This window comes from Chryseobacterium subflavum (assembly GCF_055762745.1).
The window spans coordinates 576,717-634,387 of sequence record NZ_JBVTMR010000002.1 but is presented as its reverse complement, the minus strand read 5'-3'; the positions used below and the strand labels follow the sequence as shown (position 1 = coordinate 634,387).

Genomic DNA, 57,671 nt, shown 5'->3' with positions numbered 1-57,671 from the left:
TAAATAATCATTACATAAATGCTGTTTGCGTCAAAATCTTTGTTAAAAATGATATTTGATTCCATACGTAATTATTTTTAACAAACTTACTTCTTTATTTGTAGGTGAGGCTTTTCATAAGACAAGTTATTTTTGATTTATAAAAAAATTGTTAAAAAACATGGTTTTAAGAAAAAAAATACAATTTTTTGGCTCGTTTTTTGTTTATCAAGTCTGAAAACAATTAATTTTAACATTCATCATTCCGAACAACCTAAAACAAGCTAATGAATAATAAATTCATCCCAATAATTTCAGTGTTTATGACAATATCATTGATTGTCTTTGTTACACTCCAATTTTATTGGTTGAAAGGATATTATAATGCTTTAGAACAAGATTTTTCGAATAAAGTCTATGCGGCTTTAGAAAATACAGCAAAAAATATCTCTGAAATTGAAGTGGAAAAGTACCTGAATGAAGATTTTAAAAATTTCAGAAAAAATGTCATTTCCAATAATAATCAACCTTCTTTAACTACGATCCAGCAGGTAGAGGATTCTGGGGCTCAGAGGCAGATTATTTATTCTAAAAATATCATTGAAAAAACACAGCTTCCCATTTCTCAGAAAGGAGATTCATTAAAGCTGACAACCTTATATACGGACGAAGCCGCTTACAAACTGAAAAGAGATACCACCAACCGGGAACTCCTTACGGCTGACATTAATCAGGATATAGAAAGCGGAGATTACTCTATGAAGGAGTTTGCCAAAGTATATGGAAATAACCTTCCGATTACTAAAAGAGTGGATGATGCTATTCTGGATTCTGTTCTTGCCAAAGAACTGAAAATGAAAGGCATTACCGCAAAGTTTGGTTTCGGGGTTACTGATAAAAACAATAAACTCACAAGTGTTTTTAACAAAGTATATAAAGAGAAAAAGGATAATAATACATATAGCTATCCCCTTTTTACAGACAAAAAGGACCGTACTTTATACAGCCTGGCATTGGTTTTCCCTAAAAAAGAATATTCCTTAGCCATGAATAACTGGCCGATGCTTTTGGGAACCTTCCTTTCTTTGCTTACGATATTGGGAATCTACATCATCTCCATCAACTATATGATGAGACAAAAGAAACTGGCAGAAATAAAAACGGATTTCATCAATAATATGTCGCATGAGTTCAAAACTCCTTTAGCTACTATTTCCGTTGCTACGGATTCTCTGGCGAATGACAAAATTGCCACTAATCCGGAAAAGGTAAGATATTATTCCAACCTGATCAAGCAGGAAAATCTTCGGATGAAAAAACAGGTGGAGAATGTCCTTAATATGTCGAAGCTTGAAAGAAATGAAGTTAATCTGTTCCTCAAAGAAACCAATGTAAGAGAACTGATCAAAAAAACGACAGAATCATTTAATCTTATTGTAGCACAGAGAAACGGTTCACTGACGGAAGAGTTTACTGCTGACAGATATACTTTTAAGATCGATGAGTTCCATATTTCCAATATGCTGGTGAATTTACTGGATAACGCCAACAAATATTCTCCTGATACACCGGATATCAAAATCAAAACAAAAAATGAAGGCAACTTCTATGTGATTGAAATTTCCGATAAAGGAATGGGTATGGAAACACAGAATAAAACTAAAATCTTTGAAAAATTCTTTAGAGAAGAAACGGGAAATATCCATAATGTAAAAGGTCAGGGATTAGGGCTTTCGTACGTTAAAAAAATTGTAGAACTTCATAAGGGCCAGATTATCGTGGAATCACATAAGGGAGAAGGAAGTGTGTTCACGATAAAACTTCCCATGACATAGAAGAATAGACAGGAAGCAATAAAAGATAAACCAAATAACAAATATAAAAGAAGAGAGAGTGAGGAAGTTCATTCTTATTATTAATTTTTAATTTTTAAAATTATGAGCAACAGAATATTATTAGTAGAAGACGATCAGAGTTTCGGAGCTGTTTTGAAAGATTATTTAACCATCAATAATTTTGAAGTAACTCTTGCAACAGATGGAGAGCAGGGGCTCAAAGAATTCACAGAAAATGAATTTGACATTTGTATTTTCGACGTGATGATGCCTAAGAAAGACGGGTTTTCATTGGCAGAAGATGTAAAAAAAATAGATAAAAATACTCCTATCATTTTCCTTACAGCAAGAAATATGAGGGAAGACATCCTGAAAGGATATCAGTTGGGGGCAGATGATTATATTACAAAACCATTTGATACGGAATTACTTTTATACAAGATTAAGGCAATTCTTCAGAGAAGCTCAACCCTGGAAAATGAAGAACAGGAACAGTTTAAGATCAGCAATATTTTCTTTGATTCCATGCTGAGACAATTAAGAGTAGGTGACAAAGAATACAAACTTTCTCCGAAGGAAAATGAATTGCTTAAGCTTCTTTGTATCCACAGAAATGATTTTATGCCAAGAGACCTTGCATTGAGAAAGATCTGGAAAAAGGAAAACTATTTTACTGCAAGAAGTATGGATGTTTATATCGCAAAACTTCGTAAGCTCTTAAAAGATGATGAAGGACTGGAAATCATCAATGTTCACGGAGAAGGATTCAGACTTTTAGTTAAGAATTAATTCCAAAAGAAGATTATAAATATAAAATTAGCAAAACAATTGAAAATGTTTTGCTAATTTTGTTTTATACGATAGGATATGAAAAATATATTTTTAGGTCTTGCTGCTTTTTCTCTGCTTACTGTTTCCTGTAAAAAAGATGAAAGAGCAACTTACATTAAAGAAGAGGCATCCATTCAGCAGCCTGCATTAGCTGTTAATAATACTCCAAAAGCTTCTATTTTAGATCAGGCAGGCATAAAGAGCAATGTGCAACCTGTAAATTCAGCTCCACCTGTTACCGCTCCGGGAATGAATCCACCCCACGGACAACCGGGACACCGTTGTGATATCCCTGTAGGACAGCCATTAAACAGCAAACCGGCTCAGGCCCAGACCACTCAAAATGTTGTGGTAAATAATAATGGATCTCAAACGATACAAATCGATCCCAATTCACTAAAACCAGGAAAATTTACGGTGGATAATAAAACAGGAAAGGCGGTAAAAACTGCTCCGGGCATGAATCCACCTCACGGACAACCGGGACATCGCTGTGATATTCCTGTAGGACAACCTCTCAATAGTAAACCGCTTCCACAGCCTGTTCAAAATGCTGTACAAAACACTCCCGTTTCAGCTCCTGAACAAAGTCTGGCAACTGGTGAGAAACCGAAATTAAACCCCGCTCACGGAGAGCCTTTTCACAATTGTTCTGTAAAAGTAGGTGATCCATTACCATAATTTTTGTAATTTTGCCATCGTGAAGTTATTTCAGATCATAACCCTTATCTTCTGCTTAGGAATTTTCTTGATTCCTAAAGATAACTTCTATATGATGTCAACCCAGCAGACCTGCTGTAAGGCGGACGCTAAAAAAGACGACTGCTGTAAGAACCATCAATCAAAATCATCTAAAGAACACGAAAAATCAAAATCATCTTGCAACGATGATTGCTGTTCAACATGTGTGGCTTGTTTTTCATATATAGAAACTCCTTTTTCCAAAGGTTTTCTATTGGAATTATCATACTATAAAGCCAATAAAAAATTACTTTTCCAATATTGTGATCCTCATCTTTCGGATCGTTTAAAAGAGATTTGGGAACCGCCAAAGCTAGCTTAATTAAAAATACAGCAGGTTCATTAGAGCGCTAATGGACTATTTTTTAATTAATCTAAATTTTAAACAAAATGAAATTATTTATTTCCAGGATAATTCTTGGATTATGCTTATTATCTGCACCCTTTATATTTGCCCAAAATCTTAAAAGCCAGTTTCAGGTAAAAGGAAACTGTGAAATGTGTAAAGAAAGAATAGAAACCTCAGCAAAAAAAGCAGGGGCAAAAGCGGCAAGATATTCTATAGATTCTCAAACTTTAACATTAGAAACAGAAGGAAATGTTTCTCCGGATGACATTCTTAAAAAGGTAGCTGAAGCGGGACACGACAATGAGAAATTCAAAGCTACTGATGAAGTGTATCAAAGTCTTCCTGACTGCTGTCATTACGAGAGAACTCTTCAACCGTCCAATGCAAGTACAAGCACGGTAGTACAAAAATCCAAAGCTGACAATGAATTTTATGTCAAAGGAAATTGTGCATCATGTAAAGCAAGAATTGAAAAAGCAGCAAAAGATGCCGGTGCTACTTCTGCAAATTGGAGCGCTGAGAAACAAACTGTTGTTTTAAACTTTGACAGCAACAAAACTTCTGCAGATAAAATTTTAAAAAAGATTGCTGATGTTGGGCATGACAACGAAAAGTATACTTCAACAGAGAACGTTTATAACAATCTTCCCTCATGTTGCCTTTACGACAGAACTGTAGCGTTGGGAGAAAAAGGACCTAACGTTCATTTTGAAGAAGATGAAAAAACAATGTCCGGTAACAATAATGTATCTGCGGAAAACGAGAACCACGATCATCATGAAAAAAAGATTGAGGAAGTAAAATTATCCGCGTCGAAAGCTTCAACTTCATTAAGCAAAAACGAAGCAGGCCTAGTTTTTAATATTGACAAAAAGGAATTGTTGAAAGCAGCCTGTTGTAATCTCTCGGAAAGTTTTGAAACAAATGCTACTGTAGATGTTTCCTTCAGTAATGCTGTAACAGGCACGAAACAGCTTAAAATGCTGGGTCTTGATCAGAAATACACCAGCCTAACCAAGGAACTTTTACCGGAGATCAGAGGTTTGGCTTCCGCTTATGGGCTGAATTTTATTCCCGGCAGATGGATCGAAAGCATCCAACTTACAAAAGGAGGAAGTACGGTAACCAATGGGTATGAAAGTATTACCGGGCAAATCAATACCGAACTTCTAAAAAATGCCAAGACTCCGGAAACATCACTCAATCTTTTTTCTGATTTCAACGGGAGAGCAGAGGCAAATATAACGAGTGTATCTCCTATTAATGAGAAATGGTCTCAGACTTTCTTATTACATGGAAATGGAACTTTCGGAAATACGGATATGAATAATGACGGATTTCTTGACCGTCCGAAAGGGACACAAATCAATGCAGCATATTTGCTTAATTATAATGACCTGGAAAAATCCGGTTTTGGATCTCACTTCGGAATTAATTTCGTGAAGGATAACAGAACAGCAGGCCAGACCGATTTTGATAAAAGGCTGTCTCAGGATAAGCAAAGCCCGTACGGGGTTGGAATTGATATTTCGAGATTTCAGGTATGGAACAAGACCGGATATGTTTTTAAAGGTAAACCTTATCAAAGTATAGGCTGGATGAATCAGTATGTATACCATCAGCAGGATAGCTTTTTCGGGTTGAGAAATTATTCAGGTAAACAGAATACTTTTTATTCCAATTTAATTTTTGAGAGTATTATCGGGAATACGAATCACAAATATAAAGCCGGAGCCAGTTTTATGTATGACGGTTATGATGAAACCTATCTTACAACTCCATACAAAAGAAATGAAATCGTACCTGGAGCTTTTGCCGAATATACCTTAACAGGATTAAAATATACTTTGGTAGCCGGAGCAAGAGTAGACTTCCACAACCTGGCTGGAACACAGTTTACACCAAGGATGAACTTTAAATATGATTTCACTCCACAAACCATTTTAAGGTTGTCAGCAGGAAGAGGTTTTAGAACGGCTTCGGTTTTTGCGGAAAATCAACAGTACTTTGCATCGAACAGAACGATTCAAATTATACAAAATGGCGGAGATATTTACGGATTAAAACCTGAAATTGCATGGAATTATGGAGCAAGTTTACAGCAGGAGTTTAAAATTTTCGGAAGAAAATCTTCCATCGTTGCCGACTTTTTCAGAACAGATTTTCAGAATCAGGTGATGGTTGACCTTGACCGATCTCCACAGCAGCTTGTATTCTATAATTTGGAAGGAAAATCTTTTGCCAATAGTTTGCAGATACAGTGGGATTTTATTCCGATTAAAAACTTTGAAGTAAAAGCTGCCTACAAATATTATGACGTTCAGGCAGATTATCTTGACGGAAGAAGGGAAATTCCTTTTATGGCTAAAAATCGCGGATTTGTAAATCTTGCTTATTCTACGAACAAAAGTGATAAGGGTGGCTTCTGGAGTTTTGATACGACTCTGAATTGGGTTGGAAAGCAAAGACTACCGGACACATCGGGCAATCCAACCGAGTTTCAATTACCCGGTTATTCCGAATCTTATACTATTTTGAATGCACAGATTTCTAGAAATTTCAATAAAAAACTGAGAGCCTATGTTGGAGGCGAAAACTTAACCTCTTACTATCAGAAGAATGCGATCATCGATTTTAAAAATCCTTTCGGGAATTATTTTGATGGTGGAATGCTCTACGCTCCTATTATGAAAGCTAATTTTTATGTAGGTCTGGATGTGACATTCTAAAAATACCGATAAGTTTTTAAATATAATAGGCAGCATTAATCCAAATGCTGCCTTTATTTTGGAATAAAATTTTATCGGTACGGACATTTTTTCAAGATTAAAATGTGGTTCCTTCTCCGTTGACAAAGGTGAGCTAAGGCATTAAATGACAATTTTGCAAATCTCCGATTTTGCCATTTTACAAACAAAGAACAAAAAAATACTTAAAAAATCTATTTACATTAAAAATTTTATATATTTACACTTTCTAATATGTATGAACATACCAACCAAAGATTTCACGATAGATCATCATAGTAAACTCCCTCTGCATGTACAGGTAGAAGAACTTTTCCGTAAACTTATCAAGATGGAAGTTTATAAAAAAGGAGCTCTGTTACCTAAGGAAGTTGATCTGGCTAATCTTTGGGGAGTTTCCCGGAACACCATCCGACAGGCAACCAATAAACTGGAACATGAAGGTCTTATTGTACGGAAAAAAGGGGTCGGAACACGTGTGGCTGAAAATAAAAGCCTTACAACAGGATTGGATCATTGGTATAGTTTTACAAGAGAAATGCAGGAGAAAGGTATTCATGTAATTAACCAATTGTTAAAAACAGAAACAGTACAGCCTAATGAAGAAATCTGCCATTTTTTTAACAGTTCACCAGATAAAAAAATATTTAAGCTTTCTAAATTAAAAGGAGAAAATTCCGGTGATCCGATTGTCTATTTTGAAAGCTATTTTCATCCAAGAATAGGCCTTGATAAAAATGATGATTTTGATATGCCATTGTATAGCATGTTGCAGGAGAATCATGGAGTCATAGTACACCGGTCCCGTGAAAATATAAGCGCCTGCCAGGCTGGTGCCGTGATAGGAAAGAAACTAAAAGTACCGGCTGCTTTTCCGGTTCTGAAACGAGAGCGTTTCGTGTATGATATCAATGGAAAGCCGGTAGAATATAATGTGGGATACTACCGTTCTGATAAGTTTACCTATACGATAGATATTAATAAATCTTCTTAGCAGGTTTTATTTTTTTAGACATTAATATGTTCAAACATTCTAACATATAACCAAAAATGAAGTCCATGTACAAGTATTTTCTTTTGCTGATGTCCTTCCTGATGACAGGCAATTTTGTTTATAGTCAAAAAAAAGTTCCTTATTTTGGTAACATACAGTCTACCAACGGTTATGAAAAGGAAATAAGTGGTGAGAATATTGATTATTTCTCTGCATTTCCGGATCATGCAACGAGAGCTTTGCTTACGCGCACAACGGATGGCGCAAAAGCAATTGAGTGGGAAACTGCTCCTGTGCCACAAAAAGGCAATAAGCAATATGTATATTTTAACTGGCTGGTCTCCCATTCTTCGGGAAGCAGTGGGGGTATTCGCCATTTTGACTTGTACATCAACGATCAAAAAGCACTGACTCTCACTACTTATCCCGGAAATAAGCATCCGGACTGGATTTCCAAAGCAGCAGACAGTACTGCATTTGTATTCAACCAGACTAAAATGGACGGCTTAAAAGATTCTTATGGTATTGCGTATCTCAGAGTTCCTGCCAATAAAGTAACTCCGGGAAAACCTTTACGTCTGAAACTTGTAGGACAAGCTCAGGATAGCAGGGACTGGTTCATGACATACAAATTTACCTTCCAGGAGAAAATGGATGCTTCCTCCACTCCGTTCATTTTAAAAGATGGAAAACGTCTTATTACCCTTACTACATTACACTTTGGTCCTGAACAAAAAATTACGGCTAAAATAAACAATAAGAATTCCTTCTCCTTTACTATGCCGGATGGTATTAAAACATTTGACCTACCTGTAGATCTTGCACCTGAAGGAGGCAGTGTTCAGTTATCAGTTACCTCCGGTAATAAGGAACTTCTCCGTAAAACTATTGAGGCTGGAGCTATCGTTCCCCGCACCTTATATTTCATACATCATTCTCATACGGATGTAGGATATTCCCATTTACAATCTGAAGTGGAAAGGATTCATACTCAAAATATATATGATGCCTTGAAAATGATTGAGAAAACACGGAACTTACCTGAAGAAGCTCGTTTTAAATATAATGTCGAAGCACTATGGGATGTAGAAAACTTTATGCGAAAAGCTACTCCTCAGGATAAACAATTATTTGTAAAAGCAGTAAAAGAAGGAGATATAGGTCTTTCAGCAATGTATGGTAATATTTTAACGGGACTTAGCCAGCCCGAAGAATTATACCATTACACGGAATATGGGAAAAAGCTGGAAAAAGAATATGGATTAAAGATCAACAGTGCCATGATGTCTGATGTTCCCGGCTTTGCCTGGTCATTGGTTCCTGCACTTACTGCATCGGGAGTAAAATATTTTTCCAGTGGCCCCAATTATCTTGGAAAAACCAACCCATATCTTGGAGACCGGGTTGGAAATTTTGTAAAAAACTGGGGAGATAAACCAGTATGGTGGCAATCGCCTTCGGGTAAAGAAAAAATATTATTCTGGACAGCCGGAAGAGGTTATTCTTCATGGCACGGCATCCATCCGGGTGGTGTATTTGAAAACGGGCAAAGAAAGATTGCTGAATATCTTGATGACCTTACCAAAACCAATTATCCTTATGATATGGTACAGTGGCGTTATAATATTGTTTCTGATAATGGTCCTATAGATCCTTCAATATCAAAGTTTGTAGATGAGTGGAATAAAAAATATATCTCGCCTAAAATCGTTCTCAGTACGAATGAAAAGATGTTTGAAGTTTTTGAAAAGAAATATGGAGATCAGCTTCCAATAGTAAAAGGAGATATCAGTCCGCATTGGGAAGACGGAGCAATGTCTACGGCCAGGGAAGAAGGGATTAACCGAAACAGCAGCCTTAAGCTACAACAGCTAACCACCCTGTACTCAATGCTCAATCCTACTCAATATAACAGCCAAAGTTTTTATGAAGCATGGAGAAATGTCATTTTATTTCATGAGCATACCTGGGGAGCCTTTAATAGTATTACTGCTCCTGACCTTCCGTTCGTTAAAGATCAATGGCAGGTAAAAAAGCAGTTTTCTACTGACGGAAGTTCTTTGGCTAACAAACTGGAAGCTGATTTACTAAAGCCTATAACCAATCCTGTATCCAAAACCATTGCAGTTTTCAACACCTCATCATGGTTACGAAGTGGTGCGGTAATTATTCCTGGAACATCATTGGGGAATGCCGTCCAGGATGCATCAGGTCATACAGCTCCTTTACAAAAGCTGCAGGACGGAACTATGATATTCATCGCAAAAGATGTTCCACCACTAGGGTCAGCAAACTACATTATCATTAAAGCAAAAGTATCTTCCGCAAAGCCTTTTTCTGTTACTAACAATAGTATTTCTAATGGAAAGGTTGCTGTGACCTGGGATCATAAGACTGGAAGCATTACCCAGTTTACCGATAACAACAATATTAATTACGTAGGAATTTTTAACAACCAAGGGTTAAACAGTTATTGGTATGTTCCTGGTTCTGATCCAAAGGAAGCTCAATCCAACATGAATGTGCAGATAAAAGTATTAGAGAATGGACCTGTTATGAGCAAAATCTCTCTGATATCAGAAGCACCAGGTGCTAATAAACTGGAAAGAATTCTTACTTTGTTTGCGGATAGTGATGAAGTAGGATTGGAAAATATTGTGGATAAAAAACCTATACGTACCAAAGAATCGGTTCACTTTGGTTTTCCCTTCAATGCTGAGTTCAAGAATATAACAGTAGATGCAGGTTATGGTATCATGAGGTATCTTACTGATCAGCTTCCCGGTTCCAACATGGATTATTGGTATAGCCGCCGATGGGTAGATGCTTCTTTTGGACAAAAGGGAATGCAATGGATGGTTTTAGAAGCACCCCTTATTGAAGCTACTGAGATGATCGACGAAAGAATGGTTATTGATAACAGCCACAAAAAATGGAAAGACAAAGGAGCTCCCGGCACTACCAATTGGTTCAGCTATGCGATGAACAACTATTGGCACACCAACTATAAAGCAGATCAGGAAGGTCCTGTGCATTACCGCTATGCTCTACGTCCACATGGATCATTTGATTCAGTAGACAATGAGAAGTATGCGTCTGCTTTTACGCAACCTCTTATTGCCGTTTCTGTCGATGAAAAATTCAAAGTTGGCGGAAGTCTTTTCAAAGTTGGCAATGACAAAATTGTTGTGACAAGTGTAACACCACAAGAAGATCACAGCTTTATTATAAGACTATACAATCCAGACGAGCGGGAACAGACAACAACATTTGCCTGGGAAAAGCTAAAACCATCTCAGCTTATTGATGTAAAAACAGGCAAAACAATAACACCTGACGAAAAACTTAGTTTATCAGGAATGGATGTTATTGAAATTAAACTTATTCCTTAATTAAAGTTATGTCGAAACCGGTTATTGCCATAGATATGGGAGGTACAAAGATTAAAATCGGCATTGTGCAAGATGGCATTTTACTGGATTCCACCTCTATTGATGCCTATTCCACAAATGGTCTCAGATCCAGGCTTCCTTATATCCGGGAAGCTGTAGAAAATTTATTAAAACCCCAACAACTTTCTTTATCGGATCTGGGTGGATTAGGTATTGCTTCTCCCGGGATCGTAGACAGCCACCGGAAAAAAGTACTTTCTATCGATAAGAAATTTGGAGATGCTCCTGAAATCGATTTAGAGGAATGGAGCCAGAAGATGTTTAATCTTCCTTTTTTCATAGAGAATGATGCCAGGAGTGCGTTGGTAGGAGAATGGATATATGGTAATGCACAAAATCATGACAATGCAGTTCTCATGACACTGGGAACTGGAATAGGCAGTGCGGCTATCATAGAAGGAAAATTATTGAAGGGGAAACACTTTACGGCGGGTATTCTTGGAGGACATTCGGTGATCAATTATAAAGGGAATGTATGTAATTGTGGCAATAAAGGTTGTGTAGAAACGGAAGCTTCAACATGGAATCTCGCAAACATGCGTAAATCAGAAGATCTGCCAGCTTCTTCGGTAGTTGATTATGAAATGATCTTTACTCTGGCTGAAGAAGGAAATACAAAAGCATTAGAAATCAGGAATCAGAGCCTTCAGGCATGGTCTGCATGTGCTGTTAATCTGATTCATGCTTATGACCCGGAAATACTGGTGCTTACCGGCGGGATTATGGCCAGCAGTTCTTCTATCATACCCTATTTACGGAATTATATTGAAACTTACGCATGGACACCCTGGGGAAAAGTTCATCTTACTGAAGGAAAATTCTCCGGCACAGCTGCCCTATTGGGCATAGCCCATCTCATCAACAACCAATAAAATAATATGACTGATAAACATTGCACAAGATGAAATCAAACTTTAATAAACATCCCGTCATTGAAATCAAAGGCCACTCTTGTTTTTCAGGTTGGCAGAATATTACTGAACAAATAAAAGAAAGTAATCCTAGAGTTATCGCGATTGAGTGCTATCCAGGGGTTTATCTGGAAGAGGTCATCAGCTCATTGAAAGAGATCCTAAATCCGGAATTGGTGATCAATACCATTCAGGCCATGAAACCGGAAAAAGAAATTGCAGCATTGATACAGCCTTATGTAACGGATGATCCTGTATTTGGCTATATATCCTCCCTAAAACTGGAAGATTATTTTGATTTTAAAAAGATTAAAGATCTCAAAAGCCTTCTATCAGAAATCGGGGATTGTGCTGTGATCATAGGCCCTGGTGCCACTTTAATTGCAGACGAGGCAGACCTTTCCATGTATGCAGATATGCCTCGATGGGAAATACAAATGCGTTTCCGAAAAGATACAGCCTGCAATCTGGGCAGAACCAACTATACTGATTCTTTTGCATATCAATACAAACATGCTTATTTTGTAGACTGGCGCGTTAGTGACCATTATAAGAAACAAATATTGAATAAGTGTCAGTTTCTTCTGGATACGACCATACCACATCAACCTAAAATGATAAGTACTGTTTCTTTATTTGATGCATTTCAGCAAACGTTAAGCGCTCCTTTCAGAGTTGTCCCGTTTTTTGATCCCGGCCCATGGGGAGGCCAGTGGCTAAAAGAGGTATGTGACCTGGACAGAAGTCTTCCGAATTACGCCTGGGGATTTGATTGTGTCCCTGAAGAGAATAGTCTCTTATTGGGTTTCGGAAACCAGGTTGTAGAAATACCTTCTTCCAATCTTGTTTTTTTCCAGCCAGAAGCTTTGCTGGGAAAAGAAGTATATGAGGGATTCGGGGATGAGTTTCCTATCCGTTTTGACTTTCTGGACACTATGGAAGGGGGTAATCTGAGTCTACAGGTACATCCGCTTAAGGAATACATCAAAGAAAAGTTCGGGATGTCCTATACACAGGATGAAAGTTACTATATGCTGGATGCTAAAGAAGATGCTTTTGTCTATTTGGGGTTAAAAGAAAATATTGACCCTCAGCTTATGATGAAGGAGCTGGAAGCTGCGCAATATGATCAGGTTCCTTTTGACGCAGAGAAGTATGTACAAAAATGGCCGGTCCGCAAACATGATCATGTATCTATTCCTTCGGGCACTGTACATTGTTCGGGAGCGAATTCTGTGGTATTGGAAATCAGTGCAACTCCTTATATTTTTACTTTTAAATTATGGGATTGGGGGCGTATGGGACTGGATGGCAAACCGCGTCCCATATCATTGGCACATGGTAAAAATGTTATACAATGGGATCGAACAACTTCATGGACCAAAGAAAATATACTAAACCTTACAGAACCTATTGCTGAAGGAGATGGCTGGCGGGAAGAACGTACAGGTTTAGATGCATTATCATTTATTGAAACAAGAAGACATTGGTTTACTAAAAAAGTAGTTCATCATACCGGAGGTGTGGTAAATGTACTCAACCTTGTTGATGGAAGGGAAATTATTGTAGAAAGCCCAGAACATCTTTTTGAGCCTTATGTTATTCATTATGCTGAAACATTTATCGTTCCGGCCCATGTAAGACTGTATACCATAAGCCCATATGGAGAGAGTGAAGGAAAAGAATGTGTGACTATTAAAGCGAGCATACGTACTCAGATGATTTCTCAAAAAGTTATAAAATAAACATCTATGCAGCAAACGTTTCATTCTACAATCCTTAAGGCAACTCTTGTAGCATCAGTAGGCGGATTGTTATTCGGTTATGATACCGCTGTAATCTCCGGAGCAATTGGCTTTATGCGAACTTATTATCATTTATCCGATCTGATGACAGGCTGGGTAGCTTCATGTGCTCTGCTGGGCTGCATCATAGGTGCTGTGTATTCAGGAACATTAAGTGATCGTATCGGTCGTAAAAAAGTATTAATGCTTTCGGGTTTATTGTTTACTATTTCATCCATAGGAACATCACTGGCTCCTAATCTGTGGATATTTGTAGTATTCCGGATAATAGGAGGAATGGGTATCGGAATTGCTTCCATGCTCTCGCCGATGTATATTTCAGAAATGGCTCCTGCAGCCATAAGAGGACGTCTGATATCCATATTCCAACTGGGAATCGTGAGTGGTATTCTGGTTATCTATTTTGTGAATGCCTATATTGCCGGCATTCATAACGAAAGCTGGAATATTTCGACAGGATGGCGATGGATGTTTGGTTCGGGAATTATTCCTGCCGTTATCTTTATTCTGTTGCTCTTCACTGTTCCTGAGAGTCCGCGTTGGCTGGCCGGACAAAAAAGAGAAACTGAGGCATTAGCAATCCTGAAAACCATCAATGATCCTACGACTGCCCGGCAGGAGCTGGATTCCATCAAGGGGGCTTTAAAAGAGGAAAAATCTCTTTCTTTCAGCGCGCTTAAGGAGCCCAAATTAAAACGGGCATTGGCTATAGGTATCTTCCTTGCTATATTCTCACAAATTACCGGCATCAATGCAATTATGTATTATGCTCCTGAGATTTTCAAGGCAACGGGAGTCGGCTCAGACTCTGCATTCATGCAAACCGTTCTCGTGGGGATCATCAATGTTCTTTTTACTTTTGTAGCCATAAAATATGTAGACACATGGGGACGAAAAAAGTTACTGCTTCTTGGTATTTCCGGCATGGCTATTTGTTTATTTATTATTGGTTTTGCCTTTTTTAATGAACAAAAGGGGTATCTGATACTTATCGCGATCCTTGGATACATTGCTTGTTTTGCCATGTCCCTTGGTCCTCTTGCATTTGTGGTTATTGCAGAAATCTTTCCAACAAAGGCTCGAGCTACCGCTATGTCCGTGGCTACTTTCTTTCTGTGGTCAGCCGTTTTTTTAGTTTCCCAAACTTTTCCGGTTCTTGTCGGAATTATTGGTAATGCTTTTACATTTTGGTTATACATGGCCATCGCTATCACAGCACTCTTGTTTGTATGGAAAAAAGTACCTGAGACCAAAGGAAAAACCTTAGAGGAAATACATAATTCTCTATAAAAGAAAAAGAGTGATTGAAATTCTTAATTTTGGGATTTCAATCACTCTTTATTATTTTACCGGCTTTATACTCATCGCAAATCCCCCACCGGGAGCCGCTTTGATTTTCAGCTTAGTATTGGTTCTCACTATTTGTCTGGAGATCTCATAACTTTTAGGATTGTTTTTCCAGCTGGCATTTTTACCGTCTTTATAAATTACCGCTTCAAATTTTTGGTTTTTAGGTAGAAATGACAAATCTACCGTTGCTTCTCTTGGATTTTCATCAGTAATACTTCCTACAAACCATTCATCTTTATTTTTAGCTTTCCTTGCAATGGTAATATAATCACCCGGCTCGGCCTCAAGAATATATGAAGAATCCCAATCTACTGCCACGTCTTTGATAAACTGAAAAGCATCAGGATATTTTTTGTAATTATCAATCAGATCTGCAGCCATCTGAAGCGGGCTGTACATTGTAACATAAAGTGCTAATTGCTTGGTAAGCGTTGTACTCAACTTCGCTTTATTAGTTCCATAAACCGAAAGATCTCCTTCGAATATCCCTGGTGTATAGTCCATCGGGCCTCCTATTAGCCTTGTAAATGGCAATATGGTGGTATGATCCGGACGGTTGCCATTGAAAGATTCAAATTCTGTTCCGCGTGCCGATTCCTGAGCAATCCAATTGGGGTAAGTCCTGTAAAGACCTGTTGGCCGCACTGCTTCATGTGAATCTACCATAATATGATATTTTGCAGCCATTTCAGCAACGTAGTTGTAATGGTTAACCATCCATTGGCTGTCATGATATTCACTCCGCGGGATAATTGGCCCTACATATCCGGTTTTTACGGCATCGTATCCATTGTCTTTCATAAACTGAAATGCGTCCATCAATTGTCTTTCATAATCTACCGCAGATGATGTTGTTTCGTGATGCATGATAATCTTTACATTTTTGCTTTTGGCATAAGCCTGCAGTTCTTTTACATCAAAATCGGGATAAGCTTTGGTAAAGCTATAAATATGTTCTTTTCTGTAAGCCTGATTATCTTCCCATCCTTCATTCCATCCTTCCACTAAAACAGCATCAAAGCCGTTTTCTGAAGCAAAATCAATGTATTCTTTAACATGCTTGGTATTCGCGCCATGTCTGCCATTCGGCTTGAGGGTTTTATAATCCGTTTGCCCGATCCGGATATCCTGATCGTCTGAATAAGCCCAGGTAGATCCACCTCCTATAAAATATTCCCACCATACTCCAATGTATTTGGTCGGCTTGATCCATGAAGTATCCTCAATTTTGCTTGGCTCATTAAGATTAACAATCAGGTTGGAAGCCAAAATATCTCTTGCGTCACTGCTGATAATCAAAGTTCGCCATGGGCTTACAGAACCTGTTTGAACAAAACCCCTGTCTCCGTTTTTATCAGGTGTCAGATTGGAAGAAAGAATAAAATTCTTCTCATCAAGATTGAGTGTCATTGCAGCAAAATTGATAAGAGCTGCTTCATGAATATTAATATAAATTCCGTCTTTTGATTTCAGCATCAAAGGTGTTTGTACAGCAAGACTGGCACTGGGTGCTTTTGCTGCCAGAGGTTCTTTGCGTACCTCATCGATCAGCTTTGAAATTTCGGACAGATTTGATGTAGTAACCGGAAACTCATTCGTATCATAATCGGCAGGGATCCAAAATGCCTTATAATCTTTTCCTAAATTAAAGCTTGTTTTCTCACTGCTTATGGTAAAATGCCTTAAATCCTTTTGGACAGGAAACTCATACCGGAAACCTAAACCATCGTCAAATAGCCTGAATCTGATATCCAGTTTCCAGCCGGTTTTATCTTGAACTAAATGGACAAGCATTTCATTGTAATGATCAGCTACTTCCTTATTGGGTCCCCAAACCGGCCTCCAGGTTTTATTGGAAGATGAGTAATCAATCCCCTCTACTTTAAAATCGGAGAAATAGGAATAAGAGGGTTTTAAAACAAATCCTAACTGGCTTTCTTTTAAAACCGTTTTATCTTTATAATTTAATGAATAATATGGAGTTCCCTCCCCTTCTATTTTAAAGTTCAGTTTAAACTGATTATTGGGTGACGAGAGTAGTTGTCCGTTCGTAACAATCGTGAACAACATACTCATACAAAAGTATATAGTCTTTATTTTCATTATAATAATCTTAAAAAACACTGTCCGCCATTCTCTGGGAAAATGGCGGACAGAGATCAATTATACTTACCGGAATTATCTTCCGAAATCATCCTGTACTCTTACAATATCATCTTCATCCGATGGATTTGATGCATCCGTATGCTGCCAGATCTCGGCTACAACACCCCAGCCATCCAGTCCGATCAATCGGTGTCTTTCTCCCTGTTGAAGTTTTACCTGATCCTTTGGCTTGTATTCCTGCAGTTCACCTTCTTCATCGGTATTACTTCTTTTTATACCTACTGTTCCTTCAACAACCTGCCAGATTTCTGCTCTCCTGTGGTGATACTGCCAGCTCAATCTTGCCTGTGGCGCCACCAGAAGAATTTTCGGGCTTAATTTTCCTCCGATCTTCAGGCTTTCCACATCTATTCCGTCAAAATATTGATTCGCAAAATCCTGTGCCTGCGCTTCATCAATCACAAAAAATCCACCCCACGGTCTTGTATCATCTTTTGCAACAAGATTAAAGCCCTGAGCTCCTAGCATCTTTTCTACTTTATCAAATATTTCTTTCTTTTCCGCACTCATAATTATCGCTATTAAAGTTTATTGTTAAAATGATTTATTCTTTTGACATCGAATAAGGAAAGTCCTTTTCCTGTGATCCTCTTTCTTTATTCGGCTGATTGCTCATCTTGAAATCCAGAACTGCACCATGCAGAAGGTCTTTGTGACTCAACCAGTTTCTGGAGTAAGGCTGATTGTTTACATTCAGAGATTTTACGTAAAGATTCTCACTGCTATTCTCCGGAGCCTTTATTTCGATATTTTTACCGTTCTCCAGATGTACGGTAACTTCTTTAAACAACGGCGCCCCTAAAACATATTGATCCGTAGCGGGTGTTACCGGATAAAATCCTAATGCAGAAAAAACATACCATGCAGAAGTTTGCCCGTTATCCTCATCCCCACAATATCCGTCCGGTGTGGCCTGATAAAGTTTATCCATTACCTGCCTTGCCCAATATTGGGTTTTATATGGCGCTCCGGCATAATTATACAGGTAGATCATATGCTGTATAGGCTGGTTACCGTGGGCATACTGCCCCATATTCATGATCTGCATTTCCCTTATTTCATGGATCACACTTCCATAGTAGCTATCATCAAAAACAGGAGGAAGAGAAAATACCTCATCCAGTTTGGCTTCGAATTTCTTTTTACCACCCATCAGCTTTGCAAGACCATCTATATCCTGGAAAACCGACCATGTGTAATGCCAGCTGTTTCCTTCGGTAAAGGCATCTCCCCATTTAAAAGGATTAAAAGGTGACTGAAATTTTCCGTCTTTATTTTTACCTCGCATAAGACCTGTTTCAGGATCGAACATATTCTTATAGTTGTAGGCTCTTTTTTTGTAGATGTCAATTTCTGACGCTGGTTTCCCTAAAGCTTTTCCTAACTGATAAATCGAAAAGTCATCGTAAGCATATTCTAAAGTACGGGCTGCATTCTCATTAATTTTCACATCATATGGAACATATCCCAGGGTATTATAATATTCCACCCCTTTACGGCCGACAGCCTCAATAGGACCTTCATTATTCGCCCCGTGTTTTACGGCCTGCCATAAGGTTTCAATATCATATCCACGCAATCCTTTAATGTAAGCATCAGCAACAACGGAAGCAGAATTGTTCCCGATCATAATATCAGAATAGCCGGGACTGCTCCACTCTGGCAGAAAACCTCCTTCTTTGTAAGCATTGGCAAGGCCTTCCTGCATCTCTACGTTGATGCTTGGATATACGAGATTCAGAAATGGGTATAATGCACGAAATGTATCCCAAAAACCGGTTCCTGCAAACATTTTCCCATCCAATATTTTACTGTTGTACGGACTCCAGTGCTTCACTTTATTCTGAGCATCGATCTCATATAATTTTTGTGGGAAAAATAAGGTTCTGTATAAAGAGGAATAAAAGGTTTTCATTTGCTGATCTGTTCCTCCCTTTACTTCAATCTTTCCAAGTGTCTTGTTCCATATCTCTTTCGCATTATCTTTTACCTGCTCAAAACTGCGGCCGGCAATTTCCCTTTTAAGGTTAATTTCTGCCTGTTCGAAACTGATAAATGATGAAGCTACCTTTGCATAAACCGATTCTTTATTTTTTAACTTAAATCCAACTATGGCTCCTGTGTGATCGCTGGTAATTTCCAATTGATCATTTACCAACCGATCATCTTTCCATGTTGTCGTTACATCAAAGTCTTTATCAAACTGAACAATAAAATAGTTTTTAAAACTCTCATATTTTCCTCTGGCATACTTAGTCGTGTATCCTATGATTTTCCTTTGTTTCGGAAGAATTTTGATATAAGAACCTTTATTCAGCACGTCAATTACAACATAAGCACTATCCGTTTTAGGGAAATCAAATTTGAAAAATGCGGCTCTTTCTGTGGGTGTAAACTCCGTAGTAACATTAATATCAGCGAGATAAACACTATAAAAATATGGTTTTGCAATTTCTGCTTTATGGCTGAACCAGCTGGCACGATCTTCTTCTTTAAACCTGAGTTTTCCGACACCTGGCATAATTGCAAATGCTCCATAATCATTCATCCATGGAGAGGGCTGATGTGTTTGTTTAAATCCTCTGATCTTATCCGCATCATATGTGTAAGCCCATCCATCACCCATTTTACCTGTTTGGGGAGTCCAGATATTCATTCCCCATGGAAGCCCTATCGCAGGATAAGTATTACCGTTAGACAATGATGGCTTAGATTGGGTTCCCATTAATGGATTTACATAATCTGCAGGAGACGGATTCTGACCAAAAACCAGCGCATTAAGCAGGAGAAAAAGAGTTGAAAATAAAAACTTCATTATATCATTTTATTAGTTGATTAAGGTCTTCTTCAAAGCATAGCTTGCAGCACCTAAGATGGCAGCGTCTTCAAAAATAACCGAAATTTTAACAGGCAAGTTAATATTATTTTTTACTAAATTCTCACTAAATCTTTCTTCAAAATAAGGATATGCTTTCGCAATGTTTCCTCCTATTACAAGGACCTCCGGCCTGTAATCCCATACATATTTGACAATAAATTCCGAGAAAGAATCTGCATACTCCTGAAATATCCTGGATTGGATGTCTTTAGGCTTATCAAGTAATTCTTTGGTTCCTGAGATTTCGCTTCCTGTTAATTCCGCATATCGTTTAACAAACCATCGAGTGGCAAGATAATCTTCAGCTAAGGAATCTTTAAAAGGAGAATTCCACAAATCCTCATCTGTTGAAGTCTCACCATTGTAGAATGTTGTTCCTAATCCTGTTCCCAGCGTTATCCCAAATACACGGTTATATTCAGTGACGCAACCTCCGAAAACTTCGCCTTCCAGAAATGCGGCAGCGTCATTTACAAAGTGGATCTGTTCATTTAATATAGAAAGCCTGCTGGCCAGTTCTTCTTTGATATTTATTTGGTAGATATCGATAAATTTTCCCTGCTGCATGAGAGAAATTCCGTTTTTATAATCAAAAGGTCCCGGCATTGCAATGCCTATAAGGAGTTCTTCCCTGTTCAGATTTACTACAGCTTTTCCGATTGCAGAAACCCAGGCGGAAAAAATATCTTCCCGTCCGCCAAATGAGTCAACATGCTCCCTGATATAAGTGGAACCTATAATTTCATGCTTTTCAGGATCTACCTGAGCCATTGTAATATGCGATCCGCCAATGTCTATACCTAATGCATTTTGCATAATTCTCTTATTTTTTAATTCCAGTAGATATATCTGATCATCTAAAAACAGACAAACAAGAAAGCAAAATCATTATTATTCAATAATTCCTAAATTCATTTTTTAAATGTTCCTGCCACTTGTCTGCCTATCTTAGATTCCAAATTTAAATTCTAACTGTATAATTTTATTAATTTTTTAAAGACTTAATCCACTATTATTTTTCCTGAAAATATAATGCGGTCATTTTTTGATTCCACTTTATAAATATATGTTCCGGACGATAAAGCTTGAGTATTGATCGTTATTTTATCTTTATCTACACTCTGTTTTTTGATCAACTTCCCTGAAAGATCATATAGGGATACTTCACTAGCAGAACGATCATTAATTACAAAATGAATATCATTTCCCTTTTTAACAGGGTTTGGATAGACATTATTTCCTTTTTCAAGAACATTGTCTTTTGTTGATAATGAAATATTGCAAGGTACATCTGTTGTCCAGTTGGCATTTGACATATTAATAAGAGTCGCAAAATGTGTATTCGAAGTCGCGTCTAAAGCTCCGTTACCACTTCCCTCATCCATTTTCCAATTAGCCTCAAGCCCTGCACTATTAGAAGCTATATTACATTTGTCATTCATAATTTCCTGAGCCGTCAATGCTTTTTTCCACACCCGGAATTCATCAAGGAAACCGTTCAATGTTCTTGAATTATCATAATTTCTTGCCAGATAAAGAATTCCATTGGCTGTAAAGTTTCCGGTGGCTGCAGCACTTGCATCAAGAGTTCCGTTAATATAAATTTTCATCGCCGTTCCGTCATAAGTGGCAGCGATATGATACCACGTGTTGGTATTCAATCCAGTATTGCTGTTCAGCTTAATCTGAGATGAGCCGAAACTTAATATAAATTGTAATTTATTGTTTGTAAGACCGGCATCCCCAAATCTCAGAATGGCAGAATTATTATCTCCTACTTCAATCCCAATTACTGAAGAAATATTAGGGAAAGCAGTTTTAAACGCATTTACTTTCACCCATCCTTCAAAAGTGAGTGCATTCCCACTTAGATTAAACTGGCCGGCATTGAGATAATGACTACTGCCGTTAAAAGAAAGAGATCTTGGTCCAGGACTTTGAACCGGCGCAAAACCACTGTTAAATGAAGCCTCTGCAGAATATGCACTTACAGTAGATGCACTGCATACTCCCTGTACTTTCCAAACGTAATTTGTATTTTCAGTTAAATTTTGCAGATTATATGTATTGGTTGTAATATTCTGAATCGTTGTCCATGTTGTAGCGGCAGCTGTTTTATACTGTAAGGTATAAGAAGTTGCACTTCCGGCATTCCATGACAGCTTTGTTGTCGTTCCCAGGAAGTTTTCCGACTTAAGGCCTGCCGGAATTTCACATCCGCTTCCGGAATTAAATCTCGGAGCAAAAAGATATGTACTCTTCAGCGTAGAAGAACAATTGGACTGAATTCTCCAATCATAATCTGTACTTAAAGCCAGGTTGTTTACATTGATATTATTTCCGGAGTAATTGGTTGCCAAATTAATCCACGTTGTTGAATTGGCTGCCTTATAATCTATATTGTAGGTTTGAGAACCGTTTGAAGTCCAGTTTAATTTAGCTGAAGTTCCTGCAACATTGGTCACCTCAAGTCCTAATGGTGGATCACATGATGCTCCCTGTGTCCAGGTATACAGCTGGCCACTAAGTTGTGTGTTCTCGTTATAGAGAATGTTAGATCCCGTACTCAGATAGCTGGCAGCATTGGTTCCTTTAAGATCATACCACATAAAAACGCCATAGCCGTCATTCTTTGTGCTCGTTGCTAAAGTAGAAAGTGTAGAAGCAGAAGTATTCTGGATCCAGGTTGCTGCCGCAGAAATTTTAGAATTGGCAAGAGGAGGTATTGAAGGAGCATTATAAGTGCCATAATAAGCGTTCCATCCGTAATTGATATAGTTTCCGGCATTATCTCCATTATAAGCTTGCCTTGTTGTTGCCGGGCCAATGTAATACCATGTAATTAATTTATCCGGCATGGCAGCTTTCAACTCCTGTAATAACATAACAAAAGAACTGTTATTCGGCTGTCCGGTAGCGTTATTTCCATAATCTGCATATTCGTCGTCAAGATCAACTCCATCCAGGCCATAGGTATATACGGTGTGGGCTATCTGCAAAGCAAAATCACGTGCCGCTTCCCGGGTCGGAAAGTTACAGATACCCGCCCCCTGATGATTCCCCAGGATATCTAATAATACTTTGATTCCTTTTTGCTGTAGAGGCCTTACATAAGTGTCGACATCGTTTAATACTTTTGTCACATTATTATTGTTGGAAATATAAGCCCGGCTTTTGGAAACATCATAATTGATGTTGGCCGCGAAGATAATAGCAACGTCAAAAAGTTGTTTGTTACTGTTTTGCAAAGTATATGACCCTGCGTTCAGAATATTGCTGTTATTAACCTCCACATAGCATATCCCCAAAGGATTAAGCTGTGCCCGTAATAAAGATGTTGCCTGCCCTATTAATAAGACCAATGCAATAAGAATAGATTTTCCTTTCATAGTATAATTATTTCGTTTTTGACCTGGTTTATAAATCCGGAGGTATAACAATGGGTCAGAAGGCTCCTTCCGTTGACTTCTCCAGCTCCCTCGCAGATTGAAGGAATTCTTCTACATTCATTTCTTTAAAGAATAATAATCCGTGGGTTGCCCTCAGCCTCGGACTCTCGTTATCATAAAAATATGGTTTCCCTAATACCAGCTGAACCGCTTTGAGCTGTTCTACCCAGGTTTGTATTGACAGATGGCTGAACTTCCCATTGTAACGGTAACTTGGAAAGGATGCATCTACCTGGCTCAGATAGCTGTTGGTAAAGCTCTCATCCATTGTGCTCATGGCATTAAGTGATACGGGGAATATATGGCTGACGTCTGCAGCATTAAACTGATACCATACATTTCTGTAACCCCAGATTTTAAGACCGGAAAGATCTTTTTCTTTGCCCCATTCTCTTACCGCTTCAGCGATAGCCTGCAAAACTTTGTAATGAGTATCAGGGCCGCTTCCTTCAGGGTCAAAAGCTAAACTTATAACTGTAGGGTTAATTTCCTTTAACTGTTGTAAAATAGGAAGAACATCCCGTTCTCTTTTTGGTTTTTCCGTAAAAATGGCTCCCGTATAAAAGCCGAGCCTCAGATGGCTTACGTTTTTTGTTCTCACCCCAAAATGTGCCCATACAAGCTCTTCCTCATATTCACGGATCATCCCTTTTAAAATCTGAATTTTCGGTTCAGGGTTTTGTCCGTCATAGCTGGAGTTAACCGTGTCTATGATCTCCCTGATCTTTTCGCGTAATCCAGACTTGCTTTTCAGATTCCAGAGTTCAACAATATTCCTCACCATTCTATGGGAAACAGCTCTCGCCCGCTCTTCTTCATTTCCTGAGGCAATATTGATCAGATAATGATATACATCTTTGTCTTTTTTATTTTTATATCCGTTTTCAAAAAAATCGGGATAATTGAGCATTTCAACTTCTTCTCTTCCGATAAAAGAAAGCGTATCGCGAAGGATTTTTATTAAAAATTTATTGGTAACAGCAGTAAATCCGGAGGTAAGAACTGAATAGTGAGAAGAATTGGTCTCATTACGGGACTGATAATGAATATATGGTAATAATCCTAAAGAAATATCATCATGATGGGGTCCGGTATGATAAAAGACTTCATTGCTGAGCGGTTTTGTTCCTGTTTTTATTTTATTTTCAATGGACGCAATAACTTGCTGTACCGTAGTATTGCTTACATCCGGAATTAGTTTTGTATAATCATCCCCTTTCAGATCATCCAACGAAAGATGTTCTGCATATTTGTTCAGCTTTTGGGTCAGAGACATTACAGCTCTATCGGTCTTTTCCTGGGACCAGCTTCCAGAATGATAATAGTTATCAATATAGTCTTTCAGCATACTTGCCGCACCTTGTGTAAGATAAAACCGTCCGTTAGAAAGTTGGGAAAGGACAGAAGCCGGATATAAATTGGAAGGAGGAAGTTCCATTGCATCTTTGATCATAGGAGCCTTCGCTTCACCTGCTGCAAAAATAATAGCAACAGCATCTTTGTTATAAATAATGGTTTCAAGACCTATGGTGATCACAAGACGCTCTTTTGAAATTTCAATTCCTCCCAGATCTCCCGCAGCAACTGCCTGCGTCTCAAAATTAGTCGAAGTCAGCCTTGTCGTAGAATAAGGATCCGAACCTTTGATATTAAAAGCAATGTGTCCGTCTGGACCAATACCCCCTAGGAAAAAACCAATCCCTCCCAATTGGCGGATTTTTTGTTCATATCCTGAACACCAGTTATCAATGAGGAAAATAGATTCTTTTTGTAATTTTTCAAGAGGGTTCAGGGCTTCACGATATCTTAGTTCAAGATTTACTTTGCTGTCCGGGAAAACTTCTTCAAAACTTTTACCTTCCGCCAAAGGGATTTCATCACAATTAATAAGTAAAGCATTTTCTTTTTTAAGCCCAAACCCTTCAATGTAATATTTGTTTACATAATGATAAAAACTATTAGCTTGTGAAGATTTTATGGGATAAAACTCATCAATTTGGACAAAATGAAGATCAGCCAGCGATGGTTTATCAGCGAATAACAACTGATGCTTTTCCCTTAGCCTTACTACATTTTCTTCCTCCCAATGATCGAGAATATACTTTGTCCAGTAAATAAAATATTCCGGAGTCTTTCCTGTTGGCAGACTGATAACTCCTTTTGGATTCTTGTGAACCCACTCCAGAAACCGGAATGCCGAAAGCATCCCAAGCTTCGGAAAGTTATCTACGACGATGTAGGGAACGTTTACCTTATTGCTTCTTGGAACATCATTCAAAAAGGTAAGCTCTACGGGGGTAAAAATTTTAGTATTTTCCATCTTTTAATTTTTTTTTATTTGTGTTGAATTTGATTATTAAATTTTGAATTTATCCAAGCAGTTCCGGATTTTCATTATAGGTTTTCCATAACAATTCTCCGAATAATGTATTGGACCAGGCAAACCATTCTCTGGTAAATTTCTTATCATTATCTTTATGGAAGGACTCATGCATAAAACCTGTTCCTCCATGCGTTTTTTGTAAAGTGTCTATGCACCAGCGGATCTCGCTTTTATCTTGGGTTGTTAGTGCTTTCATAATGATACTCATCGGCCAGATCATATCCAAACCAATATGAGGACCCCCGATTCCTTCTGCCAGCTTACCCTTGAAAAAGAAAGGATTATCTTGTGACCATACATATTTCCGGGTATTAAGATAAACAGGATCATCAGCTTTTACAGCATCCAGATAAGGCAATCCCAACAAGCTTGGACAATTGGCATCATCCATTAGGTTATAGCTACCAAAACCATTCGTTTCAAAAGCATATATTTTTCCATACTGCGGGTGATCATAGATTCCATATTTCTTTATGGCAGCATCTACCTCATCAGCAAGACTCGTTAATTGTTTTGCCAGTTCCTTTTCATTTTTGATCTGGGAAACCATTTCTGCTGCCTGGCGTAAACTTACCACAGCAAATAAATTGGAAGGTATAAGGAATGCATAAATGGTAGCATCATCACTTGGTCGGAACATGGAGCTGATAAGACCAACAGGTTTTGTAGGATATCCATATCCTCCCATTGGGATTCCATCGGTAGCCCAGGCTGTTGTCCTTTCAAACTGATAAGGTCCTAAACCTGTTTTTCTCTGCTGTTCAATAAAAGTTTTCAGAGTCAGCTTAATTCCTTGCAGCCAGTTATTATCAAAAGGTTTTGTATCTCCGGTCGTTTTCCAGAAATGATACGCAAGGCGGATTGGATAGCAGAGTGAATCTATTTCCCATTTTCTTTCGTGTATACCGGGTTTCATATCCGTATGATCGTACTCCTTCCACTTACTTATCTTTTGATCATCATTATAAAATGCATTCGCATAAGGATCCTTCAGAATAAACTGGGTCTGTTTATGGATTACTCCTGATATCAATTTGTGCAGCTTATCATCTTTTTTTGAAAACTGCAAGTAAGGAAAAACCTGTGCAGAACTGTCACGAAGCCACATGGCATCTATATCTCCAGTGATAACATAAGTATCCGGTGTTCCCTTGTTTTCTGTATAGAAAACCGTTGTATCTAATGTATTGGGAAAGCAGTTTTCAAAAAGCCAGGTCAATTCTTTATTTTTCACTTTCTTTTTAAAGGCTGAGATAGCATTTTCTACCGCTTCACTGGTAAAATGCCTTTTATCTTTAGGAACACGGACAACAGGGAATTCTTCTACGCCTAGCCCTTTTGCAAAAGCATTCTGCGCAAATAATAATCCGGCTCCTGCCAGTGCACTTGTTTTAATAAATTTTCTCCTTTCCATTGATACTTATATTTCGTTATTGTTTATTAATTCTATTTTACGGGCTTACTTCCCATCACAAATTTCAGTTCACCCCCATTCATAATATCACTGTGATTCAATTCCCAGCTTTTAAATTCTTTACCATTCAAAAACATTTTCTGAACGTAAATATTTTTATCCGATATTTTCTCTGCAATCACAGTAAATGTTTTTCCGTTCTCCAGCTTTAAGGAAGCTTTTGGGAATTGTGGTGCTCCGATCGCATACACAGGTTTTCCCGGAGTAACGGGATAAAAACCTAAAGAAGAGAAAATATACCATGCAGACATCTGTCCGCAATCTTCATTATTTACAATCCCGTCCGGCTTTGCTGCGTACATATTGTCACGGATAAATTTGATCATTTTCTGGGTTTTGTAGGGAGCTCCTGCATAATTGTAAAGATAAGGAACATGGTGTCCCGGTTCATCTCCAAATCCAAGAGATCCGATAAATCCTGAAATATCAACATGTTGTTCCCCTTCCATTTTAAGGGTTTCTGTAAATGTTCTATCTAATTTTTCTTCAAATCCCTTTTTTCCACCATAAAGATTCATCATTTCATCGATCTGGTGAGGAACAAAGAAATCATATGCCCAGATGTTTCCTGATACCCAGTGCGGCTGAAGCTTTTTCCAGTCGTTTAAAAGGAAATCAGCCAGAAATTGTCCGTTTTTTTGCTTAGGCCAGAAGTGATTATTTTCTTTATTGAAAGTATTAAGAAAATTCATTGAGCGTTTTTTATATACTTCTGCATCTTCTTTTTTTCCTAATTTTTCAGCCAATTGCTGGATGCACCAATCATCATAGGCATATTCCAGGGTGGCGGATACAGAAGCTCCGTTTTCTGAAGGAGTATACCCTAATTTAATGTAATCGTTAAGACCTCCACCGCCATCGCTGCTGCTCATTTTATCCGTTAAGGAAGCATCTTTCATCGCAGCGAACGCCTTCTCATGATCAATTCCCGGTACACCTTTAGAAATAGCATCCCAAATAACCGAAACACTATGGTAGCCCAACATACAGAAATTGTCATATCCACAAAGTTCCCAGATTGGCATGTGATCCTTGCGATCTGTATACCTGCTGATCAATGAGTTTGCAAATTCTTTGGTGTGTTTCTGATCCATAATGGTAAGCAACGGATGTGTTGCTCTGAAGCCATCCCAATAAGAATATGTGCTATAATTGGTGAACCATTTGGTATTCATATTTTCCTGGGCAGCCACATAATCTCCATTGGTATCCATATAAAGATTCGGAGCAATGAAAGTATGGTAAACACCAGTATAAAATATTTTTCTCTGGTCATCGGTTCCGCCTGTGATCTGGAATCTGTTGATCAGGTCTCTCCATGTTTTTTGGGCAGTTTCTTTAGCTTGAGCAAAATCAACATTCTTTGCTTCTGCATCAAAATTTTCCTGTGCTCCTTCCGTACTTACCGGGGATAAAGAGACTTTTACTTCAATGCTTTCATTTTCCTGTGTAGAAAATCTTACAAAAGCCTTTGCATCTTTAGCCAGCGCAAACCTTTCATTTTCTGTTATTTTACCTTCAGAATAGGTTCCGTATGATTTAAATGGTTTTGAAAACTCCATTACAAAATAAGCAAATCTTTTACCACCCCAGCCATTACTATAGCAATAACCGGAAATCTTATTGTTTCCCTGGATTCTTACCAGTGTATGATAAATATTTCCGAAGATTTTGTTGGTAGGATCTATGATTACATTAGCCTCTTCGCTTTTTGGAAATGTATATTTATGAAACCCTACCCGTGGAGAAGCCGTCAGTTCAGCTTTTATTCCATAGCTGTCAAGCATTACAGAATAATACCCTGGAGCAGCAGTTTCTCTTTCATGACTGAATTTGGAACGGTATCCGCTATCAGGATTTTCTTCTGATCCCGGAACCATTTTTACTTTTCCGGTAGTTGGCATCACTAAGATATCTCCGAGATCGGCCCAGCCTGTTCCACTAAGGTGATTATGACTGAACCCCATAATCGTTTTACTGCTGTAATGATACCCTGAACACCAGTCCCAGTCACCACTTTTGGTATTCTGATCCGGACTCAGCTGTATCATCCCGAAAGGTGTTGTAGCTCCCGGAAACGTATGCCCGTGCCCTCCGGTTCCGATAAACGGATCTACCCATGAAAGCGCATCGTCTCTACGTTGGGCGTTAACAGATTGAACAAACAGGACAACAAAAAAATAAATAAACAGTTCCTTTTTCATAACGGAGAGATCTTGAACATTTTTAAGACTACACAAAAAAATGAAAATTTTATTTTAAAAGCGAGAAAATGACGCTTTTCCTTATGGTTTTAATCTTATCTAATTTAAAGAGAATTTTTTTTCATGAAATCAATGATTTCTGAAATATATCCGAATGCAATGGAAACCACCGTATCAGCAGCTCCATAATATACCGTAACTTTGTCTCCTTCTGATAATGCCGCACAAGGAAAAATCACATTCGGAACATCTCCCGTAAGCTCATATAGCTCTGCGGGAGCCAATAGATAAGGTTTTGTTCTGTACAATACTTTTGAAGGATTTTCAAGGTCAAGCAATGCTGATCCCATGGAATAGCGAAAACCATTACATGTATTGATCACCCCGTGATAAAATAGCAACCATCCTTCTTCTGTTCTTATCGGAACCGGGCCGCCTCCGATCTTGGTACATTGCCAAGCACTCTCTTCAAATGGAGCTACTTTCATTACGCAACGATGCTCTCCCCAATATTTCATATCAGGACTATAGCTGATATAGATATCCCCGAAAGGCGTATGTCCGTTATCACTGGGACGGCTCAACATCGCATATTTTCCATCAATCTTTTCAGGGAAAAGAACTCCATTTCTGTTAAAAGGCAAAAAGGCATTTTCACACTGGAAAAATTCTTTAAAATCAAAGGTATACCCAATTCCGATCGTAGGTCCGTTATATCCGTTACACCATGTGATCCAGTAACGATCTTCTATAAAAGTGACACGCGGATCATATTTATAATCAGATTCGATCATTTCTGTATTTCCTGCTTTCATTTCAATTGGATCGTGGTTGATATCCCAATTGATGCCATCCTTACTGAAACCAGCAAAAATATTCATTTGTACAGATTTGTTATCACATCTGAAAACACCGGCAAATCCATCTTCAAAAGGGACTACCGCGCTATTGAATATACTGTTCGATGTTGGTATTGCATATCTGTTGATAATTGGATTTTCAGAGAAACGCCACATTATATCGTGACGATCTGCCGGACGATCCTGCCAAGGGATCATTGCTGATTGAGATGTCATAAAGTATTTTTTACTTTTATTTAAAATTATTTAATAATAGAATTATTGTTCTTTTTGTTTTTCCGGATAAGGAAACGGTGCAACTAAAGTGACCAAAAATGCCGGAATCGTAGCGATCAAAACCCATACGAAAAACATTTTGTATCCTATCCAGTCACTGATCATTCCACTGAACATGCCGGGAATCATAACTCCAAGATTCATGATCCCTGTTGCAAATGCATAATGGGCCGTTTTATGTTTACCAGGTGCAATCTGCTGCATCATATACAACATAAGTCCAACGAAACCGAACCCGTAACCAAAGTATTCCACAACCACAGCAACACTTACAGGAAGCAATGTATCCGGCTGATAGTGAGCCAATAAAGCATACACAACAAATGGAATATTAAATGCGCAGCATAACCAGATCAATGATCTTTTAAGGCCCCGGGCTGAAATAAAGTATCCAGCCAGCACCGACCCTAAAATAAATGCTGCAGAACCATAGGTTCCGTAAATAAGCCCTATATCAGAAGTAGATAACCCCAAGCCTCCGGAGGTTCTTGGTGCTTTGAAAAATAAGGGCGCAATTTTGATAGCAAATCCCTCTGCAAAACGATATAAAATAATAAATAATACCGACCAGAGTATATTTCGTTTTTTGAAAAAAGAAGTGATGACTTCCAGAAGTTCCTGTCGGACATTGCCGGCTGTTTTTCCGTTCTTTTGCTTTTCAAGCTTGTTTTCGTTGGGTAAAACAGAATAATGATAGACGGCAAGAATAAAAAATAGCAGGGCGTATACTCCCATAATGATCATCCAGGCATGCGTAACGCCTTTGGTTTTTTCTAAAACGCCTGCAAAATAAACGAGGACTCCACTGCTGATAATTTTGGCCAGATTATAAAATGCACCTTGCCATCCTATATATTTTGCCTGTTCTTTATTGGTAAGAAAATTAATATAAGTTCCGTCCGCTGCGATATCATGTGTTGCTCCGCAAAAGGCGACTACAGCAAAGAGGGCAATACTGTACTTAAAAAAATCTGGCATAGGCAGACTTAGCGCAATTAGCGCAAAAAGAATTCCTATGGCAAACTGGGTAAAAACTACAAAGAACTTTTTTGTCTTATAAATTTCAAGGAAAGGACTCCACAATGGTTTTAATGTCCATGAAAATAAAATGAGAGCTGTCCAGAAAGCAATCTTTGAGTCCGAAACACCCATATCCTTATACATAATTCCGGAAACAGCATTAATGGTTACAAAAGGTACTCCCATTGCAAAATATAATGACGAGATCCAGAATATCGGCTGTATAGAACGGGTTCCGGAAGTGTTTTTTACCATATTAAATTATAGATGTAAAAAGAGGACATCTCAAAAGTTTCACGCCGGCATAAACGAAACATTGTGAGAAATAAAAAATACTGTACATTTTTACACCGGAATGAAAAGCATGAATCCATGCTTTTCATTTGAGACGGCCTCTGTGCTATTTTAATTATTGAGTTACAATTATGGCTTCTTATCCCACCAAAGTTTTGTTCCTCCAGTGTCTGCTCCTCCTAAATATTGTAATGCCTGAGGATAGTTGAATAAAGAATTCTTGGTATCTACCGTGAAAGGAATTCGGCGAATCATCGCATCTGTACTGATTAACCCTCCACTATCATTTTGTCTTACTTTGAAAAGGATCGGATAACCGGTTCTTCTTTGTTCTGCCCAGGCCTCAGGTCCGTTCGGATAAAGGGCAAGCCATTTTTGAGTAATGATTCTTTCCAATTTCCTTTCATTAGAATCTGCATTGTTCCATGCAATGGTAATGGTACTCAGCTCAGGATGTCCTACCCCAATATTATTCGCCGCATTTTTCGGATCAACATAGGGAGCTTCTGTAGCTGTTGTATTGGCGAGATAGGTAGCAACACTTGCACTTTTTCCCCACTCTCCAAATGATTGTTGAACACCTGTCTCGTAATCTGCCTGGATTGCTCCTGCTCCAGCATACCCTCTCAATGCAGCCTCCGCTTTAAGGAACCATGTTTCAGCTGCGGTAAACAGTTTCATTTTACCATCTGTTGCAGAAAAATAATCTCCGGCTGCTGATTTTGCCTGTGGCTGAGAAAAACCACCATACGTAGATTTTCCGTTCAATAAATCGATACCTTGTCGTATTCCTATGTATTTACCATTGATCTGTGGATTGCTGTCTGTTGCCGGAATAGCATAGGCAGGAAGCCTTGGATCGTTATATCCGTTCATATAAGCCATTAATGGCGCTCCTATAAGACAGTCTCCCCACGAATAAATGATAAAACTCAATTCCGATTGACCCACACTGATCAAAGCATTATCTTCATTGTCAGTGATCAATCCTGCTGGTGACGCAAGTGCTTCTTCAGCATATTGTTTTGATTTTGCAGGATCTGCATAACTCATACGCATTGCTAACCTCAACTTCAATGAGTTGGCCAGCTTTGCCCATTTACCCATATTTCCCTGGTATACTAAGTCTGCCTTTTTTAATGCTGATTTATCTTCTACATTTTTTGTTGCCGGGCTATTCTGTATGGCTTGAAGGTCATTTATTGCAGAAGTAAGATCAATAATAAATTGATTATACGCGCTTTGCTGAGAATCAAAATCTGTAGTTCCATTAGCATTTGGTGTGTCGTATTTACTATACACAACCGGGCCATGGTTATCGGAAACCCTTGCAGCTGTAACAACTCTTAGTATTTTTTTCACAGCAAGTGTTCCCGTAAAATCTATTCCTGCATATATATTTTTAGCAGCATTATCCATGTTGATAGCATAGTTAAAAATGTCCTGCTGTCTGGCAATAATCCTATTGTTCCATCCATCCATCATATAATAGGTCATATTATTCTTACCTCCATTAAACTGTGATGCTGTACTGAACATACCGCTAAACATATCTGCACTTAGATTGGGATAGAGCTGATAATCTGACTGCAATCCTCTCTGCATAGATACCAACGGGTCTACCACTAGTTTAAAATCGGCATAAAAATTTTCAGGGCCTCCTAACTTTTCCTGATTATATTGATCAAGTTCACTGGTACATCCGGAAGCAGAAGCTAATACTATTGCACCTAGTACCCATGTTTTTATATTAATGATTTTCATTTTAGTATTGTAAAATTAGAAGTTAGCTTTTAATGATAATCCTATAGATCTGGTGATTGGCAAACCAAATGAATCTACTCCTACTCCACCCGGTGTATTTCCTGATACCTGTTCAGGATCAAACGGCGCTTTTTTATAGAAGAAAAACAGGTTAGTCCCTACCAGACTTAATGTTGCACTTTTCATATATTTTGAATTCACGTCAAAGGTATATGAGATCGATGCCTGACGTAAACGCACCGTGGTAGCACTATACATATAGGCTTCGTCAATCCCTGTATTATTTTCAATTCCTCCCACAGCTTTATAATAAGCTTTTGCATCAGTTTTGCCATTATAAGCCTGTCCTGCATTAGGCGTTCCCGGTGCATACACAGAATTTGGGATAGATACCCCACCAGCATCACGAGCATCCGCAGAAGCTTTGCTTACACCATATACATCATTTGCTTTTTCAGTAAGTGATAGTACCTGTCCTCCGAATTTTCCATCAACAAGGAAGGAAATACCTAACTTACCTATATTAAAGCTGTTATTGAAACCTAAAATAAATTTAGGATTCGGATTTCCTAAGTATCCAAGGCTCCCTGTAGTCGCCAATGGAATACCATCTTTATCCACCAAAATACGTCCCTGCGCATCTCTTTGGTATTTAATTCCATAAATATCACCAAACGATCCACCTAATTTCATTTTTGTATAATTTCCACCACCTGTTAATGAAAACAGTTGATCTTGCGGAATATTCAGGCTTGAAGGAAACAATTCAACGATCTTGTTTCTGTTCACGGACCCATTCAATGTTGTGGTCCAGTCAAATTTTCCTGTATTGAAAACCTTATAAGACAATGAAGATTCAAAACCTGTATTTTGTATTTTTCCAGCATTAATGTAATATGAACCGGTAGGAATACCCCCTAAATTGGAAGAAATCAGTGTTTCTAGTAATTGATTCGTCGCATTAGAGTCGTAATACGTAAAATCAAAATTAAGTCTGTTTCTTAGTAATCTTAATTCAGTACCCGCCTCAAATGTTTTATTCAATTCAGGTTTTGGAAACAAATCCTTATAACGTGGATCTGTAACAAAAGAACTCTTAGGATATACAATTGTTCCCGCATCTACCCCAAAAGAATAACCTTTGTTATATTCTAACATTGCATTCGATATATTTGGCGGTAACCCAAGCCCAACTGTCGCATAAGAAGCTCTTATTTTCCAGAAATTAATAACCTCAGGAAGCTTAAAGACTGAGGATAATATGGCATTGGCTCCTATGGACTCGTAATCAAATCCCTTTCTGCCCGTTAAGGCCAGAGTAGAATCCCAGTCATTTCTAAATGTCATATCAACATATAACATATTTTTGTACCCAACGGAAGCGCTGGCAAAAACAGATTGCACTTGTTTTTTGAGATTGTAATAAATATAATGATATCCATCACCAGGTGCTCTGTTTCCTGGCCACAAAAGGTTATTTAATGAAAATAAGTTGGGGGTTACCAAATAGGAATTATCGATTTGAGTAACTTTATTTCTCGAGGTATTAATACTTCCTCCTACTGTAAAGTCTAAAGAAAAATCCTCACTCAACTTAGGACTACCCACCAACAAAACATCTCCATAAGTAGAAGAATTTTCATATGTATTTCTAAGAAGCCTTCCATTAGTACCATTGGCTAACAAAGCAGGATCTGAATACGCTGAAATTCCTCTTTGGCTATCTGAAATACTCCAACTATAGTTCCCTCGAACTCTTGCTGTTAACCATGGGTTGATCTGATAAGATAAAGCAACGGCACTGTAGGTATTTTTGTTATTTACTGTAACCTTATCCCTGTTCAATATCCAATATGGATTCTGTGTAGCCGGATTTCCTTTAAAGGATCCGTCAGGTTTTACCTCCCACCAGTTTTGTGCCGGCAGTAATCTGTTTTTATCAATATAAGAATAGTTATCTGGGCCATATTGATCAAAATCTACTCCTCTTGGTAGCCAATACAAACTCGTTAAAGGAGAGAAAGATACCCCTGGAGATTGTCTGTTTATACTATTCTGTAAAGAGCCTATAAAGTTAGCATCTAATGTTAGTTTATCATCGAGAAATTTACTCGAGTTTCTGAAAGAAACATTGTATTGATCAAAATAGGAAAGAGGAACGACTCCTTTATTAGTTGTATTTCCTATCGAAAAATAATTGGTTGATTTCTCATTTCCAGATTGAAAAGAAAGGCTATTCACCCATGTTGTTCCATTTTGTAGAAAATCTTTTAAATAATCCTTTGAAGACCCTTTTGCTCCCCAACTCTGCACAGAAGCCCCCGGAGCATCACCTGATACAGACGGATCATAAGACAAATAACTGTGCTGTAACTTAGGAAGACTATATGCTCTTTCTACACTGAAACTAGAGCTATAACTGATCGAGCTTCTACCTACTTTCCCTTTTTTTGTCGTAATAAGTATTGCTCCATTACCTCCCGCAGAACCATAAAGAGCTGAAGCTGAAGCTCCTTTAAGGAAGTTGATGCTTTCAATATCATCCGGATTGATGGAGCTTAATACATCTCCTGCATCCGGCATGCTCGAGTACTGGCTGATTTCAGGAGCTTTCCCTGCATCATTGATAATAGGGATTCCATCAATTACATACAATGGCTGACTATTAGAAACAGATTTGTTTCCCCTCATTACTACTCTTACGGAACTCCCTACACCATTGGTTCTATTGATCTGCACATTGGAAACTTTCCCATTGATTGAGTTTAAAAGGTTGGGAGTCTTTACCGCCGTCAGTTCATCTCCTCCAATCTGTTGGCTGGAGTAAGTTAAAGAACGGGCTTGTTTTTTGATCCCCAAAGACGTCACAACAACCTCTTCGATGTCGGCTGTTTTAGTTGAATCGGCAGGCTTTTTTACTTGTGCATATCCAAACACAGAAAAAGCTAATAAAACCGGTACGGCAGTTTTTCTCATAGGTAGATTAAATAGTGTTTAATTTAGAATCAATACTTTATAGCTTGTTTTTATTTATAAAGCAAGCCCACTTTATTTTGCTTAACATTTATTTATCATAAATAGTAAACAATTAAAGTTTCGTTAAAATTTAATTCATATTGACAAATCTAATTTTTGTGCACAATCAGATATAATACTATTTTGTCATAAAACGATATTATTTTTTCTACACTTTTCTTCTTAGCCTTTTTTTGACCTGAAATACAATATATTACAACATTTTAGAGAATTTATAAAATCATGTTTTTTTCCTATTTTTTATAGCCAAAATGTGATATATGCATAATTTTTTTCGTGATTTCTGTCATTTTATGACCATAAAAAGAAAATCCAAACCCCAAAATCCGGGCCCGGGAATATAAAATGCTCTTAAAATAAAAATATCATTCTATTTTCTTTACTCCCTTGAACTGTTCTCTGAATTCTGTAGGTGTTGTTTTTTTGAGTGATTTAAAAACCTTATTAAAATTGGCAATATTATTGAAACCTGCTTCAAATGCAATTTCAGAAATGGTAAGATTCTTTTCCATCAGCCACCGTGCGGCATAACTGATCCTGATCTCATTAAGATAATTCACAAAAGTTTTGCCCGTCCTTTTTTTTATGAACCTGTTGAACGTAACATTGCTCATATTGACCAAAGAAGCAGCGCCTTCAAGAGTAAGTTTATTTTCAAAATTCTTATGCACAAAATCATGGATGATCTTCATTTTATCACTATCCACAAATGTTTCCAGCTCAATACTGTAAGAGGATAATAATGTTTTGTTTTCAGCTGTTGCCAGTTCATTCAGGATTTTCATGATCTCAATAAAAGATTCAAAACTATTCATCTTCGAAAGATTAAGAAAAGACTCTTTCAGCTTTTCAGCCGTCTCCTTCGAAAACAGGATGCCTCTTATAGACTCTTTGATAAGATTGCTGATTGGTTTGAGAATATTCTTCTGCATCAGGGATTGGTTGAAAAAATCCTGATTAAATTGTACTACAATTTCATATGTTTTTTTGTTCTTACATCGGTAATTTGCCCAACAGTGAGGAAGATTAGGGCCAACCAGCACCAATTCAATATCTCCGATCTCTCCGGTATGGTCCCCTACCATCCGACGGTATCCCTTCCCTTTGTAGATAAAGTTAATTTCAATTTCCGGGTGGTAATGATACGGGAAATCAAATGAGGTTTTTATCCGGTCAAATACAAGAAAACTGTCCTCGGGAGATAACGGAGTTATTTCTCTCAAAATATTTTCTAATCCGCTCATGTGTTTACAATAGTTAAATTACTGAATTATGGGCATTTATAATAGAAATGTAAGATAAGGAACCTTACATCCGGTTGTTTTTATAATTTGATTGACTAAAGTACACTTATTTTAGTAAAAGATAATGACTGACACTTCTTAACTTGTTTTGATCCATCTCTAATAAGAAAAATAAAGCCGGATCCAATAATTAGAAGCGGCCATATCACTAGGTAAACTAATTATTACCTCATCTTTCCACGTTTACTGGTTTAGCTGATTGATGCTGGTAATCATTTCTCTATAAATTTTATAGTCCTGTTTTTTATCAAAATTGAATCCATAAGCACCATATCCTCCCGCCTTAGCTTGGTATTTCGTAGAAGTGTAATACTTTTTTAGCCTCAAAGGTCCCTGGCTATCATTACTATAAGAATAAGAAGATTCAAAGTCAGCAGAAATCAACAGGATATTCTTCTTTGGAAAACCGGATTGTATGTAGCCATCGATTTTATTATCACTGGATGCTTCACTTCCCCAATAATCCTGGATATAAATAAGATCGATCTTTGAAAGGGTTGCACTAGACACCCCTAATTCTGATAACCCTACATTCGTATCAATGATGAGTAGCTTTCCTGAGTTTGATCCCGGTCCAAAATATTTAGCAAAGGCCTTAATATAAAGTTCCCAATCTCCGGCATTAAAACCTGCATCCGTATAGCCTGGCTCCAGATCCAGATCAACCCCATCAATCCCCCATTTCGTCAAAGAATCTGAGACCTTTTTTGCGTAAGCATCATAATCTTCAGGCATGTTTTTAAATTTTACGGTTTTTCGTTCATCCTTATAATTTTCGAAGATTTCATTTGCGAACTGGGTCTGAATAACAACAGTTCCTCTTTTCTTAAGGAATTGTACATCACTGATGATCTCTGTTAATGTTTTTGCATCCTCTCCTGTAGCTCCGGGAATCCTATCTCCTCTCTTTAAATTACTTAAGCCCAAAAAACGATGAAAAAGGTTGACAATATCCACACCATCCGGAATATCCCTCAAGTTGTAGTAATCAGGTATCACTCCTCCTCTCGTCAATCCATTAAAATACCCTGTTACCTTAAATTTTTTACTGTTGATAATTTCAATCGGAGTTTTTTCCTTTGGAATTGTTCCTTCATTATCATCCTGGCAGGATATGAAACCGAAGCACATAAAAATTAAAATCATATGTACGTAAGCAAGCCCCTTTTGTTTTCTCATCTTAATATTTTTTGCGGTTTTTTCTATATAAACAAGTCAGATCTCTTTTTCTTAAATATCATTCATTATAAACAAGAGATAATTAAAATTTATTTAAGATTTAATTCATATTAACAAATCTAAATTTTGAAGAGTGACCGGGATAATACTATTTTATCATTAAGCAATACTATTTTACAACCATAAAAACTCTATAAAGCAACAGGTTACAAATCCCGATCATATCAAAGTTTTTTTATTGACAGAGAGATTCAAAAGTGACTTTTATTGTAATCAAGGATCTGTTTCAGGGATTTAATACATCTGCACCCAGCTTTTTTGTATCTTTATTCTTAAAGTATACCAATGCTGCGACAAAGTTTTATTTTTGAAGACTCCTATAAAAAATTTGGATTCGATGTTTTTTCTGAAGAAAATCTTGGCATTTTAAAGGAAAATAAATTGACTTCCGAGATCAAAATATTCTTTATTCCTCCGGGATATGAACTGAGTGTGGATTTTAACCATTACAAAACTACAGTTCCAACCCTGTTCTTTTTAACCAATCAATATTTGGATATAAAGAAGGGAAATCCTGATGAATCCATATTATTACATTACAACAGAGATTTCTATTGTATTCAGATTCATGATAAGGAAGTAGCCTGCGACGGGATCCTTTTCCATAATATATTTGAAATTCCAAAGGTAGAGCTGAATCCAGAGGAGGCAGTAATTATCAGAAATTTGCTAAAAAATATAAAGGATGAACTTGAATGGAAGCAATCCTCTAACGAAGAAATGATAAGGACCTATTTGAAACAGATCATCATTCATTCTACCAGAAAGTGGAAAAAACAAAACCTGGAAACGGAAAGGGTAAGCATCCCGAATAATGATCTCGATGTATTCAGGGATTTCAGCAGAAACCTTGAAATTCATTTCAGACAAAAACACAATGTGGCCGACTATGCCGAGTTATTGCATATTGCGCCGAAAACATTGACCCACAAGTTTAAAAACCTAAACCTGGAATCTCCCAATCAACTCATTATCAACAGAATTTTGCTGGAGGCAAAAAGACTATTGTTCTATACGGATAAACCGGTAAAAGAAATAGCTTATGATCTTGGCTATGAGGACCCCGCGTACTTTAACAGATTATTCACCAATAAGGTAGGCAGCACACCGGCTCATTTTAAGAAAAATTACTCTTCGGGAAAAAAGTACAATACTTAAGCCTTTTTATCTATTGAAACCAACCTTGATGTGACATACCTTTGTCATGTCAAAAAACAAATTAAATATTAACTAAAAAACAAAACATTATGAAACGTAACGCAACAGCCGTTTGGAATGGCAACATCAAAGAAGGAAACGGACACCTAACAACTCAAAGCACCACATTAAATGAAACTCAGTATTCTTTCAACAGCAGATTTGCCGATGGTGTAGGAACAAATCCTGAGGAATTATTGGCGGCTGCCCATGCAGGATGCTTTACCATGAAATTAAGCGCTGAATTATCACAGGCCGGATTTACCCCTGAGGAACTTAAAACAACCTCTGTTATTACTCTTGATCCAAGTATTGGAAAAATTACTAAATCTGAATTGACTTTAACCGCAAAAGTTCCAGGACTTTCAGAAGAAGACTTTCAAAAATATGCTAAAATTGCTGAAGAAGGATGCCCGGTAAGTGCCGCTTTCAATTTTGAAATTACACTCAACGCAACTTTAGCATAATCAACCTACTATTATAACCAATTACCAACCTTAAAAACCCAACATTATGTCACACAATGTTCAACCCGCAGAAAATGATCCCCATATTTTAAAAGATATCCGCGTTTTTCTTAAGGATCTTAACAGTGGAGGCGGAAAACCAATTGAAGAAATGTCTCCTGAAGATGCAAGACAGGTTCTTGTAGGAGCACAAGCCTCTGTAAACTTTGATTATTCAGATATTGAAGAATTTGAAAAAAAGATTACCCAGGACGGTATTTCATTAAATATTCATATTGTAAAACCCAAAGGAGCAAACGATAACCTTCCTGTATTTATGTTTTTCCATGGAGGGGGATGGGTATTAGGAGATTTCCCTACTCATAAAAGATTAGTAAGAGATTTGGTTGTAAAAAGTGGAGCCGTCGCTGTATTCCCTGATTACACTCCATCTCCGGAAGCTCAGTATCCTACTGCTATCAATCAGGCCTATGCAGCTACAAAATGGGTTTCCGAAAATGGCAAAGAAATCGGAGTGGATGGCTCTAAATTGGCTGTTGCAGGAAACAGCGTAGGTGGAAATATGGCTGCTGTAGTTGCTCTGATGGCAAAGGATAAAAAAGGACCGGAACTTCAATACCAGGTTTTATTATGGCCAGTTACTGACTCAGATTTCACAAGAGAATCTTATGAAAAGTATGCGCAGGAAAGGTTCTTAACAACTCCGTTAATGAAATGGATGTGGGACAATTATACTACAGATCTTGAAAAAAGAAAAGAAAAATATGCTTCTCCAAATAAGGCATCTCTTGAAGAGTTAAAAGGATTACCTCCTGCATTGATCCAGATAGCTGAGAATGATATTCTTCATGACGAAGGGGTAGCGTATGGAAGAAAGCTTGATGAAGCCGGTGTTCCTACTACACTTGCAGTGTATAAAGGTTTTATCCATGATTATGGATTATTAAATCCTATAGCTCATATTCCGGCAATTCAGGAATCTCTTGCCCAGGCAGCTTCCACAATAAAAGAAGCTCTCTTTAAATAAAATATCTTAAGTCTGGACTAATATTCAAGTTCAGACTTAGTTTTTATTCTAAATATACCATTTGGTATATTTTCGTATATTTGCATATAATTTCATGATTATGTCAAAAGCAGAAAAGACCAAACAGTTCATTATTGAGACTACTGCTCCCTTATTTAATAAGAAAGGCTATCTCTCAACGACGCTTTCGGACATTACGGAAGCAACAGGACTAACAAAGGGCAGTATTTACGGAAATTTTGAAAACAAAGATGAAGTAGCTCTTGAAGCTTACAAGTATAACTCAACTTTTCTGAGTAGAAGCATGTCCAGATCACTAGGAGAAGACTTTCCTCTGGCTGTGGATAAATTAAAAGCTATTGTCAATTTTTACCGTAAAAGCTGGAAGGATGTTTTCCTTAATGGAGGATGCCCGCTGATGAATGCCGCTACAGAGTCTGATGACACTTTTCCTATCCTGAAAAATCAGGTTACCCTATCTTTTCAGGCCTGGATCAAAAAAATTTCAGCAGCTATTCAGGAAGGCCAGCAAAGCGGAGAATTCAATGAAAAAGTAAATGCAGATGAAATGGCCTCATTATTCATTATGCTTATTGAAGGCGGTATACTTCTTTCCAAAACAACAGGTAATGAAACCTATCTGAACCTTGCTTTAGACAGGATCCTTTTAATCATAGACCAGGAACTCAATATTATTCCATCATAAATTTTTATCATATGGAAACAAAAAAAGTGGCCATCGTAGGATACAACAGAATTCCTTTTGCCAGAATGAACACTGCTTATGCAGATAAAGGGAATCAGGATTTGCTGCTTTCTGCCTTAAACGGACTGATTGACCGTTATCAGCTCACAGGAAAACTACTTGGTGAAGTTGCAGGCGGAGCAGTTATTAAGCACATATCGGAAAGCAACCTCATCAGAGAAACAGTAATGAATACATCTCTGGATCCGGCAACTCCGGCATGTGATCTTCAGCAAGCATGTGATACAGGAATCGAAGCAGCTATATATATTGGGAATAAAATCGCCCTTGGACAAATAGAAAGCGGTATCGCCTGCGGAGTAGAAGCTATGAGCAATATCCCCTTCGAATCGTCCCCCAAATTGAGAAAGGCTCTTTTAAAAGCAAATAAAGAAAAATTAGCTTTTGGAAAGCTGAAACATCTCTTAAGCCCGTCATTGAAAGACTGGATGCCTATTCCATACAAGGGACAGGAACCTAAAACAGGATTGGTAATGGGTGAACATACTGAAATTACCGCAAAATATTATCAGATATCACGTGAAGACCAGGATCAGCTGGCTTTCAAAAGTCACCAAAATATGGCTAAGGCTTACGAGGAAGGATTCTTCAATGATATGATCACACCCGCATTTGGTTTAGAGAAGGATAATAATTTACGCCTTGATACCAGCCTTGAAAAACTGGCTCAGTTAAAACCCGCATTTGATAAACAAAACGGAACACTCACTGCAGGAAATTCTACTCCATTTACAGATGGGGCCTCTGCTGTCTTATTGGCCAGTGAGGAATGGGCTAAGGCCAACAATCTTCCCATCCTGGCCTATATTACCTTTTCCGAAATAGCAGGAATAGAATATGTGGAAAACAGACAAAATTTACTTCTTGCACCGGTTTTTGCCGCAGACAGAATGTTGAAAAAAGCAGGAATGAACCTTGAAGATTTTGATTATTACGAAATCCACGAAGCTTTTGCAGCACAAGTTTTGGCAACAATTAAGATCTGGGAGAATGATGACCTCGCCAAAAAATTCGGATTAGAAAAAGCTTTGGGAAAAATAGACAGAAATAAGCTGAATGTAAAAGGCGGAAGCCTTGCAGCTGCTCACCCGTTTGCCGCAACCGGAGGCAGAATTATCGCTACACTGGCTAAGCTTTTAAACCAAAAAGGAAGCGGGAAAGGTTTTATTTCTATTTGTGCAGCAAGAGGGCAAGGTATCACCATGATTATAGAAAAGTAAAAGTATTATATGGATCGATTAGAACAATTAAGACAATTTATTGGAAAAGAATTTGATCAGTCCCCTTCTCCATTTATGAAATGGCTGAATCCTATTGTAATTTCTGTAGAGGAAGGAAATCTGGAGTTTCAATATACCGTTCGCCCGGAATGGCTGAATCCAATCGGTAATCTTCATGGCGGAGTAACCGCGGCTATTGTGGATGACATCATCGGTGCTACGATGTTTTCCTTAAATGAAAATTCTTTCATTACAACCATAAATAATGTCATCGATTATTTTTCAACTGCGAAAGAAAATGATAATATTGTAGCCGAAACTAAAATCATTAAAAGGGGGAAGCAATTTGTAAATGCCCAATGCGAGATATGGAACGCAGATAAAACAAGACTCATTGCTAGAGGAACCTCCAATTTATTTAAAATCAGTAACTAAGTATGAAAAGAGTTGTCATTACAGGACTGGGTGCAGTTACACCCTTGGGAAACAATGTCGCAGATTTCTGGCAAAACAGTATTAATGGAGTAAGCGGAACGGCTTTAATCAAGCATTTTAATGCTGAAAAATTTAAAGTTCATTTTGCTTGTGAGGTAAAAGATTTCGACCCTAAAAAATATTTGAACCATAATGAAATAAAAAGAAGTGATCTCTTCACTCAGTATGCAATGTATGCCTCTGCTGAAGCAATTGAAGATTCAGGATTGGATTTTGAGACGATGGATCCATTCGATACAGGTGTTATCTGGGGAACAGGACAGGGAGGTATGCTAACCTTCGAAAATGAAGTCGCAGAATATTATGGTGGTGAGGGCATACCGCGTTTCAATCCGTTCTTCGTTCCAAAATTCATTGCCAACATGGCTTCAGGAATGATTTCTATGAAATACGGACTGCAGGGAATCAACTATACGACAGTTTCCGCGTGTGCCACCGGAAATACAGCTTTAATGGATGCTTTTAATTATATCCGTTTGGGTAAAGCAAAAGTAATCATAAGCGGAGGTTCAGAGGCTGGTATTACTCCAGCTTCCGTGGGCGGATTCTCCGGCATGAAAGCAATGTCTACGCGAAACGACGATTTTGCTACAGCAAGCCGTCCTTATGATGTAGACAGAGATGGTTTTGTAATCGGTGAAGGAGCAGGATCATTGGTCCTTGAAGAATATGAACATGCCAAAAGCAGAGGAGCAAAAATCTACGCCGAACTGGTAGGTGCTGCCATGACAGCAGATGCTTATCACATGACCGCTCCGCATCCTGAAGGAGCAGGTGCTATAAAAGCTATGCAGTTATCTCTTAACGAAGCCGGAATTAATGCAGAAGATATTGATTATATCAATCCCCACGCGACCTCAACGCCTTTAGGAGATCTTATTGAATTAAAAGCGATCAACAGCCTTTTCAAAGGAAGTAAAAAACTTGATATAAGTGGTACAAAATCAATGACAGGGCACTTATTAGGGGCAGCGGGTGCTGCGGAAGCCATACTTTCAATTAAAGCAATTGAGAACGGAATCATTCCACCAACCATTAATCTTCACGAGATAGATCCTGCCATCCCTAAAGATGTCAATATCGTATTTAATGAGGCTAAAGAAAAAGATATTACGTATGCTTTAAGTAATGCTTTCGGATTCGGTGGACACAATGCGACCTTGATTTTCAAGAAGTTTAGCTAAGGAATTAGTTTAATAAAAATAAAAAAGCAGTCAAAATTGACTGCTTTCTATTTTATTCTGATTCAGGAATAAAAAAATCATCTTCCCCCTCTTCAATTGGAATATAAAGTCTTTCCCATTTTTCTCCTTCCACTATTTCCCAACTATGTCCAACTCCATCAGTATCCTCTGCTATAAGAATTATTCCCGGTTCAATTAGAAATGTAGAACCATCACTAACTTTAAATAAAATATTTCCTTTTAATGTGATCACATACTGTCTCCGTGGAGCCGGATGCGTATGTTTTTCCCATTCTTCTGTTATCGTACTAATCCAAAAAGTCCTGGTATTCATGGGCTTCAAAGTGGGTATTTTACCTGTCTCAAATCTGCTTGTCTGATCTGGATTACTCGATAACCTGAAAGCAGGAATATACTCACCTGTAGATTTCATACGACTTTTTAGTTTATGTTCAAATCGTCTTTATACTTATTGATAACAATTCTTATTAAGACTTTAACCACTCTGAGGAAGAAAGATAATTTTGATCCGGATAATAAATAAACAGACAATTTCTTCCTTTTATGGTATTAATAATTGGAGCCGTAAGGTCTTTCGGAATGGCAGGACATCCCCAGCTTCTCCCGATTCTTTTATGCATTGCTGCAAATTCTTCACTTACATAATTTGCTCCGTGCATTACAATCGCTCTTCTGTAAGCCGCATCATTAAATCCTTTATCCATCCCAAGCAACCTTAGAGAATATCCGTTATCTCCGTTATAGGTAGCATCGGTAATATAGAATCCCATACTGCTTTGAAGCGAGCTTTCATTATTTGAAAAATTGGTTGCAAACTCCTCTCCTGTATTTTTACCATGGGCAACCAAAGAATTAAACAAAACTTTCTTTTCCTGTGTATCAATTACCCATAGCCTGTTGGTATTGGAGGACATCGAAAAATCGCAGACTGTCAGTAAATGTGAATCCTGACTCAGTAATCCTGCTTTTTTTAAATTTTCAAATCCTGTTAAGGCTTTAAAGAACACCTCTTCATTAAGTTCATGTCCTGGTGCGAATGCAATTGATTTATATAATTCTTCTGATGAAGATACCGCATTGGTTGTCTTCTCAGATTTCGTGTCAGCTACTCTTTCAATTTTTTCTGTGCCAATGGTTTCACTTCTTAAATTCGTTTTCTCCGGAGAAATGTAAAATGAAGTTGTAACCATGTACGCAAAGCCCAAGAGGCTATATAATCCTTTCATTCAATAACTATGTAAAATATAAATTAGTGGGGCAAAATTATAAAAACATAATTACGCGACAGGAAAAACAAACCGAAGTTTAACGCTATTTAAGAAACTTTAACTTCCTGATTCTGTGAATTAAAGCCGTTATTTTAACGCATTTCGGATCAATTCCTGTCGCATTGATTTTATGCGATACTGCGATTTTACGGGTTTTGCTATAACATGAGGAAATACTTCGCAAGGAATTCCTGCATATAAATCTTCAATAATTTAATATTCTACAATAAGCATCTTTATATTAAGAAAATTCTTACTTATTGTAGATTCATTGAAAATAGTAAAGATCAGATAGAACTATTCATCGAAAATCTAGTTTTTAGAATCCGGGACAAATTCCAGACTTACAGAATTCATACAATAACGTAGTCCTGTTGGTTTGGGACCATCATCAAAAACATGCCCCAAATGCGAATCACAACGTTTACAAAGCACCTCTACTCTTTCCATTCCATAAGTTGTATCTCTTTTATAATAAACTCCTTCTTTATCCGCTTCAAAAAAGCTGGGCCATCCGCAACTGCTTGCAAACTTTGAGGTAGAGCGAAATAAATGGTTTCCGCAAACGGCACAATAATATTCACCTGTTTCATCGAACTCATTATATTTTCCCGTGAAAGCTCTCTCAGTAGCAGCTTCTCTTGATACGGCGTACAAATCGGGAGCCAGGATTTTCTTCCATTCTTCATTGGGAACTTCCAGTTTTGTGGTATCTGTTCTTGAATAGTATGGATTGTTTTTTGCTTCGTTTTCCATAGATGTAATTTTGATGGGTTATGATTCTGCGAATATGATTGCAGAAAAACAATTAGTATTAATGAAATTAAAAATTTCATAACCAAATTTACTAAATTTGATCATATGAATGATGAAGCCAAAAGAAAACAACTAAGAAAATACAAAGCATTTGCGACAGGATTATTTGTATTGATGGCAATTATTTTTGTCATTACAACAGTCCTTCAAAAGACAAATCCTTCACATTGGATAGGATACGTCCGCGCATTCTCCGAGGCTGCAATGGTGGGAGCCCTGGCCGATTGGTTTGCCGTAACTGCTTTATTCCGACATCCACTGGGGCTTCCTATTCCACATACCAACCTGATTGAAAACAGCAAAGAAAGACTCGGAGATAATCTCGGAAGTTTTGTAGTGACCAATTTTCTTTCACCACAGAACATACGCCCTTACATTCAGAAACTTAAAATATCCAATTTCGTAGGCGAATGGCTTACCAAAGAAAAAAACCAGGAAATTTTAATTAAAAATCTATCCGATATTGTTCTGGATATCCTCAATAAGCTTGACGATTCAGTGGTCAGTGATTTTATTACCAAAAAAGTCTCCGAAATGTCCAATGGGATAAAGCTTAATGTGATCATTGGAAACGGAATTAACTATTTGCTGGATAAAAATGACCATCAGCGGATTATAACCAATCTATCAAAGCAAATCAAAGAATACATCATAGAAAATGATGAGATGATCGAGGAGCGTGTAAAAAAAGGAAGTTATTCTTTTATCCCGTCATTTGTTGACAATAAAATTGCAGAAAAAATTGCCAATGGATTATCCGATTTCTTTAAAGAAGTGGAGGAAGATCCTCAACATGAAATCAGATCATTAATCTCAAAGAAGATCTATGAATTTTCATCGGATCTGAAAGAAGACCCTAAATGGGAAGGTGAGTTTAAGAACATTAAAAATGAGATCCTTAAAAACGATAAACTCAGCCAGTATTCGAATGACATCTGGTCTTCCATTAAAAACACTTTAACAAAAGAACTTCAGGAAGATCACTCCTCTTTAAAAAATTATATCTCCAAAAATTTAAATGAGTTTTCAGAGAACTTAAAAACTGACGAAAAACTTCAAAACAAAATAGATCATTGGGTACGCGTTACTGCCTATAAATATATTCTGAGAAACACTCACCAATTTGGAAACCTCATCAGCTCCACTGTCGGAAACTGGAAAGGCAAAGAATTAAGTGAGAAAATGGAGCTTGAGGTGGGTAAAGACCTACAGTTTATCCGTGTAAATGGTACATTAGTCGGTGGATTGGTTGGATTGATCATTTATACAATTGCTCATTTCTTTATTTAATACAACTAAAAACTAACCATAAAACCCGCATGAAAAAACTATTTTTATTACTCCTGTGTTCCATAGACTTCTTTTCCCTCGCTCAAAAAATAGAACTCAAAGTAGTTAATGATTCTTCCCAGATCTTTAAAGGGGAAGTTGCAGGAATTCCTGTTACCATGCAATTGCATTATAGGGGTATCGTGGATTGCAGCCAATATCAGCACTTTATAGACGGCTGGTATTTCTACGATAAATATCAGAAAAAAATTCCGCTCACCGGTATTTACGATTATGGAAACCTATACCTCTATAATTTTGGAAATAAGCAAAAACAGAGTTCAAAAATATTGGGAGAAAAGATTACATCACCTCAATGGATTGAAAAAACTGACAGTATTGCTAAGACGCTGAACCCCAAAGAAAGCTTCATTTTTAAAAATGATCGGTCCAATAAAGAAGTCCAAGGTAAATTCATTTTAGGAAATAAAGCACAATCTGCAAGTTTGTTTACCAAAAACAACATGATCTACAGATTTAATAATTATCTGATCCTGCCCAATAATAAAAAAATAAACACCTATGATTTTATAGATTCTTACGGAGGTAATGAACTGGTATCATACGTTTCAGATCAATCGGGAAACAGGATTCTGTTATATTTTGAGCATACGTCCAATTTCAATGCCTGCGGAATGTGTGGTGCCAGTGAAGGAGAAAAGGGCTATAGGGTATTATACTTTACCAGCGACTGGAACTATAAAAAACACGAAGATTTTCTTACAGAAAGCTGTATCAATAATATTTACGATACTGTAGTAACCAAAACTAAAGATTCTAAAGTTTTAAAGTTCGCTATTAAAAAGACAACAACAAGCCCTGCTTATACCTTGGTTGTAGATCGTAACAATGCTTCAGTTACAAAATCAAAATAGATGCAAGACCTGCCATTACTGATCAGATTTGGAATATGCTTCCTTATCTAGGTAGTCTTGAAGCCCTTTTTAAAAGTTCTTTGTTGATCTCATTGATCAATTCCGGACCCTCATAAATAAATCCTGTATAAAGCTGGATAAGGCTTGCTCCTGCATCAAGCTTTTCAATTGCATCTTTTGCAGAATGGATTCCTCCCACTCCGATAATCGGAAATGCTCTACCGCTCTTTTCAGAAAGAAAACGGATCACTTCTGTAGATCTTTTAGTTAGTGGTTTTCCTGATAATCCTCCGGTTTCAGATTTATTCTCGGAACTAAGATTCTCGCGGGAAAGTGTAGTATTGGTTGCTATAACTCCCGCTATTTTAGTATCTTTTACAATATCGATAATGTCCAACAACTGATCATCGGATAGGTCAGGTGCTATTTTTAGAAGGATAGGTTTTGGATTGGCTTTTCCGTTATTCATTTGTTGCAAAGTTCCCAAAAGCTGAGTTAAAGGTTCTTTATCCTGAAGTTCGCGGAGGTTGGGTGTATTAGGCGAGCTTACATTAACAACAAAATAGTCTACATACGGAAAAAGTTTCTCAAAACAAATTTTGTAATCATTTACCGCTTCTTCATTAGAAGTTACTTTATTTTTCCCGATGTTTCCACCGATCAGTACATTTTTATTTTTCTTAAGCCTTTCAACAGCAGCATCTACTCCTTCATTGTTGAAGCCCATCCTATTGATAATGGCTGAATCTCCTTTTAAGCGAAAAAGTCTTTTCTTGTCATTTCCCGGTTGGCCTTTGGGTGTAAGTGTTCCGATTTCCACAAAACCAAAACCAAGATCAGCGAGTTCTTCAAAAAGCACTGCATTCTTATCAAAACCGGCTGCCAAGCCTACCGGATTTTTAAATTTCAAGCCAAAAACTTCTCTTTCAAGACGTTTATCTTCGATTGGTTTAGGAAAAAATAGTTTGGTGAGAAATCCAAAATTCTTAAGCATTGAAAATGTTAAATGATGAACTTCCTCGGGATCAAATTTGAACAGAATGGGTCTGATGATACTTTTGTACATTGAAAAAAAGTTTGACAAAAATACTCAAATTAAATTAATGGTCGTATTAACTTTTGATATTTTATCAAAAATGAAATTGAAACGGCAAAATATGAGAGGTTAAGAATACGAGCTCAAGTCGAAATTAAGAATGCCTCCTACTCTTTTAAACTCATCGTCTATCGTTGCATTTACCGTAATCCTTTCATTAGAAACTGGGTGATTAAAAACCAATTGATGGGCATGAAGCGTCATTTTGTTGATGCCAAATGTCTGAAGCCACAACTTGTTTTGTTTATTGCATCCATGCTTACGACAGCCTAAAATAGGATGCAGAATATGCTTAAAATGCTTTCTCAGCTGATGAAACCGCCCCGTTTCTGGAATGGCTTCAACTAAACAATATCTTGACGTCTGATGTTTTAAAAAAGGCAATTCTATTTCTGAAGTCTGTAAACGATGATAATACGTAACTGCTTTTTGCTTTACCTCGTCTTCATTAACTAAATCATAATCAATGGTTTCTTCTTCTTTTGCCCAACCACGAAGAATTGCGATGTATTTCTTTTCCACCTCCCGTGATGCAAACCGGTCACTCATTGTTCTCAAAGTTTCTTTATCTAGTGTAAACAGCAAAACTCCTGAAGTTTTTCTATCGAGACGATGCACCGGATAAACTTTTTGACCAATCTGCTTTCTCAGTTCCTGAATAGCATAAGTATCCGCTTCCCCGGAGTAAAAGGACTTATGCACCAGTAAACCGCTCGGTTTATTGATGGCAATAAGATGTTCGTCGCGATAAAGAATTTCTAACATGGAGCAAAAATAGAGGATTCTTATCTATTTACTCTTAACTGCTACGAAAATACTATGAAAATTTTATAGTATACATTATTCCTCAAATTTCAAATGCGTATTGAAAAAAGGTAACATTTGATTTTCAATTCGTCCGTTTTCTTTGCTAACCTCACTTCCATGTGTTCCGATATATTCTTCGGCTTCATGCTTTATTTTTAATATTTCAAGATTTTTGCTTAAACTCATACAGCTTGGTGGAATATGCTTAAGCTCATCATTTCGGCCCCAATCAAATTTTATCGCCTTCAGTTTTTTGATGTTTTCATATTGCGTGAAAACCAGCTCTGAAGTAGAATTTTTCTTGAGTTCGTCCAGGACAAGAGCGTCTATTTTCAGATCATCTCCCTGAAAATAAAATGGGAGATCAGCAAAAAAAGGAGGCTTATTCACATTTCCGTTATAAGCTCTGGCAATGGCAAAAATAATATTGGTTCTTGAGTTTTCAGGTTTTGAAAGATCCTTGACTTCTTTAATATTCTGTACGTTTTTATAAGATTCAATTTCTGTCAAAGCAAAATACCTGGCATCCAGAATTCCCGGAGATAAAGCGTATACAGATGAAAAAACATCCGGATGAAGAAATGCATTTCGAAGCGCTCCGTTTCCGCCCATAGAATGTCCTGAAATTCCGCGACTGTCTTTACTGGAAATCGTTCTATAATTTTTATCAATAAACTCCACCAGTTCAAGAGAAGTGAAATCGGACCAGTTTCCGGACGATTTCGAATTGGCATAGAAGCTTCCCTTAAAAACTGTACTTTCATCAGGCATAACAATAATTACAGGTTTTATCTTTTTTGCTTCGATTGCGCGGTCGATAATATGATTGATTCTATCACTGCCTACCAAAAGACTGTCATTCCAAAAAAAACCGTGTAAATAATATATAACAGGATACCTTTTTAAAGATTTTTCATAATCCGGAGGAAGATAGACTGAAATTCTCCGCTTAGGGTTTTCACCGGCTTTGTTATGAAGTGTTTTTGCGGTAATGAAAGTTGTTACCACTTTTCCTTCAGGTATTTTCTGGGCAGAAAACAGATGAACAGACAAAATAAAAGCCAAAAATATAAAACTGATTTTTCTCATCGTAAAATCTTTAATCAAAACAAATTTCGACAAATTGTCTCAAAATAAGACAATAAAAACAATCCTATTCGTATTTTCTTTCCAAAAAGATAGATTCTTAGTTCGCTAAAAATCAAAAGAGAAAGAAAATTTCTTTTTTAGCCGCTTTTTTTGTTGAATTTCATGATTTTGGAATCCAAATTCATATTTTTGCAAATCAGACGTAAAAAAATTATGGCAAAGCAAGAAGATGTTTTCAAGAAAGTGATTTCTCACGCTAAAGAATATGGTTTTATTTTCCCTTCCAGTGAGATCTATGACGGTTTATCCGCTGTTTATGATTATGGGCAGAACGGAGCTGAACTGAAAAATAATATCAAACAATATTGGTGGAAAGCGATGGTACAGCTTAACGAAAATATTGTAGGTATTGATTCAGCTATCCTGATGCACCCTACTACTTGGAAAGCTTCGGGCCACGTGGATGCATTTAATGATCCGTTGATTGACAACAAGGATTCTAAGAAACGTTTCAGAGCAGATGTTTTGGTTGAAGATTATTGTGCTAAAATTGAAGATAAAGAGAACAAAGAAATTGAAAAGGCAGCGAAAAGATTTGGTGATGCTTTTGATAAAGATCAATTTGTTGCTACAAATCCAAAAATTCTAGAGTACAGGGCAAAAAGAGAGGCAATTCTTTCCAGGTTGGCAAAGTCCCTTGAAAATGAAGATCTTGCTGATGTAAAAGCTTTAATTGAAGAGCTTGAAATTGCAGATCCTGATACAGGTTCCAAAAACTGGACGGAAGTAAGACAATTCAACCTGATGTTCGGAACAAAACTGGGAGCTTCTGCAGATTCTGCAATGGATCTTTATCTTAGACCAGAAACAGCTCAGGGTATTTTCGTTAACTTCTTAAACGTACAAAAAACATCACGTCATAAACTTCCTTTTGGTATTGCCCAGATCGGAAAAGCCTTCAGAAATGAGATTGTGGCAAGACAGTTTATTTTCAGAATGCGTGAATTCGAACAAATGGAGATGCAATTTTTTGTAGCACCGGGAACTGAACTCGAATTCTACGAACAATGGAAGCAAAAACGTCTGAATTGGCACCGTGCCCTAGGTTTAGGTGATGAAAATTACAGATTTCATGATCATGAAAAATTAGCGCATTACGCGAACGCTGCAGCAGATATCGAATTTAATTTCCCTTTTGGTTTCAAAGAACTGGAAGGTATTCACTCAAGAACCGATTTCGACCTCAAAGCCCACGAAGAGTATTCAGGAAGAAAGCTTCAGTTCTTCGATCCTGAAAGAAATGAAAACTATGTTCCTTATGTTGTGGAAACTTCAGTTGGTTTAGACAGGTTGTTCCTTTCAATCTTCTCTCACTGCCTTAAAGATGAAGTATTGGAAGACGGTTCGGAAAGAACGGTATTATCTCTACCTCCTGCGTTGGCGCCTATCAAAGCTGCTATCTTGCCATTAATGAAGAAAGATGGATTGGCTGAATATGCAGAAAATATATTCAATGATCTGAAATACGATTTCAATCTATTCTACGAAGAGAAAGATGCGATCGGAAAACGATACAGAAGACAGGACGCTATTGGTACTCCTTATTGTATAACAATAGATCACGATTCTCTTACGGATCATACGGTAACCATCAGAGACAGGGATACAATGAAACAGGAAAGAGTTCCTGTAGCAGACCTGAGAAGGATCATTGATGAAAAAACCAACTTCAGAAATTTACTTTCTAAAATATAAATACAGAGCCCTGATTTTTCAGGGCTTTTTTTATTGCTATCCCCTAATTTATTTTAAATTTGTTTAAGACAGATCTTAAACAAATGCTAAAATATATTATCGGCGGAGCTGCTGCAGGTGTAGCTTTTGCTTACCTTTTCGGATATGATTATTTATTCAGTGGAATTGCCAAAACTTATCTGAAAGGTAAATCAAGTGCCAACATTGACGACGGAAAACTGTTTCCCAGCAATATTATTTCCACAGAGTCTCCAAAGCTTTGGGAAGAAGATCCTGCTTATAACAAAAGTACTTTACCTAAAACAATCGTTGAAAACCTCATCCACTCCAATACAGCCTCTTTTTTAGTGATTAAAAATGGAAAATTGCTTCATGAGCAGTACTGGAATGGCTATAACCAGCTTTCTAAAACGAATTCTTTTTCTATGGCAAAAGCAGTGACTGTAATGCTCCTGGGAAAGGCTCTTGAAGAAGGTAAAATAAAAAGTATTGACGAAAAATTCTCCAGCTTTTTCGAAGATTTCAAAAACAAGGAATTAGGTAATCAGCTAACTCTTAAAAACCTGGCCCAAATGGAATCTGGCCTGGATTGGGACGAAGATTATAAAAATCCTTTTCGCCCTAATGCAAAAGCCTATTACGGAAGGAGTCTCTTAAAAGCTACTTTTTCAAAAAGATTTAAAGCAGAACCCGGGACACGGTTTGAGTATCAAAGTGGTTCTACTCAGCTATTGGGATTTGCCATAAAGAAATCAATAAACCAAACACTCGCAAGCTACTTATCTGAAAAATTCTGGACTCCTTTAGGCATGGAACAAAATGCCGAATGGAGTGTGGATAATAGCCGAATGGAAAAGACATATTGCTGTATTCATTCCAATTCCAGGGATTTTGCAAAGCTCGGACAGCTATTCCTGGATGATGGCAAGGTAGATGGTATCGAGGTTCTTAATTCTGATTTTATTGAGCTGATGAGAACCCCTACAAAAAAATCCGAAGACATCTATGGGATGGGGCTCTGGATTAATCATGACAATCCTGTTAAACATTATTATTTTCTTGGACTTCAAGGTCAGTATATCATTATGGTACCAGATCACAACATGGTTATTGTAAGAACAGGAAGCTATGAGAATTCTCCTAAAAATGACAGAGGAAGACCAGACCAGGTAAGATTTCTTGTGAACGAAACCGTAAAATTATTTAATTAAAAGGATCATGAAAAAATACAGCGCACAGGTTGATGAATATATCGAAAAATCCCCCGATTTTGCAAAACCCATCTTACGCTACCTTCGGGAAACGGTTCATGAGTTTTGCCCTGATGCAGAAGAGGCGATCAAATGGAAATTTCCTTCTTTTATGTACAAAGGCAAAATACTTTGTTCCATTACTTCATTCAAACAATATTGCAGCCTTGGATTTTGGCTTCACGGGGAAATGAAAACCATTGCAGAACTGGAAACGACAGCTGAGAAAACTTCGATGTTTAGCTTAGGTAAGATTACTAAAATAGAAGAACTCCCTTCAAAAGCTCTCTTGAAAAAAGCCATTCTTGAGGCTATGGAACTAACAGATATGGGAGTAACCATGAAAAAAGCACTTCCAACAAAAACAGAAACTGAAATTCCCGATTATTTCAATAAAGCTTTACAGCAAAATAAAAATGCTTTAAAAGTATTTGAATCAAAATCTCCATCTTTTAGAAAAGAGTATATCAATTGGATTACCGAAGCAAAAACTGAAGCTACAAGAAATAAAAGGATAGAACAAGCTCTTGAATGGATAGAAGAAGGTAAAGGAAGAAATTGGAAATATGAGAAAAAATCCTAAATCATTATCTTTTATCTATTTACGCATCTAAAAAATCATCTCTCAGTCACAGGCAGAGATGGAAACAGGCTATAAACTGTATTGCAAAACTTAATTCCACACCCGTTGAATTCATTCTAATATACGTCAAGTTTTGGCGCTATCCATATCTACTTTTGTTTTCTAAAAAGACTAAATTTTGTAATTATGGATAAAGTGACCTTAGAAAGAATAGAAAAACTTCACCCTCTGGTAAGAGCGGAAGTAAAGCAAATCATTAAAGAATGTGACGAAGCCCTCACCGGAAGAGCAAAAGTAAGAATTACGCAAGGTTTACGGTCCTTTGAAGAACAGGAAAAGCTCTATGCAATAGGACGAATTACCTCCGGAAAAAAAGTGACCAATGCCAAAGCCGGACAAAGCATCCACAATTATGGTTTGGCGGTGGATATTTGTTTGATGATAGATGGGAAAACAGCAAGCTGGGACACTGCAAAAGACTGGGATAATGACGGAGTAGCAGACTGGTATGAATGTGTCAAAATTTTCGCGAAGCACGGCTGGGATTGGGGAGGAAACTGGAAAACGTTTAAAGACCTTCCTCACTTCGAAAAAAAGAATTTTCCAACCCAAAAAGGGCTTGTAAAAACCACCTGGAAAACCCTTTCTAAAATGGCAAGGGACAAAGCCGGATATATTATTTTTTAATCTTTTTTATTGAAAATAATTATAATACGACAAGTTCTGTCGCTTTCTCCGCCTATCTTTACTTTACAAGAAAACAACAAAAGCAAACAAAGTCTGCATGATAAAAAAAATTGTTTTATCCCGAAGAATGACCCATGGTTTTGAATATTAAAGATTGTAAGTGTTCTATTAACAATTAATATCAACAAATGAAAAAGACAACCATTCTTTCTTTAGACGGCGGCGGAATAAGAGGCATTATCACCTGTATTATTTTACGCTATATAGAAGAGCAGCTCCAATATTATGATAAGCCCAATGCAAAACTTGGAGATTATTTTGATTTGGTAGCAGGAAGCAGCACGGGAGGACTAATCGCTTCAATTATTTTATGTCCCGATGAACATCGAAAAGCCAAA

Annotated in this window: 45 protein-coding genes (2 of these 45 cut by a window edge); 24 read left to right on the top strand and 21 right to left on the bottom strand. The window is 37.5% G+C overall.

Translation table 11 applies throughout. The features are described from left to right. Positions 1 to 65, bottom strand: the start of a protein-coding gene (locus AC0INN_RS12215) for an SRPBCC family protein (protein WP_172282175.1). 427 nt of this gene lie to the left of the window's left edge; the window shows 65 of its 492 coding nt (coding positions 1–65); the start codon lies at positions 63 to 65; its stop codon lies off the left edge, out of view. A 201-nt stretch (positions 66 to 266) separates the two neighbouring features. On the opposite strand from AC0INN_RS12215, the gene AC0INN_RS12210 reads away from it, so the two are divergent. From AC0INN_RS12210 to AC0INN_RS12165, 10 genes are all read left to right on the top strand, one after another. Continuing rightward, positions 267 to 1,814, top strand: coding sequence for a sensor histidine kinase (locus tag AC0INN_RS12210; protein WP_172282173.1), 1,548 nt, complete (start codon positions 267 to 269; stop codon positions 1,812 to 1,814). Positions 1,815 to 1,916: 102 nt separating this feature from the next. Continuing rightward, positions 1,917 to 2,603, top strand: coding sequence for a response regulator transcription factor (locus AC0INN_RS12205; RefSeq protein ID WP_007842513.1), 687 nt, complete (start codon positions 1,917 to 1,919; stop codon positions 2,601 to 2,603). Between the two features lie 78 nt (positions 2,604 to 2,681). Then, on the top strand, positions 2,682 to 3,326 hold the full coding sequence (locus tag AC0INN_RS12200) for a hypothetical protein (protein WP_273650427.1): 645 nt from the start codon (positions 2,682 to 2,684) through the stop codon (positions 3,324 to 3,326). 91 nt (positions 3,327 to 3,417) lie between these two features. Then, a complete protein-coding gene (locus tag AC0INN_RS12195; RefSeq protein ID WP_228457014.1) occupies positions 3,418 to 3,708 on the top strand; it encodes a hypothetical protein in 291 nt (96 codons plus the stop codon). 68 nt (positions 3,709 to 3,776) lie between these two features. Beyond that, entirely contained in the window at positions 3,777 to 6,464 is a 2,688-nt protein-coding gene (locus AC0INN_RS12190) for a TonB-dependent receptor domain-containing protein (RefSeq protein ID WP_273650426.1), read from the top strand. A gap of 256 nt (positions 6,465 to 6,720) precedes the next feature. Beyond that, positions 6,721 to 7,476 (top strand): GntR family transcriptional regulator, encoded by a 756-nt coding sequence (locus tag AC0INN_RS12185; protein WP_172282165.1) that lies wholly within the window; start codon positions 6,721 to 6,723, stop codon positions 7,474 to 7,476. A 65-nt stretch (positions 7,477 to 7,541) separates the two neighbouring features. Then, positions 7,542 to 10,868 carry a glycoside hydrolase family 38 N-terminal domain-containing protein gene (locus AC0INN_RS12180; RefSeq protein ID WP_273650425.1) on the top strand — a complete coding sequence of 1,109 codons (3,327 nt, stop codon included), beginning with the start codon at positions 7,542 to 7,544 and terminating at the stop codon, positions 10,866 to 10,868. A gap of 8 nt (positions 10,869 to 10,876) precedes the next feature. Then, positions 10,877 to 11,800, top strand: a complete 924-nt coding sequence (locus tag AC0INN_RS12175) for an ROK family protein (protein WP_273650424.1) — start codon at positions 10,877 to 10,879, stop codon at positions 11,798 to 11,800. 29 nt (positions 11,801 to 11,829) lie between these two features. Continuing rightward, positions 11,830 to 13,584 carry a class I mannose-6-phosphate isomerase gene (locus AC0INN_RS12170; RefSeq protein ID WP_273650423.1) on the top strand — a complete coding sequence of 585 codons (1,755 nt, stop codon included), beginning with the start codon at positions 11,830 to 11,832 and terminating at the stop codon, positions 13,582 to 13,584. A gap of 6 nt (positions 13,585 to 13,590) precedes the next feature. Continuing rightward, a complete protein-coding gene (locus AC0INN_RS12165) occupies positions 13,591 to 14,934 on the top strand; it encodes a sugar porter family MFS transporter (RefSeq protein ID WP_273650422.1) in 1,344 nt (447 codons plus the stop codon). A gap of 51 nt (positions 14,935 to 14,985) precedes the next feature. Here AC0INN_RS12165 and AC0INN_RS12160 read toward each other — a convergent pair whose 3' ends face one another. From AC0INN_RS12160 to AC0INN_RS12095, 14 genes are all read right to left on the bottom strand, one after another. Continuing rightward, complete coding sequence (locus tag AC0INN_RS12160; protein ID WP_373428013.1) at positions 14,986 to 17,097, bottom strand: glycoside hydrolase family 97 protein; 2,112 nt, start codon at positions 17,095 to 17,097, stop codon at positions 14,986 to 14,988. A gap of 75 nt (positions 17,098 to 17,172) precedes the next feature. Then, complete coding sequence (locus AC0INN_RS12155) at positions 17,173 to 17,670, bottom strand: cupin domain-containing protein (RefSeq protein ID WP_273650420.1); 498 nt, start codon at positions 17,668 to 17,670, stop codon at positions 17,173 to 17,175. A 34-nt stretch (positions 17,671 to 17,704) separates the two neighbouring features. Beyond that, positions 17,705 to 19,975: a GH92 family glycosyl hydrolase gene (locus tag AC0INN_RS12150; RefSeq protein WP_306613395.1), complete on the bottom strand. Its 2,271-nt coding sequence runs from the start codon at positions 19,973 to 19,975 to the stop codon at positions 17,705 to 17,707. A 12-nt stretch (positions 19,976 to 19,987) separates the two neighbouring features. Beyond that, positions 19,988 to 20,854, bottom strand: coding sequence for an ROK family protein (locus AC0INN_RS12145; protein WP_306613393.1), 867 nt, complete (start codon positions 20,852 to 20,854; stop codon positions 19,988 to 19,990). Between the two features lie 185 nt (positions 20,855 to 21,039). Then, positions 21,040 to 23,427, bottom strand: coding sequence for an endo-beta-N-acetylglucosaminidase H (locus tag AC0INN_RS12140; RefSeq protein WP_306613391.1), 2,388 nt, complete (start codon positions 23,425 to 23,427; stop codon positions 21,040 to 21,042). 55 nt (positions 23,428 to 23,482) lie between these two features. Then, the gene (locus tag AC0INN_RS12135; RefSeq protein WP_172282147.1) at positions 23,483 to 25,807 is read right to left on the bottom strand and encodes a glucosamine-6-phosphate isomerase; all 2,325 of its coding nucleotides are present in this window, start codon (positions 25,805 to 25,807) and stop codon (positions 23,483 to 23,485) included. Positions 25,808 to 25,856: 49 nt separating this feature from the next. Then, the gene (locus AC0INN_RS12130; RefSeq protein WP_306613389.1) at positions 25,857 to 27,284 is read right to left on the bottom strand and encodes a glycoside hydrolase family 125 protein; all 1,428 of its coding nucleotides are present in this window, start codon (positions 27,282 to 27,284) and stop codon (positions 25,857 to 25,859) included. A 32-nt stretch (positions 27,285 to 27,316) separates the two neighbouring features. Then, positions 27,317 to 29,548 (bottom strand): GH92 family glycosyl hydrolase, encoded by a 2,232-nt coding sequence (locus AC0INN_RS12125; protein ID WP_273650413.1) that lies wholly within the window; start codon positions 29,546 to 29,548, stop codon positions 27,317 to 27,319. 104 nt (positions 29,549 to 29,652) lie between these two features. Further along, the gene (locus AC0INN_RS12120) at positions 29,653 to 30,624 is read right to left on the bottom strand and encodes a glycoside hydrolase family 130 protein (protein ID WP_273650412.1); all 972 of its coding nucleotides are present in this window, start codon (positions 30,622 to 30,624) and stop codon (positions 29,653 to 29,655) included. Positions 30,625 to 30,666: 42 nt separating this feature from the next. Beyond that, complete coding sequence (locus AC0INN_RS12115) at positions 30,667 to 31,959, bottom strand: MFS transporter (protein ID WP_273650411.1); 1,293 nt, start codon at positions 31,957 to 31,959, stop codon at positions 30,667 to 30,669. A gap of 168 nt (positions 31,960 to 32,127) precedes the next feature. After that, positions 32,128 to 33,762: a SusD/RagB family nutrient-binding outer membrane lipoprotein gene (locus AC0INN_RS12110; RefSeq protein WP_306613386.1), complete on the bottom strand. Its 1,635-nt coding sequence runs from the start codon at positions 33,760 to 33,762 to the stop codon at positions 32,128 to 32,130. A gap of 15 nt (positions 33,763 to 33,777) precedes the next feature. Further along, the gene (locus AC0INN_RS12105) at positions 33,778 to 36,738 is read right to left on the bottom strand and encodes a SusC/RagA family TonB-linked outer membrane protein (protein ID WP_306613385.1); all 2,961 of its coding nucleotides are present in this window, start codon (positions 36,736 to 36,738) and stop codon (positions 33,778 to 33,780) included. A 425-nt stretch (positions 36,739 to 37,163) separates the two neighbouring features. Further along, a complete protein-coding gene (locus tag AC0INN_RS12100) occupies positions 37,164 to 38,042 on the bottom strand; it encodes an AraC family transcriptional regulator (RefSeq protein ID WP_172282133.1) in 879 nt (292 codons plus the stop codon). A 243-nt stretch (positions 38,043 to 38,285) separates the two neighbouring features. Then, on the bottom strand, positions 38,286 to 39,281 hold the full coding sequence (locus tag AC0INN_RS12095) for an EndoS/ChiA family endoglycosidase (RefSeq protein WP_273650408.1): 996 nt from the start codon (positions 39,279 to 39,281) through the stop codon (positions 38,286 to 38,288). A 345-nt stretch (positions 39,282 to 39,626) separates the two neighbouring features. Between AC0INN_RS12095 and AC0INN_RS12090 the strand changes: the two genes are divergently transcribed. From AC0INN_RS12090 to fabF, 7 genes are all read left to right on the top strand, one after another. Then, positions 39,627 to 40,499, top strand: a complete 873-nt coding sequence (locus AC0INN_RS12090) for a helix-turn-helix domain-containing protein (RefSeq protein WP_273650407.1) — start codon at positions 39,627 to 39,629, stop codon at positions 40,497 to 40,499. 89 nt (positions 40,500 to 40,588) lie between these two features. After that, positions 40,589 to 41,005 (top strand): OsmC family protein, encoded by a 417-nt coding sequence (locus AC0INN_RS12085; RefSeq protein WP_172282127.1) that lies wholly within the window; start codon positions 40,589 to 40,591, stop codon positions 41,003 to 41,005. A 46-nt stretch (positions 41,006 to 41,051) separates the two neighbouring features. Next, on the top strand, positions 41,052 to 42,032 hold the full coding sequence (locus AC0INN_RS12080; RefSeq protein WP_306613384.1) for an alpha/beta hydrolase: 981 nt from the start codon (positions 41,052 to 41,054) through the stop codon (positions 42,030 to 42,032). A gap of 100 nt (positions 42,033 to 42,132) precedes the next feature. Continuing rightward, positions 42,133 to 42,738, top strand: a complete 606-nt coding sequence (locus AC0INN_RS12075) for a TetR/AcrR family transcriptional regulator (RefSeq protein ID WP_273650405.1) — start codon at positions 42,133 to 42,135, stop codon at positions 42,736 to 42,738. A gap of 11 nt (positions 42,739 to 42,749) precedes the next feature. After that, positions 42,750 to 44,018 (top strand): acetyl-CoA C-acetyltransferase, encoded by a 1,269-nt coding sequence (locus AC0INN_RS12070; protein ID WP_306613383.1) that lies wholly within the window; start codon positions 42,750 to 42,752, stop codon positions 44,016 to 44,018. Positions 44,019 to 44,027: 9 nt separating this feature from the next. Beyond that, entirely contained in the window at positions 44,028 to 44,453 is a 426-nt protein-coding gene (locus tag AC0INN_RS12065; RefSeq protein ID WP_172282119.1) for a PaaI family thioesterase, read from the top strand. Between the two features lie 2 nt (positions 44,454 to 44,455). After that, positions 44,456 to 45,697 carry a beta-ketoacyl-ACP synthase II gene (gene fabF / locus AC0INN_RS12060; protein ID WP_273650403.1) on the top strand — a complete coding sequence of 414 codons (1,242 nt, stop codon included), beginning with the start codon at positions 44,456 to 44,458 and terminating at the stop codon, positions 45,695 to 45,697. Between the two features lie 52 nt (positions 45,698 to 45,749). Here the strand turns inward: fabF and AC0INN_RS12055 are convergent, their stop codons facing one another. The 3 genes from AC0INN_RS12055 to msrB all read right to left on the bottom strand — a co-directional run bounded on the left by AC0INN_RS12055 (position 45,750) and on the right by msrB (position 47,742). Next, complete coding sequence (locus AC0INN_RS12055) at positions 45,750 to 46,130, bottom strand: cupin domain-containing protein (RefSeq protein WP_273650402.1); 381 nt, start codon at positions 46,128 to 46,130, stop codon at positions 45,750 to 45,752. Between the two features lie 55 nt (positions 46,131 to 46,185). Next, positions 46,186 to 46,944 (bottom strand): murein L,D-transpeptidase catalytic domain family protein, encoded by a 759-nt coding sequence (locus tag AC0INN_RS12050; RefSeq protein ID WP_273650401.1) that lies wholly within the window; start codon positions 46,942 to 46,944, stop codon positions 46,186 to 46,188. A 354-nt stretch (positions 46,945 to 47,298) separates the two neighbouring features. After that, a complete protein-coding gene (gene msrB, locus AC0INN_RS12045) occupies positions 47,299 to 47,742 on the bottom strand; it encodes a peptide-methionine (R)-S-oxide reductase MsrB (protein WP_172282112.1) in 444 nt (147 codons plus the stop codon). A 105-nt stretch (positions 47,743 to 47,847) separates the two neighbouring features. Here msrB and AC0INN_RS12040 point away from each other — a divergent pair, with 105 nt between their 5' ends. Further along, positions 47,848 to 49,092 carry a DUF445 domain-containing protein gene (locus tag AC0INN_RS12040; RefSeq protein WP_273650400.1) on the top strand — a complete coding sequence of 415 codons (1,245 nt, stop codon included), beginning with the start codon at positions 47,848 to 47,850 and terminating at the stop codon, positions 49,090 to 49,092. A gap of 29 nt (positions 49,093 to 49,121) precedes the next feature. Continuing rightward, the gene (locus AC0INN_RS12035; protein WP_273650399.1) at positions 49,122 to 50,006 is read left to right on the top strand and encodes a hypothetical protein; all 885 of its coding nucleotides are present in this window, start codon (positions 49,122 to 49,124) and stop codon (positions 50,004 to 50,006) included. A 43-nt stretch (positions 50,007 to 50,049) separates the two neighbouring features. On the opposite strand, the gene AC0INN_RS12030 is transcribed toward AC0INN_RS12035, so the two are convergent. The 3 genes from AC0INN_RS12030 to AC0INN_RS12020 all read right to left on the bottom strand — a co-directional run bounded on the left by AC0INN_RS12030 (position 50,050) and on the right by AC0INN_RS12020 (position 52,998). Next, entirely contained in the window at positions 50,050 to 51,072 is a 1,023-nt protein-coding gene (locus AC0INN_RS12030) for a quinone-dependent dihydroorotate dehydrogenase (protein WP_273650398.1), read from the bottom strand. Positions 51,073 to 51,171: 99 nt separating this feature from the next. Beyond that, entirely contained in the window at positions 51,172 to 51,867 is a 696-nt protein-coding gene (locus AC0INN_RS12025; protein ID WP_273650397.1) for a pseudouridine synthase, read from the bottom strand. Positions 51,868 to 51,942: 75 nt separating this feature from the next. Beyond that, positions 51,943 to 52,998 (bottom strand): alpha/beta hydrolase, encoded by a 1,056-nt coding sequence (locus tag AC0INN_RS12020; protein WP_306613382.1) that lies wholly within the window; start codon positions 52,996 to 52,998, stop codon positions 51,943 to 51,945. A 213-nt stretch (positions 52,999 to 53,211) separates the two neighbouring features. Here AC0INN_RS12020 and AC0INN_RS12015 point away from each other — a divergent pair, with 213 nt between their 5' ends. The 5 genes from AC0INN_RS12015 to AC0INN_RS11995 all read left to right on the top strand — a co-directional run. Further along, positions 53,212 to 54,753: a glycine--tRNA ligase gene (locus AC0INN_RS12015; protein WP_273650394.1), complete on the top strand. Its 1,542-nt coding sequence runs from the start codon at positions 53,212 to 53,214 to the stop codon at positions 54,751 to 54,753. 83 nt (positions 54,754 to 54,836) lie between these two features. Beyond that, positions 54,837 to 55,964 carry a serine hydrolase domain-containing protein gene (locus AC0INN_RS12010; protein WP_306613381.1) on the top strand — a complete coding sequence of 376 codons (1,128 nt, stop codon included), beginning with the start codon at positions 54,837 to 54,839 and terminating at the stop codon, positions 55,962 to 55,964. Between the two features lie 7 nt (positions 55,965 to 55,971). Beyond that, positions 55,972 to 56,586, top strand: a complete 615-nt coding sequence (locus tag AC0INN_RS12005; RefSeq protein ID WP_306613380.1) for a YdeI/OmpD-associated family protein — start codon at positions 55,972 to 55,974, stop codon at positions 56,584 to 56,586. 186 nt (positions 56,587 to 56,772) lie between these two features. Continuing rightward, positions 56,773 to 57,273, top strand: coding sequence for a M15 family metallopeptidase (locus tag AC0INN_RS12000; protein ID WP_273650391.1), 501 nt, complete (start codon positions 56,773 to 56,775; stop codon positions 57,271 to 57,273). Between the two features lie 188 nt (positions 57,274 to 57,461). After that, a protein-coding gene (locus tag AC0INN_RS11995; RefSeq protein ID WP_273650390.1) for a patatin-like phospholipase family protein crosses the window boundary here: on the top strand, positions 57,462 to 57,671 show its 5' portion. Its footprint extends 828 nt past the window's final position; only the first 210 of its 1,038 coding nucleotides appear in the window; it begins with the start codon at positions 57,462 to 57,464; its stop codon lies off the right edge, out of view.

What these genes read in the sequence shown, in the direction of transcription:
- AC0INN_RS12210 (WP_172282173.1), top strand. Translation starts at nt 267, where the DNA reads ATGAATAATAAATTCATCCCAATAATTTCAGTGTTTATGACAATATCA.
- AC0INN_RS12205 (WP_007842513.1), top strand. Translation starts at nt 1,917, where the DNA reads ATGAGCAACAGAATATTATTAGTAGAAGACGATCAGAGTTTCGGAGCT.
- AC0INN_RS12200 (WP_273650427.1), top strand. Translation starts at nt 2,682, where the DNA reads ATGAAAAATATATTTTTAGGTCTTGCTGCTTTTTCTCTGCTTACTGTT.
- AC0INN_RS12195 (WP_228457014.1), top strand. Translation starts at nt 3,418, where the DNA reads ATGATGTCAACCCAGCAGACCTGCTGTAAGGCGGACGCTAAAAAAGAC.
- AC0INN_RS12190 (WP_273650426.1), top strand. Translation starts at nt 3,777, where the DNA reads ATGAAATTATTTATTTCCAGGATAATTCTTGGATTATGCTTATTATCT.
- AC0INN_RS12185 (WP_172282165.1), top strand. Translation starts at nt 6,721, where the DNA reads ATGAACATACCAACCAAAGATTTCACGATAGATCATCATAGTAAACTC.
- AC0INN_RS12180 (WP_273650425.1), top strand. Translation starts at nt 7,542, where the DNA reads ATGTACAAGTATTTTCTTTTGCTGATGTCCTTCCTGATGACAGGCAAT.
- AC0INN_RS12175 (WP_273650424.1), top strand. Translation starts at nt 10,877, where the DNA reads ATGTCGAAACCGGTTATTGCCATAGATATGGGAGGTACAAAGATTAAA.
- AC0INN_RS12170 (WP_273650423.1), top strand. Translation starts at nt 11,830, where the DNA reads ATGAAATCAAACTTTAATAAACATCCCGTCATTGAAATCAAAGGCCAC.
- AC0INN_RS12165 (WP_273650422.1), top strand. Translation starts at nt 13,591, where the DNA reads ATGCAGCAAACGTTTCATTCTACAATCCTTAAGGCAACTCTTGTAGCA.
- AC0INN_RS12160 (WP_373428013.1), bottom strand. Translation starts at nt 17,097, where the DNA reads ATGAAAATAAAGACTATATACTTTTGTATGAGTATGTTGTTCACGATT.
- AC0INN_RS12155 (WP_273650420.1), bottom strand. Translation starts at nt 17,670, where the DNA reads ATGAGTGCGGAAAAGAAAGAAATATTTGATAAAGTAGAAAAGATGCTA.
- AC0INN_RS12150 (WP_306613395.1), bottom strand. Translation starts at nt 19,975, where the DNA reads ATGAAGTTTTTATTTTCAACTCTTTTTCTCCTGCTTAATGCGCTGGTT.
- AC0INN_RS12145 (WP_306613393.1), bottom strand. Translation starts at nt 20,854, where the DNA reads ATGCAAAATGCATTAGGTATAGACATTGGCGGATCGCATATTACAATG.
- AC0INN_RS12140 (WP_306613391.1), bottom strand. Translation starts at nt 23,427, where the DNA reads ATGAAAGGAAAATCTATTCTTATTGCATTGGTCTTATTAATAGGGCAG.
- AC0INN_RS12135 (WP_172282147.1), bottom strand. Translation starts at nt 25,807, where the DNA reads ATGGAAAATACTAAAATTTTTACCCCCGTAGAGCTTACCTTTTTGAAT.
- AC0INN_RS12130 (WP_306613389.1), bottom strand. Translation starts at nt 27,284, where the DNA reads ATGGAAAGGAGAAAATTTATTAAAACAAGTGCACTGGCAGGAGCCGGA.
- AC0INN_RS12125 (WP_273650413.1), bottom strand. Translation starts at nt 29,548, where the DNA reads ATGAAAAAGGAACTGTTTATTTATTTTTTTGTTGTCCTGTTTGTTCAA.
- AC0INN_RS12120 (WP_273650412.1), bottom strand. Translation starts at nt 30,624, where the DNA reads ATGACATCTCAATCAGCAATGATCCCTTGGCAGGATCGTCCGGCAGAT.
- AC0INN_RS12115 (WP_273650411.1), bottom strand. Translation starts at nt 31,959, where the DNA reads ATGGTAAAAAACACTTCCGGAACCCGTTCTATACAGCCGATATTCTGG.
- AC0INN_RS12110 (WP_306613386.1), bottom strand. Translation starts at nt 33,762, where the DNA reads ATGAAAATCATTAATATAAAAACATGGGTACTAGGTGCAATAGTATTA.
- AC0INN_RS12105 (WP_306613385.1), bottom strand. Translation starts at nt 36,738, where the DNA reads ATGAGAAAAACTGCCGTACCGGTTTTATTAGCTTTTTCTGTGTTTGGA.
- AC0INN_RS12100 (WP_172282133.1), bottom strand. Translation starts at nt 38,042, where the DNA reads ATGAGCGGATTAGAAAATATTTTGAGAGAAATAACTCCGTTATCTCCC.
- AC0INN_RS12095 (WP_273650408.1), bottom strand. Translation starts at nt 39,281, where the DNA reads ATGAGAAAACAAAAGGGGCTTGCTTACGTACATATGATTTTAATTTTT.
- AC0INN_RS12090 (WP_273650407.1), top strand. Translation starts at nt 39,627, where the DNA reads ATGCTGCGACAAAGTTTTATTTTTGAAGACTCCTATAAAAAATTTGGA.
- AC0INN_RS12085 (WP_172282127.1), top strand. Translation starts at nt 40,589, where the DNA reads ATGAAACGTAACGCAACAGCCGTTTGGAATGGCAACATCAAAGAAGGA.
- AC0INN_RS12080 (WP_306613384.1), top strand. Translation starts at nt 41,052, where the DNA reads ATGTCACACAATGTTCAACCCGCAGAAAATGATCCCCATATTTTAAAA.
- AC0INN_RS12075 (WP_273650405.1), top strand. Translation starts at nt 42,133, where the DNA reads ATGTCAAAAGCAGAAAAGACCAAACAGTTCATTATTGAGACTACTGCT.
- AC0INN_RS12070 (WP_306613383.1), top strand. Translation starts at nt 42,750, where the DNA reads ATGGAAACAAAAAAAGTGGCCATCGTAGGATACAACAGAATTCCTTTT.
- AC0INN_RS12065 (WP_172282119.1), top strand. Translation starts at nt 44,028, where the DNA reads ATGGATCGATTAGAACAATTAAGACAATTTATTGGAAAAGAATTTGAT.
- fabF (WP_273650403.1), top strand. Translation starts at nt 44,456, where the DNA reads ATGAAAAGAGTTGTCATTACAGGACTGGGTGCAGTTACACCCTTGGGA.
- AC0INN_RS12055 (WP_273650402.1), bottom strand. Translation starts at nt 46,130, where the DNA reads ATGAAATCTACAGGTGAGTATATTCCTGCTTTCAGGTTATCGAGTAAT.
- AC0INN_RS12050 (WP_273650401.1), bottom strand. Translation starts at nt 46,944, where the DNA reads ATGAAAGGATTATATAGCCTCTTGGGCTTTGCGTACATGGTTACAACT.
- msrB (WP_172282112.1), bottom strand. Translation starts at nt 47,742, where the DNA reads ATGGAAAACGAAGCAAAAAACAATCCATACTATTCAAGAACAGATACC.
- AC0INN_RS12040 (WP_273650400.1), top strand. Translation starts at nt 47,848, where the DNA reads ATGAATGATGAAGCCAAAAGAAAACAACTAAGAAAATACAAAGCATTT.
- AC0INN_RS12035 (WP_273650399.1), top strand. Translation starts at nt 49,122, where the DNA reads ATGAAAAAACTATTTTTATTACTCCTGTGTTCCATAGACTTCTTTTCC.
- AC0INN_RS12030 (WP_273650398.1), bottom strand. Translation starts at nt 51,072, where the DNA reads ATGTACAAAAGTATCATCAGACCCATTCTGTTCAAATTTGATCCCGAG.
- AC0INN_RS12025 (WP_273650397.1), bottom strand. Translation starts at nt 51,867, where the DNA reads ATGTTAGAAATTCTTTATCGCGACGAACATCTTATTGCCATCAATAAA.
- AC0INN_RS12020 (WP_306613382.1), bottom strand. Translation starts at nt 52,998, where the DNA reads ATGAGAAAAATCAGTTTTATATTTTTGGCTTTTATTTTGTCTGTTCAT.
- AC0INN_RS12015 (WP_273650394.1), top strand. Translation starts at nt 53,212, where the DNA reads ATGGCAAAGCAAGAAGATGTTTTCAAGAAAGTGATTTCTCACGCTAAA.
- AC0INN_RS12010 (WP_306613381.1), top strand. Translation starts at nt 54,837, where the DNA reads ATGCTAAAATATATTATCGGCGGAGCTGCTGCAGGTGTAGCTTTTGCT.
- AC0INN_RS12005 (WP_306613380.1), top strand. Translation starts at nt 55,972, where the DNA reads ATGAAAAAATACAGCGCACAGGTTGATGAATATATCGAAAAATCCCCC.
- AC0INN_RS12000 (WP_273650391.1), top strand. Translation starts at nt 56,773, where the DNA reads ATGGATAAAGTGACCTTAGAAAGAATAGAAAAACTTCACCCTCTGGTA.